The 57,022-nt window shown below is 60.8% G+C and carries 52 protein-coding genes and 1 pseudogene (1 of these 53 cut by a window edge); 35 read left to right on the forward strand and 18 right to left on the reverse strand.

The window, feature by feature from the left end; translation table 11 throughout:
• Positions 1–448 precede the first annotated feature (448 nt).
• The gene (locus WA225_RS02075; RefSeq protein ID WP_422606673.1) at positions 449–1,942 is read right to left on the reverse strand and encodes a CoA-acylating methylmalonate-semialdehyde dehydrogenase; all 1,494 of its coding nucleotides are present in this window, start codon (positions 1,940–1,942) and stop codon (positions 449–451) included.
• A gap of 76 nt (positions 1,943–2,018) precedes the next feature.
• A complete protein-coding gene (locus WA225_RS02080) occupies positions 2,019–3,368 on the reverse strand; it encodes an aspartate aminotransferase family protein (RefSeq protein WP_422606674.1) in 1,350 nt (449 codons plus the stop codon).
• Between the two features lie 138 nt (positions 3,369–3,506).
• Here WA225_RS02080 and WA225_RS02085 point away from each other — a divergent pair, with 138 nt between their 5' ends.
• The 7 genes from WA225_RS02085 to WA225_RS02115 all read left to right on the forward strand — a co-directional run bounded on the left by WA225_RS02085 (position 3,507) and on the right by WA225_RS02115 (position 11,396).
• Positions 3,507–4,427, forward strand: coding sequence for a LysR family transcriptional regulator (locus tag WA225_RS02085; RefSeq protein WP_422606675.1), 921 nt, complete (start codon positions 3,507–3,509; stop codon positions 4,425–4,427).
• Between the two features lie 121 nt (positions 4,428–4,548).
• On the forward strand, positions 4,549–5,937 hold the full coding sequence (locus WA225_RS02090) for a uracil-xanthine permease family protein (RefSeq protein WP_422606676.1): 1,389 nt from the start codon (positions 4,549–4,551) through the stop codon (positions 5,935–5,937).
• An 88-nt stretch (positions 5,938–6,025) separates the two neighbouring features.
• Positions 6,026–6,676: a TetR/AcrR family transcriptional regulator gene (locus tag WA225_RS02095; protein WP_422606677.1), complete on the forward strand. Its 651-nt coding sequence runs from the start codon at positions 6,026–6,028 to the stop codon at positions 6,674–6,676.
• Between the two features lie 7 nt (positions 6,677–6,683).
• Positions 6,684–7,265, forward strand: a complete 582-nt coding sequence (locus WA225_RS02100) for an IMPACT family protein (RefSeq protein ID WP_422606678.1) — start codon at positions 6,684–6,686, stop codon at positions 7,263–7,265.
• A 537-nt stretch (positions 7,266–7,802) separates the two neighbouring features.
• A complete protein-coding gene (locus WA225_RS02105; protein WP_422606679.1) occupies positions 7,803–9,350 on the forward strand; it encodes an ABC transporter ATP-binding protein in 1,548 nt (515 codons plus the stop codon).
• 13 nt (positions 9,351–9,363) lie between these two features.
• A complete protein-coding gene (locus tag WA225_RS02110) occupies positions 9,364–10,470 on the forward strand; it encodes an ABC transporter permease (RefSeq protein ID WP_422606680.1) in 1,107 nt (368 codons plus the stop codon).
• Positions 10,470–11,396 carry an ABC transporter permease gene (locus tag WA225_RS02115; RefSeq protein ID WP_422606681.1) on the forward strand — a complete coding sequence of 309 codons (927 nt, stop codon included), beginning with the start codon at positions 10,470–10,472 and terminating at the stop codon, positions 11,394–11,396. The genes WA225_RS02110 and WA225_RS02115 overlap by 1 nt, the downstream gene beginning before the upstream one ends.
• A 73-nt stretch (positions 11,397–11,469) precedes the next feature.
• Here WA225_RS02115 and WA225_RS02120 read toward each other — a convergent pair whose 3' ends face one another.
• Positions 11,470–11,889: a hypothetical protein gene (locus WA225_RS02120; RefSeq protein ID WP_422606791.1), complete on the reverse strand. Its 420-nt coding sequence runs from the start codon at positions 11,887–11,889 to the stop codon at positions 11,470–11,472.
• Between the two features lie 83 nt (positions 11,890–11,972).
• On the opposite strand from WA225_RS02120, the gene WA225_RS02125 reads away from it, so the two are divergent.
• The 3 genes from WA225_RS02125 (at position 11,973) to WA225_RS02135 (ending at position 14,645) form a co-directional block, all read left to right on the forward strand.
• Complete coding sequence (locus tag WA225_RS02125) at positions 11,973–12,323, forward strand: MerR family transcriptional regulator (RefSeq protein ID WP_422606682.1); 351 nt, start codon at positions 11,973–11,975, stop codon at positions 12,321–12,323.
• A gap of 22 nt (positions 12,324–12,345) precedes the next feature.
• Positions 12,346–13,032, forward strand: coding sequence for an SDR family oxidoreductase (locus WA225_RS02130; RefSeq protein ID WP_422606792.1), 687 nt, complete (start codon positions 12,346–12,348; stop codon positions 13,030–13,032).
• A 254-nt stretch (positions 13,033–13,286) separates the two neighbouring features.
• Positions 13,287–14,645, forward strand: a complete 1,359-nt coding sequence (locus tag WA225_RS02135; RefSeq protein ID WP_422606683.1) for an 8-oxoguanine deaminase — start codon at positions 13,287–13,289, stop codon at positions 14,643–14,645.
• A gap of 122 nt (positions 14,646–14,767) precedes the next feature.
• Here WA225_RS02135 and WA225_RS02140 read toward each other — a convergent pair whose 3' ends face one another.
• The gene (locus WA225_RS02140; RefSeq protein ID WP_422606684.1) at positions 14,768–15,859 is read right to left on the reverse strand and encodes a calcium:proton antiporter; all 1,092 of its coding nucleotides are present in this window, start codon (positions 15,857–15,859) and stop codon (positions 14,768–14,770) included.
• A 288-nt stretch (positions 15,860–16,147) separates the two neighbouring features.
• Between WA225_RS02140 and WA225_RS02145 the strand changes: the two genes are divergently transcribed.
• From WA225_RS02145 to WA225_RS02155, 3 genes are all read left to right on the forward strand, one after another.
• Positions 16,148–17,221: a BMP family ABC transporter substrate-binding protein gene (locus tag WA225_RS02145; protein ID WP_422606685.1), complete on the forward strand. Its 1,074-nt coding sequence runs from the start codon at positions 16,148–16,150 to the stop codon at positions 17,219–17,221.
• A 148-nt stretch (positions 17,222–17,369) separates the two neighbouring features.
• Positions 17,370–18,335, forward strand: a complete 966-nt coding sequence (locus WA225_RS02150) for a 2-oxoglutarate and iron-dependent oxygenase domain-containing protein (protein ID WP_422606686.1) — start codon at positions 17,370–17,372, stop codon at positions 18,333–18,335.
• 80 nt (positions 18,336–18,415) lie between these two features.
• Entirely contained in the window at positions 18,416–19,369 is a 954-nt protein-coding gene (locus WA225_RS02155) for an adenosine deaminase (RefSeq protein WP_422606687.1), read from the forward strand.
• 121 nt (positions 19,370–19,490) lie between these two features.
• On the opposite strand, the gene WA225_RS02160 is transcribed toward WA225_RS02155, so the two are convergent.
• The 3 genes from WA225_RS02160 to WA225_RS02170 all read right to left on the reverse strand — a co-directional run bounded on the left by WA225_RS02160 (position 19,491) and on the right by WA225_RS02170 (position 22,981).
• A complete protein-coding gene (locus tag WA225_RS02160) occupies positions 19,491–20,873 on the reverse strand; it encodes an MFS transporter (RefSeq protein ID WP_422606688.1) in 1,383 nt (460 codons plus the stop codon).
• Positions 20,874–20,999: 126 nt separating this feature from the next.
• Complete coding sequence (locus WA225_RS02165; protein WP_422606689.1) at positions 21,000–21,734, reverse strand: ArsR/SmtB family transcription factor; 735 nt, start codon at positions 21,732–21,734, stop codon at positions 21,000–21,002.
• 317 nt (positions 21,735–22,051) lie between these two features.
• Positions 22,052–22,981: a LysR family transcriptional regulator gene (locus WA225_RS02170; protein WP_422606690.1), complete on the reverse strand. Its 930-nt coding sequence runs from the start codon at positions 22,979–22,981 to the stop codon at positions 22,052–22,054.
• Positions 22,982–23,101: 120 nt separating this feature from the next.
• On the opposite strand from WA225_RS02170, the gene WA225_RS02175 reads away from it, so the two are divergent.
• From WA225_RS02175 to WA225_RS02185, 3 genes are all read left to right on the forward strand, one after another.
• Complete coding sequence (locus tag WA225_RS02175; protein WP_422606691.1) at positions 23,102–23,395, forward strand: putative quinol monooxygenase; 294 nt, start codon at positions 23,102–23,104, stop codon at positions 23,393–23,395.
• Positions 23,396–23,425: 30 nt separating this feature from the next.
• Positions 23,426–24,439, forward strand: a complete 1,014-nt coding sequence (locus WA225_RS02180) for a zinc-binding alcohol dehydrogenase family protein (protein ID WP_422606692.1) — start codon at positions 23,426–23,428, stop codon at positions 24,437–24,439.
• 159 nt (positions 24,440–24,598) lie between these two features.
• The gene (locus WA225_RS02185; protein ID WP_422606693.1) at positions 24,599–24,772 is read left to right on the forward strand and encodes a hypothetical protein; all 174 of its coding nucleotides are present in this window, start codon (positions 24,599–24,601) and stop codon (positions 24,770–24,772) included.
• Between the two features lie 6 nt (positions 24,773–24,778).
• On the opposite strand, the gene WA225_RS02190 is transcribed toward WA225_RS02185, so the two are convergent.
• Together WA225_RS02190 and WA225_RS02195 are read right to left on the reverse strand one after the other, a co-directional pair.
• The gene (locus WA225_RS02190) at positions 24,779–25,981 is read right to left on the reverse strand and encodes a multidrug effflux MFS transporter (RefSeq protein WP_422606694.1); all 1,203 of its coding nucleotides are present in this window, start codon (positions 25,979–25,981) and stop codon (positions 24,779–24,781) included.
• An 89-nt stretch (positions 25,982–26,070) separates the two neighbouring features.
• Positions 26,071–26,268 carry a cation transporter gene (locus tag WA225_RS02195; RefSeq protein ID WP_422606695.1) on the reverse strand — a complete coding sequence of 66 codons (198 nt, stop codon included), beginning with the start codon at positions 26,266–26,268 and terminating at the stop codon, positions 26,071–26,073.
• Positions 26,269–26,416: 148 nt separating this feature from the next.
• Between WA225_RS02195 and WA225_RS02200 the strand changes: the two genes are divergently transcribed.
• The 3 genes from WA225_RS02200 to cueR all read left to right on the forward strand — a co-directional run bounded on the left by WA225_RS02200 (position 26,417) and on the right by cueR (position 29,736).
• Entirely contained in the window at positions 26,417–26,800 is a 384-nt protein-coding gene (locus tag WA225_RS02200; protein WP_242208408.1) for a hypothetical protein, read from the forward strand.
• 132 nt (positions 26,801–26,932) lie between these two features.
• A complete protein-coding gene (gene cueA, locus WA225_RS02205; RefSeq protein WP_422606696.1) occupies positions 26,933–29,326 on the forward strand; it encodes a copper resistance metal-translocating P1-type ATPase CueA in 2,394 nt (797 codons plus the stop codon).
• Positions 29,323–29,736, forward strand: a complete 414-nt coding sequence (gene cueR, locus WA225_RS02210; protein ID WP_025111722.1) for a Cu(I)-responsive transcriptional regulator — start codon at positions 29,323–29,325, stop codon at positions 29,734–29,736. The genes cueA and cueR overlap by 4 nt, the downstream gene beginning before the upstream one ends.
• Here cueR and WA225_RS02215 read toward each other — a convergent pair.
• Together WA225_RS02215 and WA225_RS02220 are read right to left on the reverse strand one after the other, a co-directional pair.
• Complete coding sequence (locus tag WA225_RS02215) at positions 29,690–30,898, reverse strand: MFS transporter (protein ID WP_422606697.1); 1,209 nt, start codon at positions 30,896–30,898, stop codon at positions 29,690–29,692. The genes cueR and WA225_RS02215 overlap by 47 nt on opposite strands.
• Before the next feature lie 349 nt (positions 30,899–31,247).
• Positions 31,248–32,144: a PA4780 family RIO1-like protein kinase gene (locus tag WA225_RS02220; protein ID WP_007914672.1), complete on the reverse strand. Its 897-nt coding sequence runs from the start codon at positions 32,142–32,144 to the stop codon at positions 31,248–31,250.
• Positions 32,145–32,672: 528 nt separating this feature from the next.
• Here WA225_RS02220 and WA225_RS02225 point away from each other — a divergent pair.
• Both WA225_RS02225 and WA225_RS02230 read left to right on the forward strand, forming a co-directional pair.
• Positions 32,673–33,680: pseudogene (locus WA225_RS02225) on the forward strand (cache domain-containing protein); the annotation flags it as partial.
• Between the two features lie 129 nt (positions 33,681–33,809).
• Entirely contained in the window at positions 33,810–34,538 is a 729-nt protein-coding gene (locus WA225_RS02230; protein WP_422606793.1) for a methyl-accepting chemotaxis protein, read from the forward strand.
• A gap of 271 nt (positions 34,539–34,809) precedes the next feature.
• On the opposite strand, the gene WA225_RS02235 is transcribed toward WA225_RS02230, so the two are convergent.
• Entirely contained in the window at positions 34,810–36,087 is a 1,278-nt protein-coding gene (locus WA225_RS02235) for an acetyl-CoA C-acetyltransferase (protein ID WP_422606698.1), read from the reverse strand.
• 183 nt (positions 36,088–36,270) lie between these two features.
• On the opposite strand from WA225_RS02235, the gene WA225_RS02240 reads away from it, so the two are divergent.
• The 4 genes from WA225_RS02240 to WA225_RS02255 all read left to right on the forward strand — a co-directional run bounded on the left by WA225_RS02240 (position 36,271) and on the right by WA225_RS02255 (position 42,170).
• Positions 36,271–37,623 carry a 3-oxoacyl-ACP reductase gene (locus tag WA225_RS02240; protein ID WP_422606699.1) on the forward strand — a complete coding sequence of 451 codons (1,353 nt, stop codon included), beginning with the start codon at positions 36,271–36,273 and terminating at the stop codon, positions 37,621–37,623.
• 3 nt (positions 37,624–37,626) lie between these two features.
• Complete coding sequence (locus WA225_RS02245; protein ID WP_422606700.1) at positions 37,627–38,481, forward strand: MaoC family dehydratase; 855 nt, start codon at positions 37,627–37,629, stop codon at positions 38,479–38,481.
• Positions 38,482–38,778: 297 nt separating this feature from the next.
• The gene (locus WA225_RS02250; protein WP_422606701.1) at positions 38,779–40,365 is read left to right on the forward strand and encodes a collagen-like triple helix repeat-containing protein; all 1,587 of its coding nucleotides are present in this window, start codon (positions 38,779–38,781) and stop codon (positions 40,363–40,365) included.
• A gap of 134 nt (positions 40,366–40,499) precedes the next feature.
• Complete coding sequence (locus WA225_RS02255) at positions 40,500–42,170, forward strand: ShlB/FhaC/HecB family hemolysin secretion/activation protein (protein WP_422606702.1); 1,671 nt, start codon at positions 40,500–40,502, stop codon at positions 42,168–42,170.
• 477 nt (positions 42,171–42,647) lie between these two features.
• Here the strand turns inward: WA225_RS02255 and WA225_RS02260 are convergent, their stop codons facing one another.
• From WA225_RS02260 to WA225_RS02270, 3 genes are all read right to left on the reverse strand, one after another.
• Positions 42,648–43,058 (reverse strand): response regulator, encoded by a 411-nt coding sequence (locus WA225_RS02260; protein WP_422606703.1) that lies wholly within the window; start codon positions 43,056–43,058, stop codon positions 42,648–42,650.
• A 73-nt stretch (positions 43,059–43,131) separates the two neighbouring features.
• Positions 43,132–43,347 carry a Flp family type IVb pilin gene (locus WA225_RS02265; RefSeq protein WP_422606704.1) on the reverse strand — a complete coding sequence of 72 codons (216 nt, stop codon included), beginning with the start codon at positions 43,345–43,347 and terminating at the stop codon, positions 43,132–43,134.
• An 18-nt stretch (positions 43,348–43,365) separates the two neighbouring features.
• Positions 43,366–43,575, reverse strand: coding sequence for a Flp family type IVb pilin (locus tag WA225_RS02270; RefSeq protein WP_108227240.1), 210 nt, complete (start codon positions 43,573–43,575; stop codon positions 43,366–43,368).
• 331 nt (positions 43,576–43,906) lie between these two features.
• Between WA225_RS02270 and cpaB the strand changes: the two genes are divergently transcribed.
• Genes cpaB through WA225_RS02310 form a run of 8 tightly spaced genes read left to right on the forward strand, consistent with a single transcriptional unit; the run spans position 43,907 to position 51,356 of the window.
• On the forward strand, positions 43,907–44,848 hold the full coding sequence (cpaB, locus tag WA225_RS02275; protein ID WP_422606705.1) for a Flp pilus assembly protein CpaB: 942 nt from the start codon (positions 43,907–43,909) through the stop codon (positions 44,846–44,848).
• Between the two features lie 20 nt (positions 44,849–44,868).
• On the forward strand, positions 44,869–46,086 hold the full coding sequence (locus WA225_RS02280; RefSeq protein WP_422606706.1) for a type II and III secretion system protein family protein: 1,218 nt from the start codon (positions 44,869–44,871) through the stop codon (positions 46,084–46,086).
• On the forward strand, positions 46,083–47,273 hold the full coding sequence (locus WA225_RS02285; protein WP_422606707.1) for a pilus assembly protein: 1,191 nt from the start codon (positions 46,083–46,085) through the stop codon (positions 47,271–47,273). The genes WA225_RS02280 and WA225_RS02285 overlap by 4 nt, the downstream gene beginning before the upstream one ends.
• Positions 47,270–48,538, forward strand: a complete 1,269-nt coding sequence (locus WA225_RS02290; protein ID WP_422606708.1) for a CpaF family protein — start codon at positions 47,270–47,272, stop codon at positions 48,536–48,538. Before WA225_RS02285 ends, WA225_RS02290 begins: the two co-directional genes overlap by 4 nt.
• A gap of 18 nt (positions 48,539–48,556) precedes the next feature.
• Complete coding sequence (locus WA225_RS02295) at positions 48,557–49,441, forward strand: type II secretion system F family protein (RefSeq protein WP_422606709.1); 885 nt, start codon at positions 48,557–48,559, stop codon at positions 49,439–49,441.
• Position 49,442: 1 nt separating this feature from the next.
• Complete coding sequence (locus tag WA225_RS02300) at positions 49,443–50,327, forward strand: type II secretion system F family protein (protein WP_422606710.1); 885 nt, start codon at positions 49,443–49,445, stop codon at positions 50,325–50,327.
• A gap of 23 nt (positions 50,328–50,350) precedes the next feature.
• Positions 50,351–51,073 carry a hypothetical protein gene (locus WA225_RS02305; RefSeq protein ID WP_422606711.1) on the forward strand — a complete coding sequence of 241 codons (723 nt, stop codon included), beginning with the start codon at positions 50,351–50,353 and terminating at the stop codon, positions 51,071–51,073.
• A 10-nt stretch (positions 51,074–51,083) separates the two neighbouring features.
• Entirely contained in the window at positions 51,084–51,356 is a 273-nt protein-coding gene (locus tag WA225_RS02310) for a DUF3613 domain-containing protein (protein ID WP_064117285.1), read from the forward strand.
• Between the two features lie 118 nt (positions 51,357–51,474).
• Here WA225_RS02310 and WA225_RS02315 read toward each other — a convergent pair whose 3' ends face one another.
• The 3 genes from WA225_RS02315 to WA225_RS02325 form a co-directional block, all read right to left on the reverse strand.
• Positions 51,475–51,837, reverse strand: a complete 363-nt coding sequence (locus tag WA225_RS02315) for a DUF6124 family protein (protein WP_422606712.1) — start codon at positions 51,835–51,837, stop codon at positions 51,475–51,477.
• Between the two features lie 851 nt (positions 51,838–52,688).
• Positions 52,689–53,468: a response regulator transcription factor gene (locus WA225_RS02320; protein WP_422606713.1), complete on the reverse strand. Its 780-nt coding sequence runs from the start codon at positions 53,466–53,468 to the stop codon at positions 52,689–52,691.
• Positions 53,469–53,594: 126 nt separating this feature from the next.
• Positions 53,595–54,065, reverse strand: coding sequence for a prepilin peptidase (locus WA225_RS02325; protein ID WP_422606714.1), 471 nt, complete (start codon positions 54,063–54,065; stop codon positions 53,595–53,597).
• A 75-nt stretch (positions 54,066–54,140) separates the two neighbouring features.
• Here WA225_RS02325 and WA225_RS02330 point away from each other — a divergent pair, with 75 nt between their 5' ends.
• Entirely contained in the window at positions 54,141–54,602 is a 462-nt protein-coding gene (locus WA225_RS02330; RefSeq protein ID WP_422606715.1) for a TadE/TadG family type IV pilus assembly protein, read from the forward strand.
• Positions 54,599–57,022 carry the 5' portion of an ATP-binding protein gene (locus tag WA225_RS02335; RefSeq protein ID WP_422606716.1) on the forward strand. Its footprint extends 330 nt past the window's final position, so 2,424 of the gene's 2,754 nt are visible here — the first part of the coding sequence; its start codon is at positions 54,599–54,601; the stop codon falls past the right edge of the window. The genes WA225_RS02330 and WA225_RS02335 overlap by 4 nt, the downstream gene beginning before the upstream one ends.

The following is a 57,022-nucleotide window of genomic DNA, read 5'->3' on the forward strand; positions in this document are numbered from 1 at the left end:
ACACGAATTGCTTGATTCAGTTGTTAAAGAGCGGTTGGTTAAGATCTTTCGTCTCAACCGAGGCGCGCATTCTACAGCAGCCTCATTTGCTGTCAAGTGATTATTTTCAGAAGTTTTCGAAGAATTCTTCAACAACTTCAACCACTTGCGCTTCAGATCTCTCATCAGCGGGAGGCGAATTCTACAGCGTTACACGCTGCTGTCAACACCTCTTTTTCAACTTCCTTTCGGCTTCGATGAACTGAAGCAACCCACCGCCGAAACCTACATAACTCATTGAATCTCAAGGAGTTTTCCGTTTCGACTGCGCCGGAAGTGGGGCGAATTATAGACACCTGAGATCTGCCGTCAACACCTATTTTCATAATTCTGTCACATCGGTCAAAAAACCCCGAAAACACGAAGGCCGACCCCAATGAGGTCGGCCTTCTCTGTAATCCCCTTCTACTTACAAGCTAGGGAAGGCGAACTGCGAAGCCTCATGGCTCGCACGCTGCGGCCAGCGCTGGGTGATCGCCTTGCGACGGGTATAGAAGCGCACACCATCCGGACCATAAGCGTGCAGGTCACCAAACAGTGAACGCTTCCAGCCGCCGAAGCTGTGGTAGGCCACCGGTACCGGCAGCGGCACGTTGACGCCGACCATGCCGACTTCGATCTCGTCGCAGAACAGACGCGCTGCTTCACCGTCACGGGTGAAGATGCAGGTGCCGTTGCCGTATTCGTGATCGTTGATCAACTGCATTGCCTCCTCCAGGCTGTTCACGCGAACGATGCACAGCACTGGCCCGAAGATCTCTTCTTTATAGATACGCATCTCAGGGGTGACGTTGTCGAACAGGCAGCCACCGAGGAAGAAGCCTTCTTCATGACCGGCCACGCTGAAACCACGACCGTCGACCACCAGGGTCGCGCCCGCTGCCACGCCGTCATCAACGTAACCGCTGACCTTGTCGCGCGCCTGACCGGTGACCAGTGGGCCCATGTCCAGACCGCACGAAGTGCCGGCACCGATTTTCAGCGCCTGAATCTGTGGCACCAGTTTCGCTACCAAGGCATCCGCCACCTGGTCGCCCACACACACGGCAACCGAAATCGCCATGCAGCGCTCGCCGCACGAACCGTACGCCGCGCCCATCAGTGCGCTCACCGCGTTGTCCAGATCGGCATCCGGCATCAGCACCGCGTGGTTCTTCGCGCCACCCAGTGCCTGTACGCGTTTGCCGCGCTTGGTACCTTCGGCATAGATGTACTCGGCAATCGGCGTCGAGCCAACGAAGCTCAGCGCTTTGACTTCCGGCGCTTCGATCAGCGCATCCACCGCTGTCTTGTCACCGTGCACCACGCTCATCACGCCTTTCGGCAGACCGGCTTCCAGCAGCAGCTGAGCGATCAGGAGTGTCGAGCTTGGGTCACGCTCGGACGGCTTGAGGATGAAGCAGTTGCCGCAGACGATCGCCAGTGGATACATCCACAGCGGCACCATGGCCGGGAAGTTGAACGGGGTGATACCGGCAACGATACCCAGTGGCTGGAAGTCCGACCATGCGTCGATGTTCGGACCGACGTTGCGGCTGTACTCGCCCTTGAGGATTTCTGGCGCGGCGCAGGCAAACTCGACGTTCTCGATGCCGCGCTTCAGTTCACCGGCAGCGTCTTCCAGAGTCTTGCCGTGTTCTTCACTGATCAGTTGCGAGATACGCGCCTCGTTCTGCTCCAGCAATTGCTTGAAGCGGAACATCACCTGGGCGCGTTTGGCCGGCGGCGTGTTGCGCCAGGCCGGGAACGCAGCCTTGGCGGCATCGATGGCTTTCTGGATGGTTGCCTGGCTGGCCAGTGGCAGCTTGTGGATAGCCTGACCGGTGGATGGGTTGAACACATCAACCGCGCGACCGGTCTCGGTCACCAGTTCGCCATTGATCAAATGCGGGATAACGCTCATCGAAAACTCCTGAATTCTTGTGCGCAGACGCCCGCAACAGGCGCCTGCTATTTGCATAGCTATATAGAAGGAAAAATCAGTCGAGCTTGTTCAGCACTTCGCCGACCGCGTCGAACAGTCGATCGAGGTCTTGCGGCTTGCTGTTGAACGTTGGGCCGAACTGCAAGGTGTCGCCGCCAAAGCGCACGTAGAACCCGGCTTTCCACAGGGCCATGCCCGCTTCGAACGGACGCACGATGGCGTCACCGTCACGACCGGCAATCTGGATCGCACCGGCCAGACCGAAGTTGCGGATGTCGATAACGTTCTTCGAACCTTTCAGGCCATGCAGGGCGTTTTCAAAATGCGGGGCGACTTCTGCAACGCTCTGCACCAAGTTCTCCTTTTGCAGCAGATCGAGAGCTGCCAGGCCAGCAGCGCAAGCCACCGGGTGCGCCGAGTAGGTGTAACCGTGCGGGAATTCGACGGCGTATTCCGGCGTCGGCTGATTCATGAACGTCTGGTAGATCTCGGAGCTGGCAATCACCGCGCCCATCGGAATCGCGCCGTTGGTGACTTGCTTGGCGATGCACATCAGATCCGGGGTGACGCCAAAGGTGTCGGCACCGAACATGTTGCCGGTACGACCAAAACCGGTGATCACTTCGTCGAACACCAACAGAATGCTGTGCTGATCGCAAATTTCGCGCAGACGCTTCAGGTAACCCTGCGGCGGCACCAGTACGCCAGCGGAACCGGCCATAGGCTCAACGAATACTGCGGCGATGTTCGAAGCATCATGCAGCTCAATCAGTTTCAGCAGCTCATCGGCCAAAGCGATGCCGCCCTGCTCTGGCATGCCACGGGAGAATGCATTGCTAGCCAGCAAGGTGTGCGGCAGGTGATCGACGTCCATCATCGATTGACCGAACAGCTTGCGGTTGCCGTTGACGCCGCCGAGACTGGTGCCGGCGATGTTCACGCCATGGTAACCACGGGCACGGCCGATCATTTTGGTTTTGGTCGCCTGACCTTTCAGGCGCCAGTAGGCACGGACCATTTTCACGGCGGTATCGGCGCACTCGGAACCGGAGTCAGTGAAGAACACATGGTTCAAGTTGCCCGGGGTCAGCTCGGTGATTTTCTCGGCCAGCTGGAACGACAACGGGTGGCCGTACTGGAAGCCCGGCGAGTAATCGAGGGTGCCCAACTGTTTCGAGACCGCTTCCTGAATTTCCTTGCGGGTGTGGCCAGCGCCGCAGGTCCACAAACCCGACAGCGAGTCATATACCCGGCGGCCCTTGTCGTCGATCAGCCAGCTGCCTTCGGCGCCAACGATCAAACGCGGATCGCGCTGGAAGTTACGGTTGGCGGTGTACGGCATCCAGTGCGCGTCCAGCTTCAGTTGGCTGGCCAGTGGCGACTGAGCGTTTTCAGGCATGTTCATCGGGCAAAACCTCGCAGGGCATAAGCGTCAGGGAGATAAAAAGCGTTGTTGCAGCTAAATTGCCACGCGGATAAAGTCGGTGAAATTCAACTCTTCTAACCTTCAGTTAGAACTTTGCTAAACAATGAGAACAATAAGATGAGCAGCCGTCGCCCCGATCCGCTGGCCCAGGTCAGTGACTTTGATATCCGCTTGCTGCGGATTTTTCGCAGCGTGGTGGAATGCGGTGGCTTCTCGGCAGCGGAAACCGTGCTCGGCATCGGTCGCTCGGCGATCAGCCAGCAGATGAGCGATCTGGAGCAGCGTCTCGGTTTGCGTTTGTGTCAGCGCGGTCGCGCGGGGTTTTCGCTGACCGAAGAAGGTCGCGAGGTCTATCAATCGGCGCTGCAGCTTTTAAGTGCGCTGGAAAGCTTTCGCACCGAGGTCAACGGCCTGCACCAGCATTTACGTGGCGAGTTGATCATCGGCCTGACCGATAACCTCGTCACCCTCCCCCACATGCGCATTACCCACGCCCTCGCGCAGTTGAAGGAGCGCGGGCCGGATGTGCAGATTCAGATTCGCATGATTGCGCCGAACGAAGTCGAGCAAGGTGTGCTCGACGGGCGCCTGCATGTCGGCGTGGTGCCGCAGGCCAGTGCGTTGTCGGGACTGGAATATCAGCCGCTGTACAGCGAGCGTTCGCTGCTTTATTGCGCGGTGGGGCATCCGCTGTTTTATGTTGATGACAAGCAACTGGATGATGAACGCCTGAACAGTCAGGACGCGATTGCGCCGACGTTTCGTTTGCCGGCGGATATTCAGGCGCATTACCAGGCGCTCAATTGCACGGCCAGTGCTTCTGACCGTGAGGGCATGGCGTTTTTGATTCTGACCGGGCGTTACATCGGTTATCTGCCGGATCATTACGCCAGCCTCTGGGTGCAACAAGGACGCTTGCGGGCGCTGAAAGCCACAACGCGTTTCTATGACCTGAGCCTCGCATCGGTCACGCGCAAGGGCCGCCGCCCTCATTTGGTGCTGGAAAGCTTTCTCGAAAGCCTCGCGGCGACACGTTGAGTACGCTTCAAGGCCCAGCCGCGTTGGGCCCTGACGACAAAATCGGCGAATAACCTGAGCAAGTGGACAGCTTTTTGCAAAGCAGGATCAACCCCGATCCTTCAACAAGAAGCCTTAAGCCATGCAGCCAGATTCCGCACCGTCCAGCGACCTGATCTACGGCCTCAACGACCGCCCCAAACCACTCGCCGCAACTCTAGCGGCGCTGCAACACGTGCTCGCCAGTTTCGTCGGCATTATCACTCCACCGCTGGTGATCGGTTCGGCCCTTGGGCTGACCGCTTATTTACCGTACCTGATCAGCATGGCGTTGATGGTTTCGGGCGTCGGCACCTTTATTCAGGCGCGGCGGCCGTTCGGGATTGGCGCAGGAATGATTTGTCTGCAAGGCACCAGTTTCGCCTTTCTCGGCGCGGTGCTGTCGGCCGGTTTTCTGGTCAAGCAACGTGGCGGCAGCCCGGAAGACATTCTGGCGATGATTTTCGGCGTATGTTTCTTCGGTGCGGTGGTGCAGATCGTCCTCAGCCGCTTCATCGGTCAATTGCGTCGAGTCGTCACGCCGCTGGTGACCGGGATCGTCATCACCCTCATCGGTATCAGCCTGATCAAGGTCGGCATCACCGATCTGGGCGGGGGCTTCAATGCGCCGGACTTCGGTGCGCCGGGCAATCTGGCACTCGGCGTGTTCGTGTTGCTGACGATCATTCTGCTCAACCGCTCCAATACGCCATGGGTGCGCTTGTCGGCGATCATCATTGGTTTGCTGCTCGGCAGTCTGGCCGCATGGTTCAGTGGGAAACTGGTGCCGCAGCCATTGCCGGACTTGCCGCTGGTGAACTTTCCGACACCGTTCAGGTTTGGCTTCAGCTTCGACTGGACGGCGTTCCTGCCGGTCGCGCTGATTTATCTGATCAGCACCATCGAAACCGTCGGCGACCTCACCGCCAACTGCATGCTCGCTCGCCAACCGATCAGCGGGCCTTCTTATATAAGCCGCTTGCGTGGTGGAGTACTCGGTGACGGCGTCAGTTGCATGATCGCCGCCACCTTCAGTGCTTTCCCCAACACCACGTTCGCGCAAAACAATGGCGTGATCCAGTTGACCGGCGTCGCCAGCCGCTACGTCGGGCTGTACATCGGCGCGATCCTGTTTTGCCTCGGTCTGTTTCCAATGATCGGCGCGGTGCTGCAACAAATCCCGAAACCGGTGCTCGGCGGTGCGACCCTGGTGATGTTCGGCGCGGTGGCCGCTGCCGGCGTGCGCATCCTCGCGCAGTCGTCGCTGGATCGGCGCAGCATGTTGATCATCGCCACTTCGTTCGGCGTCGGCCTGGGCATTGCCGCGCAACCCAACCTGCTGCACCTTTTGCCGAAACTGGTGCAGAACCTGTTCGACTCGGCGATCACCAGCGGTGGCCTGACTGCGATCATCCTCTGTCTGCTGTTGCCGGAGACGAAAACCGAAGCCGCTGAAGTGCACACGCCGCTGAACAAGATCGAACAGGCGTAACGGTTTTATCGTTTCAGGACTTGTCGGATGCCTGTGGGTGCGCTATCAACGCAACTGGTAGCACCCACAGACAAACCCGGAAGTGCCTATGACCTTTGAAGTCCCCGCGCATGGCGGCAAACCTGCCAGCCGCATTCGTCAGAAGAACGAAGAGACCATCCTCAAAGCCGCCGAAGACGAGTTCGCCCGTCACGGGTACAAAGGCACCAGCATGAACACCATCGCGCAGAATGCCGGGTTGCCCAAGGCGAACCTGCATTACTACTTCACCAACAAACTCGGTTTGTACGTGGCGGTGCTGAGCAACATCATCGAGCTGTGGGACAGCACCTTCAACACCCTCACGCCCGAGGACGATCCAGCCGAAGCGCTGACCCGCTACATTCGCGCCAAGATGGAATTCTCCCGTCGCCAGCCGCAAGCCTCGCGGATCTTCGCGATGGAAGTGATCAGCGGCGGCGAATGCCTGACCGAATATTTCAATCAGGATTACCGCGCCTGGTTCACTGGCCGCGCGGCGGTGTTTCAGGCGTGGATCGATGCGGGCAAAATGGACGCGGTCGATCCGGTGCACCTGATCTTCCTGTTGTGGGGCAGCACCCAGCACTACGCCGACTTCGCCACGCAGATCTGTCGCGTCAGCGGTCGCAGCAAGTTGACCAAGCAGGACATGGAAGACGCCGGCAACAACCTGATCCGCATCATTCTCAAAGGCTGCGGCCTCACTCCTCCTCTATAAGACGTTTATGCCTTTCACCCTCAGCGGTTTTTGCGAGTACCGCGAAGAGATTCGCAAAAGCCGCTTTATCACCTTCGCCACGCCGATCGGCAGCCCTGCCGATGCCCAGGCGTTCTTCGAACAGCACAGTGACTTGAATGCCTCGCACAACTGCTGGGCGTGGAAACTCGGCGATCAATATCGCAGCAATGATGATGGCGAGCCTGGCGGCACCGCAGGACGTCCGATTCTGGCGGCCATTGAAGCGCAGGATTGCGACCAGGTCGCGGTGTTGGTGATCCGTTGGTACGGCGGCATCCAACTCGGGACCGGCGGTTTGGCCCGAGCCTATGGCGGTGGCGCGAACAAATGCCTGCAAACAGCGGCCAAGCTTGAGCTGATCAGCCGGGTGCCGTTGCGTTGCGCCTGTGGGTTTGCCGAATTGGCGTTGGTGAAGTTGCGCGTGGCCGATCTCGGGGGCTTGGTGATGGCGGAAAACTTCACGGCAAACGGCGTCGAATTGCAGTTGGCGGTAGGCGCTGCGCACGTCGATTTGCTGCAAAGTCAGCTGGCCGATTTGAGTCGTGGGCGGATTTTGCTCCAGCGCTGAGGCGCTGCGATCTTTTAGGGCATGACTCGACAGGCTTATTCCCGCGAGTTGCCCACATCTGCTGTGCACCCGACTGTGGATAACCTGAGTACATACCGCTGTAACCCTTCTGTCACGTGGCTTTGCGCGGTTTGTTCACTTTTCGTTCAATTCGCCCGACGAAACGTAAATTTCAAAGAGAAACAATCAGTTAGCGACGTTTAGCACCATTAGAAGAAAGCACCACAGTGCTTATGCCCGGCGATTCGGCTTGCACACAATAACTGTGGAGCAACCTGTGGATAAGCCGTTTATGACCGCCGCAGTCGCAGGTTCTGTCTGGCTCCCACGGGTTTGCTCGTTTTTTGATCAGTTGCCAGCGGGCAAAACTGGAGCCCGATCAACGGCTTTGCTCTGATTTGGTGCCGCGCCTACGCCTGATGAGCAATGCGATGCTCTGCAACAGACGTCCGCACACGCAGCCCGCCCGGGTTCCTGACTCAATGGCCAGGAAATTGCTTTATCCACAGGCACAACTCCAAGCAAGTCGAGCCTGTCATGCCAATCGCTCCCGCAACCCCGCGCCTGCAACTGCGCCATATCAGCAAACGCTACCCCGGTTGTCTGGCCAATGACGCCATTGACCTGTGCATCGCCCCCGGGGAAATCCATGCCCTGCTCGGCGAAAACGGCGCGGGCAAAAGCACGCTGATGAAGATCATCTACGGCGTCACCCAAGCCGATTCGGGCGAGATGCTCTGGCAAGGTCAACGGGTCAGTATCCGTAACCCGGCACAGGCGCGGCAGTTGGGCATCGGTATGGTGTTCCAGCATTTTTCGTTGTTCGAAACCCTCAGCGTGGCGCAGAACATTGCCCTGGCGATGGGCGCGGCGGCCGGTACGCCGAAACACCTGGAACCGAAGATTCGCGAAGTGTCGCGCCGCTATGGCATGGCGCTGGAGCCAGAGCGACTTGTCCACAGCCTGTCGATCGGCGAGCGGCAGCGCGTGGAGATCATTCGTTGCCTGATGCAGGACATTCGTCTGCTGATTCTCGACGAACCGACTTCGGTGCTGACGCCGCAGGAGGCCGATGAACTGTTCATCACCCTGCGCCGTCTCGCTGCCGAGGGCTGCAGCATTCTGTTTATCAGCCACAAGCTTGGTGAAGTGCGCGCGTTGTGTCACAGCGCGACAGTACTGCGCGGCGGGCGAGTCGCCGGGCATTGCCGGCCGGCTGAATGTTCGGACCAACAATTGGCGCAGTTGATGGTCGGCGAAGCGGCGGCGTTGATTGGCGATTACCCGAAGGTCAGTGGCGGCGCGGCGTTTTTGCAGGTGAACGGCTTGAGCTGGCACAACCCGGATCCGTTTGGCTGCTCGCTGAGTGACATCGATGTGCAGGTGCGCAGCGGTGAAATCGTTGGCATCGCCGGCGTTGCCGGTAATGGTCAGGATGAGTTGCTGGCCCTGCTCAGCGGCGAACAGACCTTGCCTGGGGCCGAAGCCGCAACCATCCGATTTGCGGAGCAACACGTTGCTGATTTACGCCCGGATGCGCGACGCAAACTGGGTCTGGCGTTCGTGCCTGCCGAGCGTCTCGGTCATGGTGCAGTGCCGGAATTGAGCCTGGCCGATAACGCCCTGCTCAGCGCTTTCCAGCAAGGCTTGGTCAGCCACGGTTTGATCGAGCGCGGCAAAGTCGAAGCCCTCGCCCAACAGATCATTCAGCGCTTCGGCGTGAAAACCCCGGGCACGCAAACCGCCGCGCGCAGTTTGTCCGGCGGCAATCTGCAGAAATTCATCCTCGGCCGGGAAATCCTTCAGCGACCAAAACTGCTGATCGCCGCGCACCCGACCTGGGGCGTCGACGTCGGCGCCGCTGCGACCATCCACCGCGCGCTGATTGCGTTGCGCGATGCCGGCGCGGCGATTCTGGTGATTTCCGAAGACCTCGACGAACTGTTCCAGATCAGCGACCGCCTCGGCGCCTTGTGCGGTGGACGTCTGTCAGCGCTGCACAACACCGGCGACACGCAACTCAGCGACGTCGGCGGCTGGATGGCCGGCCAGTTCGACAACCCACCTTCCGCCGCCACGGTTTAACGGAGTTTCAAACATGCTGCTTTCCCTCGAACCCCGTGGCCAGCAATCGCGCGTGATGCTGTGGTGCTCGCCGTTATTGGCGGCGGCGCTGACGCTCGGTTGCGGCTCGCTGTTGTTTATCGCCCTCGGCCACGACCCACTGCAAACCCTGCACACGCTGCTGATCGCGCCGGTCAGCGACTTGTATGGCGTCTCCGAATTACTGGTCAAGGCGCTGCCGATTCTGCTCTGCGCGTTGGGTCTGGCGGTGGCGTATCAGGCGCGGATCTGGAACATCGGCGCTGAAGGGCAATTGCTCCTCGGCGCGCTCGCCGGCAGTGCGTTGGCGGTGAATATCATCGATATGCAAAGCCGTTGGGCGCTGGTGTTGATTTTGCTGACTGGCACCCTCGCCGGCGCGGCGTGGGCCGGGCTGACCGCGTGGTTGCGCACGCGCTTCAACGCCAACGAAATCCTCACCAGCATCATGCTCAATTACATCGCGCTGAATTTGTTGCTGTTCTGCGTGCATGGACCGCTGAAGGATCCGGCCGGGTTCAACTTTCCCGAGTCGGCAATGTTCGGCGACGCCAGCCGTTTACCGCTGTTGATGGAGGACGGCCGCGTGCATGCCGGGGTGTATTTCGCCCTGCTCGCACTGGTCGCGGTTTGGGTGTTGTTGCAGAAAAGTTTTATCGGTTTCCAGATCAAAGTGCTTGGCTTGGATAAGCGTGCGGCAGGGTTTGTCGGCTTTCGCGAGAAGCGTTTGATCTGGCTGGCGCTGTTGATCAGCGGCGGCTTGGCCGGGCTTGCCGGTGTCTGCGAAGTCACCGGGCCGATTGGCCAATTGGTGCCGCAGGTTTCGCCGGGTTACGGCTATGCGGCGATTACCGTGGCGTTTCTCGGGCGCCTGAATCCGCTCGGGATTCTGTTTTCCAGCCTGTTGATGGCGCTGCTGTACATCGGTGGCGAGAGCGCGCAAATGACGATGAACCTGCCGCAGGCGATCACCCAGTTGTTTCAGGGAATGATGCTGTTTTTCCTGCTCGCCTGTGACGTGCTGATCCTCTATCGGCCACGCCTGAATCTGCGCTGGGTGAAGCGCACGTCGACCACCGCCGTAACCGCCGGAGCGCTGTGATGGATATCGATCTGTTGAGCAATATTTTCTACGCCATGGTGCGTTGCGGCACGCCGCTGTTGCTGGTGGCACTGGGTGAACTGATTTGCGAGAAGAGCGGCGTGCTCAATCTTGGGCAGGAAGGGATGATGCTGTTTGGCGCGGTGATCGGTTTTATCGTCGCGCTGAGCAGCGGCAACCTGTGGCTGGGCGTGTTGCTGGCGATGCTCGCCGGAATGCTGTTGTCGTCACTGTTTGCGCTGGTGGCGTTGGTGTTCAACGCCAATCAGGTGGCGACCGGGTTGGCGCTGACGATTTTTGGTGTCGGGCTGTCGACCTTTGTCGGCGCGGCCTGGGTGGGCAAACCACTGGCCGGTTTTGAGCCGTTGGCGATTCCTTATCTGAGTGAGATTCCGCTGATTGGGCGGATGTTGTTCGCGCAGGATTTGCTGGTGTATCTGTCGTTCGCGCTGTTTGCGCTGGTGGCGTGGGTGATCATCAAAAGTCGTGTCGGGCTGATCATTCAAGCGGTCGGAGAAAATCCGGATGCGGCCAGCGCGATGGGCTTGCCGGTGTTGACCGTGCGTACCTTGGCGGTGCTGTTTGGCGGGGCAATGGCCGGGTTGGCCGGGGCCTATCTGTCGCTGGCGTACACGCCGATGTGGGCGGAAAACATGACCGCCGGACGTGGCTGGATTGCGCTGGCGCTGGTGGTGTTTGCCAGTTGGCGGGTGTGGCGGTTGTTGCTCGGGGCGTATCTGTTTGGCCTCGCCAGCATCCTGCACCTGGTGGCGCAGGGGTTGGGGCTGGCGATTCCGTCGAGTCTGCTGGCGATGCTGCCGTATGTGGCGACGATTGTGGTGTTGGTGCTGTTGTCGCGCGATGCGTTGCGCACACGGTTGTATGCGCCGGTGTCGCTGGGGCAGCCTTGGCAGGCGGGACATTGATGCGGTGATTTCAATGGCCCCATCGCTGGCAAGCCAGCTCCCACAGTGTCTATGTCGTGCACAAAATCCGTGATCAACACTGAACCTGTGGGAGCTGGCTTGCCAGCGATGAAGCCCTGACAGGCAACACCTGAGCAATGCCCCACGCCAGTTCGAAGACCAGGAAAACAATCAGAATCGAACTGGCGCCGTGCAACAACGCGTACGCCTGCCAAGCCGCAAACAAAAACCGCGCCACCGCGTCATACCTTCCATAAAGCGCCTGCGGATCGCGAATCCGCAGCACCGCCCAAACACACACCACCGACCCCAACAGATTTGCCATCAACATATGCACAGGCTGAAACACCGGCAGCTCGCCGGGCAAATCCAGTGCGCTCAACAATCCATGCACAAGCGCAAAACTCCACGGCGTGGCAAACGCTGCCGTGACGATCAAGTCATACCAGGCGCTGCCGCGCACCACGTGGCGATAATGCGTTGAAGTCCACATCATCCATGCTCCAGAAATTCAGGGAGCACGCACGGTAAAGCCTGGAGTATGCTCCAGGGTCAATAGCCCTTTTGAGATCCGCCATGCGCATCGGTGAATTAGCCCAGGCCAGCGCCGTCAGCCGCGACACCCTGCGTTTCTACGAGCAGCGCGGGTTGATCGCGGCGCAACGCAGTGCCAACGGTTACCGCGACTATCCGCCGGAGATGCTGCAACTGGTGCTCTATATCAAAACTGCGCAACGCCTGGGATTTACCCTCGGCGAGATCGGCAACAGCGTCGCGGCGCTGTGGAACGCACCCGATCCGGACAACGCCGTGGCGCAGTTGCTGCGCGACAAACTGCAACTGATCGAAACCCGCATGAGCGAGCTCGACGCACTGCGTCAGGAGTTGCAACTTCGGCTCGGTCAGGCCTGTCCATTGAATCCATGATCCTCATTTATCAAGGAAGCCCATCATGTCTGCAAAACACGCACTGATCATCGGCGCCTCCCGGGGCCTGGGCCTCGGTCTGGTAAACACCCTGATGGCCGACGGCTGGCAAGTCACCGCCACCGTGCGCAATCCTGCCAATGCTGAGGCGCTACAAGCGCTGGGCAAAGTGCGGATCGAGAAACTCGACATGGACGACCAGCAAGCGGTGATCGCTTTGAGTCAGCAACTCAAGGGTGAAACCTTTGATCTGCTGTTCGTCAACGCAGGGGTCAAAGGCCCGGCCGATCAGACCCCGGGCGGCGCGACACTGGCGGAGGTCGGTCAGCTGTTTTTCACCAACGCGGTGGCGCCAATCAATCTGGCCCAGCGTTTTGTCGGGCAGATTCGCGATGGCAGCGGCGTGCTGGCGTTCATGAGTTCCGGGCTCGGCAGCGTGACGGTGCCGGACGCGCCGGAGCTGGCGTTGTACAAGGCCAGCAAAGCTGCGCTGAATTCGATGACCAACAGTTTCATAACGCAATTGGGCGAGCAGAAGATGACGGTGTTGTCCCTGCACCCGGGTTGGGTGAAGACGGACATGGGCGGTGAAGGGGCTGACCTTGACGTGGAGACCAGCACCCGTGGGTTGATTGATCAGGTGAATGCGTACGCCGGCAAGGGCGGGCATCACTTCATCAACTACAAGGGTGAAACGATCCCCTGGTAACCCCCACGAATCCACATGTAGGCCTTCGCCTGCTCGCGATAGCGGTGTGTCAGTCGAAACATTTGTATGTGGCCCACCGCTATCGCGAGCAGGCGAAGGCCTACAAGGGACCGTGTTGTCCTGTCGGGTTGGGCTTGCCCGATGCAACAATTTGTTTGAAACTGCGCACCTCGTCCCCGCGGCGACCCTGGATCAGCAGACAGGGCATCACTGAGCTGGCAACCCTGAACCCCATTTTCAGAGGAGCCGGCAACATGCCCGCGACCCGTACCTGGTTAAAAAACCCCCTCGCCATTTTCACTTCCAACGCGCTTGATGCCCGTGGCGGTCTTGTCGTGCAAGACGGTGTCATCGTCGAAGTCCTAGCTGCCGGCCAACAGCCGTCGGCGCCGTGCAATGCAGTGTTCGATGCCCGCGAGCATGTGATCCTGCCGGGCCTGATCAACACTCACCATCACTTCTATCAAACCCTGACTCGCGCCTGGGCACCAGTGGTCAATCAGCCGTTGTTTCCGTGGTTGAAAACCCTGTACCCGGTGTGGGCGCGCCTGACGCCGGAAAAACTCGCACTCGCGACCAAAGTGGCATTGGCTGAATTGCTGCTATCGGGCTGCACCACCGCTGCCGACCACCACTACCTGTTCCCGGACGGCCTGGAAAACGCCATCGACGTACAAGTCGAAAGCGTCCGCGAACTGGGCATGCGCGCCATGCTCACCCGCGGTTCGATGAGCCTCGGCGAGAAGGACGGCGGCCTGCCACCACAGCAGACCGTGCAGGAAGGTCAGGTGATTCTCGACGACAGTCAGCGCCTGATTCACGAGTACCACGAGCGTGGCGACGGCGCGCAGATCCAGATCGCGCTGGCGCCGTGCTCGCCGTTCTCGGTGACCCCGGAAATCATGTCGGCCAGCGCCGAACTGGCCAACAAACTCGACGTACGCCTGCACACGCACTTGGCCGAAACCCTCGACGAAGAAGATTTCTGCCTGCAGCGTTTCGGCCTGCGCACTGTCGATTATCTCGACAGCGTCGGCTGGCTCGGCCCGCGCACCTGGCTGGCGCACGGCATCCACTTCAACCCGGACGAAATCGCGCGTCTCGGCGAGGCCGGCACCGGCATCTGCCATTGCCCGAGCTCGAACATGCGTCTGGCCTCGGGCATTTGCCCAAGTATCGATCTGACTGACGCGGGTGCGTTGTTTGGTCTGGGCGTCGACGGCTCGGCGTCGAACGATGCGTCGAACATGATTCTCGAAGCGCGTCAGGCGCTGTACATCCAGCGTCTGCGTTACGGCGCCGAGAAGATCACCCCGGAACGCGTGCTGGGTTGGGCGACCAAGGGTTCGGCGAGCTTGCTGGGGCGTACCGATATCGGTGAGATTGCCGTGGGCAAGCAGGCGGATCTGGCGTTGTTCAAGCTCGATGAGCTGCGCTTCTCGGGCAGCCATGATCCGATTTCGGCGCTGCTGTTGTGCGGCGCGGATCGTGCGGATCGGGTGATGATTGGTGGCAAGTGGCGCGTAGTCGATGGCCAGGTTGAAGGCCTCGATCTCAAAGGCCTGATCGCCGATCACAGCCAAGCGGCTCGCCAGTTGATCGCCGGGACCTGATCCCGCCAGATGATCGTTCCCACGCTCTGCGTGGGAACGCATCACGGGACGCTCCGCGTCCCAGCAGCGGACGCAGAGCGTCCATGGCGGCATTCCCACGCGGAGCGTGGGAACGATCAAGATCAAAGGCCTAGCAGGGACAGCATGATAAAGGTCGCAAACAGCACGAAGTGAGTCATGCCTTCGATGGCATTGGTCTCGCCGTCATTGAGGTTGATCGCACTGACGATCAACGTCAGGAAAATCATCACCGTCTGCACCGGCGTCATCGCCATCTGAAACGGCTGGCCGGTGTACAGCGCCATCGCCTCCATCACCGGCACCGTCAGAATCACCGTCGACAGTGACGCGCCCATCGCAATGTTCACCACCGACTGCATGCGGTTGGCCAACGCTGCACGCAACGCGGTCAGAATCTCCGGTGCCGCCGAGATCGCCGCCACCAGAATCGCCGTGATCACCGGCGGTGCGCCCGTACCTTCCAGGCCCAGATCGAGGGTCTTCGACATCACTTCGGCCAGTGCGCCGATCACCACAATGCCAAACACCAGAATGCCGATCGACAGGCCGATGCTCGGTGCTTTCGCCTGTGCGTCCTGCGGCTCTTTCTTGCGGCGTTTGTCCGGATAGCTGTAGCTGAAAAAGTAACTGTGCGGGCCGACCTGCATGCGCAGAAACAGCGCGTAAAGCACCACCATCGCGCCGATGGTGAACGCCGAATAAATCTTCCAGTTGGCCTCAGGAATAAACTCCGGCACCACCATCGATACGCCCATGGCGGTGAGGATCATCACGCTGTAGCTGCGCGCGGAATCGTCGTTGTAGGACTGTTCGCCGTGTTTGATCCCGCCCATCAGCGCGGCGAGGCCGAGGATGCCGTTGATGTCGAGCATCACGGCGGAATAGATCGTGTCGCGCACCAGCGTGGGCGACGCTTCGTTGCTCATCATGATTGCCAGAATCACCACTTCGACCAGCACGGCCGCGAGCGTGAGGATCATCGTGCCGTAAGGGTCGCCGACCTTTTCCGCGAGCAATTCGGCGTGATGGGCGACGCGCATCGACGCGGCGACGATGAAAGCGATCAGCACCAGGCCGGCAGTCAGCGCGACGATCTGGCCGCTGTGCAGCATCCAGTGTTCCAACGGATAGGCGACGCACGCGGCGATGACGGCCAGGAGCAGAAAACTTTCTTGCTTGAGGAGGGTGAGCATGGACGGGCCTTTTGCCGAAGAGTGCGAATGAGCTACTGACTGCGGGACGGCGCTAACGTTTCGTTACACCTTAGCGCACCAAGCGATGGCAGCTGGTTTCAGGCATGCACTTTTATCGGCCCTGCCGGCCCCTTCGCGAGCAAGCTCGCTCCCACATGGGAATGCGTCCACCGGTGGGAGCGAGCTTGCTCGCGAAGGCCGCCCCGCGGTTTCGAATGAGTTTGTTGTCCTGTTGGTCAGCAATTTGCATTGGCCCTGACCACACACAACAAAATGGAGCTCCAATTCATGCAAATACGTCCGCTGCACAAACTGCTGTGCGCCGCCCTCGGTCTGGGGATCAGCCTGAGCGCCAGCGCTGCCGATCCGCTGAAGGTCGGTTTCGTCTACATCGGTCCGATCGGTGACCACGGCTGGACGTATCAGCATGAGCAGGGGCGCAAGGCTCTCGCCGAGAAACTCGGTACACAGATCACCACCAACTACGTGGAAAACGTCGCTGAAGGCGCCGACGCCGAGCGGGTCATCCGCAACATGGCCAAGGACAACTACGACCTGATCTTCACCACCTCTTTCGGCTACATGAACCCGACACTGAAGGTCGCCAAGCAATTTCCCAAGGTGACCTTCGAACACGCCACCGGCTACAAGCAAGACAAGAACCTCGGCACCTATCTGGCGCGCACTTACGAGGGTCGCTACGTCGGCGGTTTCCTCGCGGCGAAGATGACCAAGACCAAGAAGATCGGTTACGTCGCCTCGTTTCCGATCCCCGAGGTGATCCGCGACATCAACGCGATTCAACTGGCGTTGAACAAATACAACCCCGGCACCGAGATCAAAGTGGTGTGGGTCAACTCCTGGTTCGACCCGGGCAAGGAAGCCGATGCGGCCAACGCGCTGATCGATCAGGGCGTCGACGTAGTGTTCCAGCACACCGACAGCCCGGCGCCGATTCAGGCGGCTGAACGCCGTGGTGTGTACGCCGTGGGTTACGCCTCGGACATGGCGCACTTCGGCCCGAAAGCGGTGCTGACCTCGATCGTCAACGACTGGGCGCCGCACTATATTCAGGCGACGCAAAGCGTGATGGATCACACCTGGAAGTCGCAGGATTACTGGGGCGGTTTGAAGGAAGGCACGATTGAACTGCCGATCAGCGATCTGGTGCCAGCGCCGGTGAAAGCCGAAGCCGAGCAGATCATTGCTGACATCAAGAGTGGTGCGTTCCAGCCATTCACCGGGCCGATCAAGGATCAGGCCGGGGTCGAGAAAATCCCAGCGGGCGTGAGTGCGACGAATGCGGAACTGGCGTCGATGAACTACTACGTTGAAGGCATGAAAGCCGAGATGCCGAAGTAATCCATTTGACCCGAATCGTTCCCACGCTCTGCGTGGGAATGCCGCCCGGGACGCTCCGCGTCCCTGCCAAAAACAGACGCAGAGCGTCCATTGAGGCATTCCCACGCGGAGCGTGGGAACGATCTCCCGTACTTTTCAAGGATTGTGTATGGATCAGCTTCCGATCATCGACATCAGCCCGCTGTATAGCGACGATGAAAACGCCTGGCCTGCGGTGGCCGAGCAGATCGACTTGGCCTGCCGCGACTGGGGCTTTTTTTACATCAAGGGTCACCCAATCTCGCCGCAACGCTTCGACGCCATCCTCGATCAGACTCGGCGTTTTTTTGCCCTGCCAACAGCAGAAAAACTCAAGATCGACATCACCCAAACCCGTCACCATCGCGGCTACGGCGCCATCGCCACCGAGCAACTCGACCCGAGCAAACCCAGCGACCTCAAAGAAACCTTCGACATGGGCCTGCACCTGCCGGCCGACCATCCCGACGTGCTCGCCGAAAAACCGTTGCGTGGGCCGAATCGCCATCCGACGCAAACCGGATGGGCCGAGTTGATGGAGCAGCATTACCTCGACATGCAGGCCCTCGCGCAAACCCTGCTGCGGGCGATGACCCTCGCCCTGAACATCGAACGCGACTTCTTCGACAGCCGCTTCGTTGACCCGGTCAGCGTGCTGCGCATGATCCATTACCCACCGCGCCACACCGCCAGCTCCGCCGAGCAGCAAGGCGCCGGCGCGCACACTGATTACGGCTGCATCACCCTGCTCTATCAGGACAGCGCCGGCGGCTTGCAGGTAAAAAACGTCAAAGGCGAATGGATCGACGCGCCACCGATCGACGGTACTTTCGTGGTCAACCTCGGCGACATGATGGCGCGCTGGAGCAACGACCGTTATCGCTCGACCCCACACCGGGTAATCAGCCCGCTCGGGGTGGATCGCTACTCGATGCCGTTCTTCGCCGAACCGCACCCGGACACGCGCATCGAATGCCTGCCCGGTTGTCAGGACGCGCAACATCCGGCGAAATATCCGACCACCACCTGCGCCGATTTCCTGCTGTCGCGCTTCGCCGATACCTACGCTTATCGCCGCGAGCAGGAAGCCGTTTGATCGATCGCTTGGTCAGGTTTTGCCAATTGTTTCGGCGCGCATCTGTAGAATGCCGTCATTGCACCTGATGAGAAAAGAATATGTACGACTGGCTCAACGCCTTGCCCAAGGCTGAACTGCACCTGCATCTGGAAGGCTCGCTGGAGCCCGAGCTGCTGTTCGCCCTGGCCGAACGCAACAAGATCGCCCTGCCGTGGAACGATGTGGAAACCCTGCGCAAGGCTTACGCCTTCAACAATCTGCAGGAATTCCTCGACCTGTATTACCAGGGCGCCGATGTATTGCGCACCTCGCAGGATTTCTACGACCTGACTTGGGCCTACCTGCTGCGCTGCAAGGCACAGAACGTGATTCACACCGAACCGTTCTTCGACCCGCAGACCCACACCGACCGGGGTATCCCGTTCGAAGTGGTGCTCAACGGCATCGCCGCCGCATTGAAGGATGGCGAGCAACAACTGGGCATCACCAGCGGTTTGATCCTCAGCTTCCTGCGCCACTTGAGCGAAGAAGAAGCCGAGAAAACCCTCGATCAGGCGCTGCCGTTCCGTGACGCGTTTGTCGCGGTCGGTCTGGACAGTTCCGAGATGGGTCACCCGCCGAGCAAGTTCCAGCGTGTGTTCGATCGTGCCCGTCACGAAGGCTTCCTGACCGTAGCCCACGCCGGCGAAGAAGGCCCACCGGAGTACATCTGGGAAGCCATCGACCTGCTGAAAATCCAGCGCATCGACCATGGCGTGCGCGCCATCGAAGACGAGCGCCTGATGCAGCGGATCATCGACGAGCAGATCCCGCTGACCGTGTGCCCGTTGTCCAACACCAAACTCTGCGTGTTCGATCACATGTCGCAGCACAACATTCTCGACATGCTCGAGCGCGGTGTGAAGGTCACGGTGAACTCCGATGACCCGGCGTACTTCGGTGGTTACGTGACCGAGAACTTCTACGCGCTGCATAAGCATTTGGGCATGACCCAGGATCAGGCCAAACGCCTGGCGCAGAACAGCCTGGATGCGCGCCTGGTAAAACCATAAGCAACAGCGCAAAACCCTTGTGGGAGCGAGCTTGCTCGCGAATACGGTCTGTCATTCAACGAAGATGTTGTTTGATACACCGCTTTCGCGAGCAAGCTCGCTCCCACAGTTGGTTTAGGGGTCAGCCAATAACTTCTGCTTCAGTCAGCTCTTCGAGGGTTTTCCCCCGCGTCTCCATCCCGAACAGCCACACAACCCCCGCCGCAATCGCAAAGCACGCCGCGCCCAGCGCGAACACCCCGCCCTGCCCGGTAATCGGGAACACCAGCCCGGTCACCAATGGCCCGAGCAACGAACCCACCCGGCCAATGGCCGAGGCAAACCCCGAGCCCGTCGCCCGTGCGGACGTTGGATAGAGCTCCGGCGTGTAGGTGTAGAGCACCGCCCACATGCCGAACAGGAAAAACTGCATCAGCAATCCCGTGCTGATCAACAGCGCCACGTTGCCGCCAAACACTGCGCTCTGGCCGTAGAGAAATGCCATCACCCCACCACCGAGCAAGGTGACGATGCACACCGGTTTACGCCCCCAGCGCTCGACCAGCCACGCCGCCATCAAAAACCCGGGAATCCCGCCCAGGGAAATCAGCACGGTGTAATACACCGACTGGGTCACGGCGAACCCCGACTGTTGCAGCAATGCGCTGAGCCACGACGTCAGCCCATAAAAACCCAGCAACGCAAAAAACCACAGGCTCCAGATCATCGTCGTGCGCTGGCGATATTGCGGCGACCAGATCTGCTGGAGCGCCGAGAAGAACGTGCCCGGTGGCGTCACCGTGCGCGGCAAGCGAATCGGCTCCGGCAGCAGCGCACCGCCTAAAGAGGCGCGCACCCGCGTTTCGATTCCGCTCAAGACCTTGTCCGCCGCCTCATGCTTGCCGGCCTGCTCCAGCCAGCGCGGCGATTCGGGAATGAAAAACCGGATCGCCAGGACAAACACCGCCGGCACGGCCAACACCAGAAAGATGTCGCGCCAGCCAATCAGCGGCAGCAAGAAATACGACAGCACCCCGGCGGCAACAAACCCCAGCGGCCAGAAGCCGTCCATCAACGCGATGTAGCGCCCGCGCCGTTGCGCCGGAATCAGCTCCGACAACATCGACTGGGCAATCGGAAACTCCATGCCCATGCCGATCCCCAGCAGGATGCGGAACAACGTGAGCATTTCGACGGTTTGCGCCGTCGAGCACAGGTAACTGGCGACACCCCACAACACGATGCTCCACTGAAACACCGGTTTGCGCCCGAACCGGTCGGCGAGCATGCCCGACAGCGATGCGCCCACGACCATGCCGAAAAAACTCGAACTGGCGAGCAATCCTGCCTGCGCACTGCTCAGGCCGAATTCGGCTTTGATCGAGCCGAGCAGGAACGTCATCATCGCCAGGTCCATGGAGTCGAAGAAAAACGCCAGGGCAATGATGATGAAAATGATTCGGTGATAACCGCTCAGCGGCAAGCGTTCCAGGCGTTCTGCCGCGCTGAAGCCTTGAATATCCATGTCGAACTCCCCCTCCGAAAATTCCCCGGATCGAGTGTGCGCGATGGTGATTCAGAGGTCGTACTGGATGCGACCTGCTCGCAGTCGTAGACGACGCCGGGAGTCCTGACGTCGATTACGAATGCTCTAAAACGCCATTTCCAGCTCGGTTTCCTGAGCGAACCGTTGCAATTCGCGCTGCCCGGTGGCGGTCAATTGCAGTGCCCTAGAGTCGTTGGGCAAAGTCAGCCATCCCGACTGCATGAACAACTGCAGCAACGCTGCGCCGAGGGAACCGCCCATGTGTGGACGTCTCTCGCTCCAGTCCGGGCAAGCGCAGGCAACCTGTACATTGCGATGGGCCAGAGCCTGAATGTAGACGCCGCGAGTGGCCAACTGCTGCGCCCCCTTGTGGGTGACCACCACGCGCTGTTCGAGTTGCTCGATCCAGCCGGCATCGAGCAGTCGCTGATACAGATCAGCCGCCAGGGTGCCGCCCAGATGGTCATCGCAAAAGCGTGCGCGTAACAGCGAAGAAGGCGCTGCCTGCGGTCTGACCATGGGCGTGGCGCGCTTGAATACTTCGGCGACTTCACGCGGCGCACTGGCGATGGTGGCGCTGGCCAACGCCTCGATGGCTGCGCCGACCTCCGGTGCCGAGAGCCGGAAAAACCGTTTGCGACCACGGACTTCGACCTTCAACAGACCGCCAGCGGACAGGCGGGCCAGATGCGCACTCGCCGATGACGGCGATAACCCTGCCAGCAACGCCAGCTCCTCGGATTGGCGGGCCGAGCCATCCATCAATGCCCACATCATCGCGCTGCGCTTGGGATCGGCCAGTAACGTGGCGATCTGGCTGATGCAAGGTGCATGTTCCATGTATTCACTCCCTGTGGAATCGTATCGTCTACTGCTCGCAGACATCTTGACCAGTAACGGGGCATCGGCCAAGGCGCGGAAATTGCCATGAAGCGCAGCAAGGCAGGCCATTGACACAACACGCTTGGGCATCGAACCCGCCGCCACGGCGCGGCCATGATTTAAACAGCGGCCGGTCGGTATCACGGCGTCCGGGCCGAGCTTCGCGTACTGGTATGAGGCGGGCGCTAGTATAAGCGGGATGGACGCCGCGTCCTGCGCCGGGTCCTGCACGGGTGGTGATTGTTCCTGACAGAAATTTCTCTATTTACCTGCGACTAATGATCAACTCTCGGGAAAGCGGGAAATTGACTACTCAGTTCGGCGCATCGGCTGGCGAGCATTTCCCTCAACAGGTTCACCGGCTTACTCAATTGAGCGCGATGGGCGCACAACAAATTCAGTGGAGCACGCTCACAAAGCAGTTCCGGAAGCAGCACTTTGAGGCGTCCGGCCAGCACATCGGCGCCCACGTCCAGCCAGGATTTGTAGGCAATGCCTGCCCCGGCCACCGCCCACAAACGCACCACGTCGGCGTCATCGCTGAAACGGTCGCCGCTGACGGTCAGGCCGACCTCACGTTTGCCATCGTGGAAACTCCAATGGTCGTGCACCCGGCTGCCGAGCATGTACAGCAAGCAGTTGTGCTGGGCCAGTTGTTCGAGCTGGCGCGGCTCGCCATGCCGCGCCAGATAAGCCGGCGATGCACACAGCACACGACGGTTGTCCGCGGCAATCGGCAAGGCGACCAGGCTGGAGTCTTCCGGCTCGCCGTAGCGCAACGCGATGTCCACCGGCTGGCGGAACAGGTCGGCGATCCGGTCACCGAGCAACAGACGCACCGTCAGCTTCGGATGCTCACGCTGAAATTCATCGAGCCACGGCAGCAACAGGTTGCGACCAAAATCCGAGGGCGCCGACAGTTGCAACACCCCGCTGACCTGATCCTGCCCACTGGCCAGCAAACGCCGGCCCTCGTCGAGATTGCTCAGCGCCGCGCGGGCGTATTCAAGGAAGCCTTCGCCCTCGGCGGTCAGGCGCAGGCTGCGCGTCGACCGCGCCAACAACCGCGCGCCGAGTTGCTGCTCGATCCGCTTCAACGCCGCACTGGCGACGGCGGCGGACATGTCCATGACCCGCGCCGCCGCCGACAGACTGCCCAGATCCGCCGCCCGGACAAACAACTGCAAGTCATCGAAACGCAGCATTCTCAGCCTCGATTATCAAAAAAATATTGAAAGAGACTGCTCTTTTAGCCGGTTTTATCTCGCAGAGAAATAGCTAATCATCGCTCCATCGAATTCATTCCCGCTTCTCTGGAGCCGAGTATGTCCCAGCCCTTCACTGCCATCGCCACCCTGATCGCCAAACCCGGTCAGCAAGATTTACTCGAACAAGGCCTGCGTGCACTGGTGGAACCCAGTCGCGCCGAAGCAGGTTGCAGCCAGTACGACCTGCACCGCGATCTGGCCGACCCGCAAGTTTTCTATGTGATCGAACACTGGGCCAGCGAAGACATTCTCCAGGCCCACAACGCCAGCGCGCACTTCCAGCATTTTCAAGCCACGGCCGGCCACACCATCGAACACTTCCAGCTCAAGCGCCTCGGCGCGATTGCCTGATTCCTTCTTCTATTACCTACGGAGCCACTCATGAAAGCCATCGCCTATTACGCCTCCCTGCCGATCAGCGACGCCAACGCCCTGCAAGACATCGAACTGCCAGAACCGGTCGCCGGCCCGCGCGACTTGCTGGTGGAGGTCAAAGCCATCTCGGTCAACCCGGTCGACACCAAAGTGCGGCAGAACGTGGCCCCGGAAAACGGCGCAGCGAAAGTGCTGGGTTGGGACGTCGCCGGTGTGGTCAAGGCTGTCGGCAGCGACGTGACGTTGTTCAAGGCCGGCGACAAGGTCTTCTACGCCGGCTCCATCGCCCGTGCCGGTGGCAACAGTGAACTGCACGTGGTTGATGAGCGCATCGTCGGCCATATGCCAAAAACCCTTGGCTTTGCCGAAGCTGCCGCCCTGCCGCTGACCGCGATCACCGCATGGGAATTGCTGTTCGAGCGCCTGCAAATCCGTGAAGGCCAAAGCGCCGAAGGCCAGAGCTTGCTGATTGTTGGCGCGGCGGGGGGTGTGGGTTCGATCCTGACGCAGTTGGCCAAGCAATTGACCGGCCTGAAAGTCATCGGCACCGCGTCCCGCGAGCAGACCCGTGACTGGGTCAAAGAACTGGGCGCCGATCTGGTGATCGACCACAGCCAGCCGCTGAGCGAAGAGCTCAAGCGCGCCGGCATCGCCAATGTCACCCACGTCGCCAGCCTGACCCAGACCGACCAGCACCTCGATCAACTGGTCGAAGCCCTGGCGCCGCAAGGCAAACTGGCGCTGATCGATGATCCGAAGTCGCTGGACATCAGCAAACTCAAGCGCAAGAGCCTGTCGCTGCACTGGGAGTTCATGTACACCCGCTCGCTGTTCGAAACCGCGGACATGATCGAGCAGCACAAACTGCTCAACCGTGTGGCCGAGCTGATCGATGCCGGGACTTTGAAAACAACGGTCGGCGAGCACTTCGGCACGATCAACGCGGCGAACCTGCGCCGCGCGCATGAGTTGCTGGAAAGCGGCAAGGCCAAGGGGAAAATTGTTTTAGAAAGTTTCTAAAATCCAGAGATCGCAGCCTTCGCCAGCGCTAGAGCGGCTGGCGAGGCTGCGATGGTTTGTGCCGTCAGTCCGATGCTTGACCGTTGTCACAATTGCGATCGTATTCAGGACTACAATCGAAGCCTCTGCGATACATCTTTTACGCAAGGGAGGTCAGCAATGAAGATCCTGATAAAAGAAGTGGCAAAGTCTCAATGGCAGGTTCGTCTGGACCAACACGCCGTGACATTCCGCAGTGAAGCCGAAGCATTGGCCTTCACCCGCACCCTCGAAGAGCGACTGTGCGCGCCCCATCAGATTCCCGACCGCAGCCAGCAACGCGCTGCCGGCTGAGTTTTTCTAGGCTTGGGCTTGAGCTTGCGCCAACGCCCGGGCGTTTTGCAGACGTCGGGTCAGCATGGCGACGCCCACCACCAGCACACCGCAAATACTGATGACGATCGCCATCGGTACAGCCGTGCCGTCGTGCAACACTCCCACCAACGCTGATGCCCCGGCCGCAACGCTGAACTGCATGCAGCCGAGCAACGCCGAAGCGCTGCCGGCGCGACCACCCTGGCCGTTCATCGCACAGGCAGCGGCGTTGGGGCTGATGCAGCCCAGGCTCGAGACACAGATGAACAATGGGATCAGCAGCGGCCACAACGATGCGGTGTGCAAGGCGCTGACCGCCAGCAGCGTCAACCCGGCCGCGAGATAGACCCAGACCGCCCGCGACAACAGGAACGCCGGCCCGCGCTTGGCCAACAGCCGCGCATTGACCTGCGCCACCAGAATGAAGCCGGCCGCGTTGGTGCCGAACAGCCAGCCGAAATGCTCGGCCGGCACGCCATACAGTTTGATGAAGATAAACGGCGAACCGGCGATGTAGGCAAACATCCCGGCAATGGCGATGCCACCGGTCAGGGCATGCCCGAGGTAGACCCGATCCTTGAGCAGGCGACCGTACTGGCGCAATGCGCCGGACAGCGGTTGGCGCGGCATGTGCGCCGGCATACTTTCCGGCAGACCCAGTGCCACGGCCAATCCGGCCAGCGCACTGAAGCCGGTCAGCACCAGGAAGATCGACTGCCAGCCTGTGGTGTTGACCAGCAGACCGCCGAGCATCGGCGCCAGAATCGGTGCCAGGCCCATCACCAGCATCAGTTGCGAGAAGACTTTCGCCGAGCCCACCGCGTCGCATTTGTCGCTGACCACTGCCCGGGAAATCACCATCCCTGCGCAACCGCCCAGCGCCTGGACGAAACGCGCGCCGATCAGCCATTCCAGGTTCGGTGCATAAGCGCAGGCCAACGACGCCAGAGTGAACAGCGTGAGCCCCACCAGCAACGGAATGCGTCGGCCAAAACGATCCGCCACAGGGCCATAAAGCAACTGGCCGATGGACAGGCCGGCGAAATACGCCGCCAGTGTCATCTGCACGTGTTTCTCGTCGGTGCCGAACGCCAGCGCCATGGACGGAAATGCAGGTAAATAGAAGTCGATCGCCAAGGGCCCGAAGGCGGTCAAGGCACCGAGAATCAGAATGGTACGGAAGTTCATCAGGCATCCAGGTTGGCAAGTCGGCAGCCCGACAGTCTAGCCGCGCATGGACGCCTTGAACATTCCGATAGCTCGCTAACTATAAAACTTCAGACGAGTTTCACTGCGTAGCCTTCTTCGCTGATCGCCTCGATGACCTGATCGCTGGTCAACGTGCTCTCGACGCCAACCTCTTGCGCCGCCAGATCGACGCGCACGCTGGCCGCCGGATCTTTGGCCTGCACGGCGGTGGTGATGGCGTTGACGCAGTGACCGCAGGACATGCCTTGAACGTTGAACACTTGCATGGAATGACTCCTTTGAGTGAGGTTGCCGGCAGTGTCGAGCTTGCCACGATGGCAAGGTCAAGTTCTTCAATTAACTGCCGGGCTGGCATTCGGCGCCGCGCTCGGCCAAGCTGCGTACATTAATGACTTCAATTCAGGAGATTCAGCCATGCGCTGGTCAGCTTTCAGCCTGTTTGGCTTTCTCAGCCTCTTTGCCGCGCTGCCTTCGGCCAACGCGACTGGCGAGGACTACGCCGTTCTGATCATCTCGCGTGAGCGCCTGGAAGTGCCGACGTCCTGTGAGATCGGCGTGTACATTCAGGATCAGTTTGCCGGGCGACTGCTTCAGGAGCAGTCCACCTCGTTCAACCTGCAACACGGTACGTTTTCCATTCGTCTTAAACTGGAGCCGGGCCAAGTGCCGGGCTGCCAGCCGGGAATGCTGGCACCGCCGGCGCAGGAAATCTCGCTCAAGGCCGGCGATGTCGTGAAGTACCGGATCGCGACATCTGCCAAAGGTTTGTACCTGCGCCCTGCCGCCCTCGAATACTGAGTACATCAAACCTGTGGGAGCGAGCCTACTCGCTCCCACAGTTGGTTTTGCGGCGCGTCAAATAATGGCGCTTGACCTTGCCCGCATGGCAAGGTTGATCCTTGTAGGCATCTACTACAGGGAGTACGACCGATGTCCGATTCCATCACTTTCGACCTGCCGATTGCCGGCATGACCTGCGCCAGTTGCGCCGGGCGTGTCGAGCGAGCCTTGAGCAAAGTCAGCGGCGCGAGTGCCGTCAGCGTCAATCTCGCCACCGAGCAGGCCCGTGTGCAGGCGCCCGGCGACAGTCTTCCTGCGTTGATGGACGCGGTCGAACGCGCCGGTTACAGCGTCCCGCAGCAAACAATCGAATTGAATATTGAAGGCATGACCTGCGCTTCCTGCGTCGGTCGCGTCGAGCGTGCCCTGAACAAAGTCCCCGGAGTGAAAAGCGTCAGCGTCAACCTGGCCAACGAACGCGCGCACCTGGAATTGCTCGGTCAGGTCGACTCACAAAGCCTGATCGCTGCCGTCACCAAGGCCGGTTATTCGGCCAGCATCTGGCAAGCCGAACCCCCGCAAACCGATCACCAGCAACAGAAGCTGAAACAGGAGCGCTGGGCGCTGATCTGCGCGATCGCCCTCGCCCTGCCGCTGGTGGCGCCGATGTTGCTGCAACCGTTCGGCATTCACTGGATGCTCCCGGCCTGGGCGCAATTCGCCCTCGCCACGCCGGTGCAGTTCATTTTCGGTGCACGCTTCTATGTGGCGGCGTGGAAAGCCGTTCGCGCTGGCGCCGGGAATATGGACTTGCTGGTCGCCCTCGGCACCAGCGCCGGTTATGGCCTGAGCCTGTACGAATGGGCCACCGCCGCCGGGCGCATGCCGCATCTGTATTTCGAAGCGTCGGCGGTGGTCATCGCTCTGGTGCTGCTCGGCAAATATCTGGAGAGCCGCGCCAAACGCCAGACCGCCAGCGCCATCCGCGCCCTCGAGGCATTACGCCCGGAACGGGCCATTCAAGTAATCGACGGTCGCGAGCAGGATGTCGCCATCAGTGCTTTGCGCCTTAACGATCGGGTGCTGGTCAAACCCGGCGAGCGCTTCCCGGTCGACGGCGAAGTCATCGAAGGCCAGAGCCACGCCGATGAAGCACTGATCAGCGGCGAAAGCCTGCCGGTGCCGAAACAACCGGGCGATAAAGTCACCGGTGGCGCGATCAATGGCGAAGGTCGCCTGCTGGTGCGCACTCAGGCGCTCGGCGCCGAAACCGTGCTGGCGCGAATTATTCGTCTGGTTGAGGACGCTCAAGCCGCGAAAGCGCCAATCCAGAAACTGGTGGATAAGGTCAGCCAGATCTTTGTGCCGACGGTGTTGCTGATTGCCCTGGCCACGCTGATCGGCTGGTGGCTCTACGGCGCCCCCATGGAAACCGCGTTGATCAATGCCGTCGCCGTGCTGGTCATCGCCTGCCCGTGTGCACTGGGCCTGGCCACGCCAACCGCGATCATGGCCGGCACCGGCGTCGCGGCGCGCCACGGCATTCTGATCAAGGATGCCGAAGCACTGGAACGCGCCCATGAAGTCAGCAGTGTGGTGTTCGACAAGACCGGCACGCTGACGTCAGGCACACCGCGCATTGCTCATTTCAGCGCCGTCGACGGTGACGAAAACAACCTGCTGACACTGGCCGGCGCGCTGCAACGCGGCAGTGAACACCCGCTGGCCAAAGCCGTGCTCGATGCAGCCGCCGAGCGCGGCCTGACGGTGCCCGATGTCAGCGACAGCCAGTCACTCACCGGTCGCGGCATCGCCGGCAATCTCGATGGCCGGCGTCTGGCCTTGGGCAATCGGCGCATGCTCGAAGAAAGTGCCTTGAGCACCGGCAACCTGAGCGAATCCGCCCAAGCCTGGGAGGCCGAGGGCCGCACCCTGTCGTGGTTGATCGAGCAGAGTCCAGAGCCGAAAGTGCTCGGCTTGTTCGCCTTCGGTGACACCTTGAAACACGGGGCACTGGAAGCCGTGCAACAACTCGCCGCCCGCGATATCCACAGCCATCTGCTGACCGGCGACAATCGCGGCAGCGCTCGCGTGGTCGCCGAGGCTTTGGGCATCAGCAATGTCCACGCCGAAGTGCTGCCGGCGGACAAAGCCGCCACCGTCGCCGAGCTGAAAAAAACCGGTGTCGTCGCCATGGTCGGCGACGGCATCAACGATGCCCCGGCCCTCGCTGCGGCCGACATCGGCATCGCCATGGGTGGCGGCACCGACGTCGCCATGCACGCGGCGGGCATTACCCTGATGCGCGGCGATCCACGGCTGGTGCCGGCGGCGCTGGAGATCAGTCGCAAGACCTATGCGAAGATCCGCCAGAACCTGTTCTGGGCCTTCGTCTATAACCTGATCGGCATTCCGCTGGCGGCGTTCGGCTTCCTCAATCCGGTGCTGGCCGGTGCGGCGATGGCGTTGTCCAGCGTCAGCGTGGTGAGCAATGCGCTACTGTTGAAAACCTGGAAACCCAAGGATCTGGAGGAACACCGATGAACATCGGCCAAGCGGCCAGGCACAGCGGCCTGAGCGCGAAAATGATCCGCTATTACGAGTCGATCGGCCTGCTCAAAGCGGCGCATCGCACCGACAGCGGTTACCGGGTCTACGGCGATGACGACCTGCATACGCTGGCGTTCATCAAGCGCTCGCGGGATCTGGGCTTTTCCCTGGAAGAGGTCGGCAAACTGCTGACCCTCTGGCAGGATCGCCAACGCGCCAGCGCCGATGTGAAGGCCTTGGCGCGCCAGCACATCGACGAGTTGAATCAGAAGATCCGCGAGCTCGGCGAGTTGCGCGACACTCTGCAAGACCTCGTCGAGCACTGCAACGGCGACCATCGCCCCGATTGCCCGATCCTCAAGGAACTGGCGTCGGGCTGCTGCGCGCAACCCGCCCGCGCTTGAGCGCCAGAACTTTCACCAGCAACAAGGTAGTGAGCGGGATGCCGTGGAACAGCATGACCACGGCACCCGGCGTCCACCACCCGTAGAACGGCGCGGCGATGAGCATGCCGATGCCGAATCCGCTCATTTGCAACAAGGTCAAAAAGCTGAACACCGGCAGGCGCAAATGCTCGGGCTCGCGTTGCAGCCGCGACATCAGCCCGACTTCGGAAAAGCCATCACCCAAGCCCGCCGGCAAGGAAAACAGCAGCAGTGCGTAGAGGCTGTGTTGCTGGAACATCAGGATAAAGCCGCAGGACATCAGCGCCACGCCGAAGAAAAACCGTCGTTCAAGGTTGATGTTGTCCGAGCCTTTCAAGCGGCTGGCGATCCGCGCGCCGAGCAATTTTCCACTGGCCCACACCGCAAGCATCAGCCCCAGTGTGGTGCTCGCCGACTCCGGCGTGAGCAGTTTGGAAATGATCGGAAAGCCAACGTTATGCGCAGCGCTGCCCAAGGTGTCGGCCATGGTCACCGCGAGCATCGCGGCAATCACCGGCGTCGCACGCAAGCCCTGCTTGAGCGCTGACCATTCGCCGCGCTCGGGTGCTTCGTTAACTGTGGCTGGCGCGAATCGCAGCGGCACAATCAATAACGCCGCGAGCACGTAGGTCAACGCATTCAGGGCGAACACCGTTTCAAAGCCAAACCCCGCGACCAGCAAACCTGAAACCAGACTGCCGCCGACCATCGCGGCGGATGACGCCGAGGTGATCCAGGCGTTGGCCTTGAGCAATTGCTCGGCGGCGATCAGGCGTGGCAACTGACTGTTGAGACCGATGGCGAACATCGAATTGCCCAGGCCCAGACCGAAAGCGATCACCGGCAACAGCAACGCCTGCTGACTGAGCGGTGTGATCAACAACAAGCCCAGCAACGCCGCGCGCAACAGATCGAAGGCAATCAACGGCGCACGTCCGCTGCATCGACGGTAAAACGCAGTGCCGATCAGACTGGCAAAAATCCCCCCGCCCACGCGGCTGGCGAGGAAAACCCCGACGCTCATGGCGCTGTTGCTCAGCAGGTAGACGTAGGTGGCCAACGCGACCATGTTGAGGAAGGCGCCGAAATCGGAGATCAGCCGGGCGGTGACGATCAGGTGGGTGTTGCGGGGGGTGGTCACATTCAGTCCTTGAGTGTGGTTGGCGCGGTGGACAGTAGACTTGAATTTGCGGGGATCCGAAAGGGGCCCCTCACCCTAACCCTCTCCCGGGGGGAGAGGGGACTGATTGGGGGATGCTGTGGAAATACGCCGACCTGAAATTTCTTTACCGAATCCAAACAGGTCCAAATGCTAACCTCATCCAATCCATAATCGACCCGGTGTTTCAGGTCGATGAATGGCGAAAGACACCTCGGTCGGCTCCCTCTCCCTCTGGGAGAGGGCTGGGCGGGCGGCGTTCCGATGAGGGGTTTTGGGGCTTCCGGTTCAAACAAAAAACCCGGCCGAAGCCGGGTTTCTCATCAAGCAATCACTGCATCCACGGTGGTGGCGGTGGTTCGTCGGACTTGCCTTTCGGCTCATCGTCTGCCGCGCGGATCGCCTGTTTGCGTTCCTCGTCGAGGCGCGCTGCTTCGATCTCGCGCAACACCCCGCCCACATCGGCCAGGTCTTCCGGATCATCGAACTCACCGGTCAGCACACTGTTCGGGTGCAAGGTGCCGGCTTCGTACAACGCCCACATTTCCTTGGCGTACTTGGTCAGTTTCAACTCCGGCGCAAAGCGACCGAAGTACGAAGCCATGTTGCCGACATCACGCTCCAGCATGCTGAACGCGTGGTTGTTGCCGGCAGCGTCGACCGCTTGCGGCAGGTCGATGATGACCGGACCGGTCGGCGTCAACAGCACGTTGAACTCCGAAAGGTCACCGTGCACCAGACCGGTACACAACATCAGCACGATCTGCGAAATCAGGAACGCGTGATATTCGCGCGCCTGATCCGGCTCCAGCACCACGTCGTTCAGACGCGGCGCAGCGTCACCGAATTCGTCGGCCACCAGTTCCATCAACAGCACGCCGTCGAGGAAGTCGTACGGCTTGGGCACCCGCACCCCGGCACCGGCCAGACGGAACAGCGCCGCCACTTCGGCGTTCTGCCAGGCATCTTCGGTCTCTTTGCGACCGAACTTGGAGCCTTTCGCCATCGCCCGTGCCTGTCGGCTATTACGAACCTTGCGGCCTTCCTGATACTCGGCCGCCTGGCGGAAACTGCGTTTGTTCGCCTCCTTGTAGACCTTTGCGCAACGTAACTGATTGCCGCAGCGCACCACATAAACAGCTGCTTCTTTACCACTCATCAGTGGGCGCAGCACTTCGTCGACCAGACCGTCCTCGATCAGGGGTTCAATGCGTTTTGGAGTCTTCATCAGCTTTTATTGTGGGTCCTTTATTACCAAACACGCGAATGTCACTCGTTATACGGCAATCCTCGCATCACGGGGAGGGGTTGCCGACCTGTGAACGTTGAGAATGCACACACTGTGCCGGATTAAACAGGGCCAACTCTGCGCTCGCGCATCGACCGAGGGGAATCATAGCCGAGCCTGATGGACTTGTTGGGACATGTCTTCAAGGGCATTTGCGACAGAATCTGACACAGGGGGTAATACCCTTCGGAAGATTTTTTCGAAGTCGCCTCAATTTCCCTGTTTTGCAGCCGAAGTCCTCAATGACAGAGGGATTTGTCCGACAATCGTTCCAAAAAAATCAGCGATGCCGCCCTCAGGGAACCGGGTGATCGACAACGTTTTCGGCTGCCAATAAACCACAAGTCATCTGCACTGCGTGGGCCTACAAGAAAATCTGGAGCGCGGATGAACATCAAACAGAAATTGACGTGGGCGTTTGCAATCATCGCCTGCTTGCCAGTGGTGCTGGTCGCGACCCTGGTGGTGATGAACCTGCGCAGCGATGCCCGGGACAGCTTTGTCGACAGCAGCGGGCGCGAGATCCGGCAGGTCAGCAATGCCATGCAGCTGTTTTTTGACGGCATCAGCCAGAACGTCGATTACCTGGCGTCGCAACCGCTGATCAAAAATACCGACGACAGCCTCAAGACCTACATGAGTGCCAACGCCGAATCGGTGCCGCAAGGCGAGATGGACAAAAAGGTCTTCGCGTTCCTCCAGGATCTGGGCAACGCCCACCCGGCTTACGCCTATGCCATCGTTGGCACCGCCGCCGGCGGATATGTGTCGTGGCCGGACGATCCCAAACTCAGCAACTACGACCCGCGTCAGCGCCCTTGGTACAAGGCCGCCCAGGCCAAACCGGGCAAGCCGTTGCGTACCGCCGCTTATTACTGGGCACAGGACGATGCGACCTACGTCAGCACCGTGCGCACCATCGACAATAAACTCGGCAGCAATGGCGGCGTGGTCAGCATCGACGTGACGCTCAAGCAGCTCACCGAGATCGTCAAACAGATCAAGCTGGGCGAAACCGGCTACCTGATGCTCCTGGAAAACAGCGGCACGGTGCTGGTCGATCCGAAACAGCCGGAACACAACTTCAAGCCGCTGGACAGCCTCGGCGAGGGTTATGCACAACTGGCCAAGGCCGGCAAAGGTCTGGTCGAAGTAGAGCTTAACGGCGAGCGCTACATGGCCAACGTCTGGCCGTCGGAGCAATTGGGCTGGACCTTCGTCGGCCTGATCAAGCAGAGCGATGTGATGAGCTCAGCCACGCAACTGACCTGGCTGATCGCAATCATCGCCGCCGTGCTGGCCGTGCTGTTCGCCGTGGTCGGCGCCAGTTTCGCCAGCCTGATCGTGCGCCCGATCCGCAGCGTCGCCAGTGGTCTGGAAGGCATCGCGCAGGGTGAAGGCGACCTGACCAAAAACCTCGACATCCGTGGCAACGACGAAACCGCGCAACTGGCCAACTGGTTCAATCAGTTCCTCACGGCGATCCGCAGTCTGATTCAGCACATCGGCGGTGCCGCCGGGAAAATCCTCGCGACCTCGCAGAGTTCGACCCGAGTGTCGAGCGAGATGGCCGAAGCGGCCGGGCGCCAGCGCGAAGCCGTCGACATGGTCTCGACCGCATTCCACGAAATGGTCGCCACCGCCAACGAAGTCGCGCGTTCGTGCAGTCAGGCAGCGGACTCCGCCGACAGCGGTCAGCGTCAGGCCCGTCAAGGCCAGCAGCAGATCGATGCGGCGGTAACCAGCGTCGATCAACTGAGCCAGGAGCTGGAGCAATCGGCGCAGTCGATGCAGCAACTGGAACGCGACAGCAACGATATCCAGTCGATCCTCGGCACCATCCGTTCCATCGCCGAACAGACCAACCTGCTGGCGCTCAACGCCGCCATCGAAGCGGCGCGTGCCGGTGAACAGGGGCGCGGCTTTGCCGTGGTCGCCGATGAGGTGCGCGCCCTGGCCAAACGCACGGCGGATTCGACGGCAGAGATCGACGGCTTGCTCGGCAATCTGGCCAAGCGCACCAGCCAGGTCACGCAACAGATGCATGCCAGCCTGCAGGTCTCACAGCAGTCAGTGACACGCATCGGCGAGGCACGCGAGAGTTTCGGGCAGATTCGCGAATCGGTAGACGTGATCCGTGACATGAACACACAGATCGCCACCGCCGCTGAAGAACAGCATCAAGTGGCTGAGGACATCAACCGGCACATCAGCCAGATTCATGGCGATGCGCAGTTGGTGGCAGAACTGGCCAACTCGGCACGTCTGGATTCGCAGAGTCTGGCGGGATTGTCGAATGAGCTGGATGGGTTGGTACGCCGGTTTCGTACCTGAGATTGTTGCGACCTCAACAGCCCCTCATCGGCACGCCGCCCGCCCATCCCTCTCCCGGAGGGAGAGGGAGCTGACCGAGCTGTCTGGCGTTATACATCGACCTGAAATACCGCGTCGATTATCGATTGGGCTAAACGTCTGACGGAAACACCGTCGATTATGGATTCGGTAAAGCAAGATCAGGTCGGCGTAACTCTGAAGCATCCCCCAATCAGTCCCCTCTCCCTCCGGGCGGTCCGACGTTTCGGGAGGGTTAGGGTGAGGGGCTCTTTTAGCGTTCAATGATGGCGGTGACGCCTTGGCCCCCGGCGGCACAAATCGAGATCAGCCCCCGGCCCTTCCCCGCCGCATCCAGCAACTTCGCCATGTTCGCCACGATGCGCCCACCGGTTGCGGCAAACGGATGCCCGGCCGCCAGCGAACTGCCCTTCACATTCAGCCGGCTACGATCGATCGAACCCAACGGCGCATCAAGGCCCAGGCGGCTTTTACAGTATTCGGGATCTTCCCAGGCCTTCAGCGTGCACAACACCTGCGCCGCAAACGCTTCATGAATTTCGTAATAGTCAAAATCCTGCAAGGTCAGCCCGTTGCGCGCCAGCAAGCGTGGCACCGCATACGCCGGCGCCATCAACAGGCCTTCCGCGCCGTTGACGAAATCCACCGCCGCCGCCTCGCCGTCGCGCAGATATGCGAGGATCGGCAAGCCGCGCTCTTTGGCCCACTCTTCACTGCCGAGCAGCACCACGGATGCACCATCGGTGAGCGGCGTGGAGTTGCCCGCCGTCAACGTGCCTTTCACGCTTTTCTCGAACGCCGGTTTCAGCGTCGCGAGTTTTTCCAGGGTCAGGTCCGGGCGCAGGTTGTTGTCGCGGGTCAGGCCAAGGAACGGCGTCATCAGGTCGTTGTGCCAGCCTTCGCTGTAGGACGCAGCGAGTTTGTGATGGCTTTCGAGGGCCAGTTGATCCTGATCTTCACGCGGGATCTGCCAAGTCTGCGCCATCAGCTCACAATGCTGGCCCATCGACAGACCGGTGCGCGGTTCGCCGTTGCGCGGAAATTCCGGAATCAGGTGTTGAGGCCGCAGTTGCAGAAAGGTTTTCAGTTTGTCGCCGGTGGTCTTGGCGCGGTTGGCTTGCAGGAGGATTTTGCGCAAGCCTTCGCTGACGCTGATCGGCGCGTCAGACGTGGTGTCGACGCCACCGGCAATGCCGCAATCGATCTGGCCGAGGGCAATTTTGTTCGCCACCAGGATCGCGGCTTCAAGGCCTGTGCCGCAGGCTTGCTGAATGTCGTAGGCGGGCGTCGCCGGTGACAGGCGCGAGCCGAGCACGCATTCACGGGTCAGGTTCATATCTCGTGACAATTTCAGTACCGCACCCGCCACCACTTCGCCAATGCGCTGGCCGTGCAGGTTGTAGCGTTCGATCAGGCCTTCGAGGGCGGCGGTGAGCATCGCCTGATTACTCGCGGTGGCGTACGGCCCATTGGAGCGGGCGAAAGGGATACGGTTACCGCCGATGATCGCGACGCGGCGCAGCTGACTCATGAATGACTCCTTGTTGAATATCCGGATTCACAGGGTCGGTGGTGTATTTGCTATCGGGTTCGGCAACACAACCGTCGAGGGCAAACTACTCTGCTGTTCTAGCGTAGGCCTTATTGCGTAGATCGAACGATTGATTGCCGTTGGCAGTCCACACTTTGAACCCCGACTTCTGGAGAGCGTTCCATGTCTGACCGCTATATCGACTTCGCCAACTCGTCCATCGGCCACCGTTTGGTCGGGGCGCTGGGTCTGCCGTCGCCGGTGCGACTGGAACGCTGGCAGGCCGGGCGCCTGCGCCCGGTCGAAGGTGCGCTGCTGATCGGTGGCGGGCCGCTGGCCGAACGCGTCAGCGCCTTCGCCAACCGTCTGACCGAGGGGATTTACCGCTACGGCGAACAACCCGCCGCCGCCACCGAATGGATTCCCGGCCACGGCCCGAAACTCAAGGCGGTGGTGTTCGACGCCAGTCAATTGCAGCACACCGACCAGCTCAAACAGCTGCGTGAATTCTTTCAGCCGTTGATGAAAAACCTTGAACACAGCGCCCATCTGGTGATTCTTGGCCGTGCCCCGGAAAGCCTCAGTGATCCGTTTGCGTCGAGTGCGCAACGCGCGCTGGAAGGGTTTTCCCGTTCGCTGGCCAAGGAGTTGCGCAGCGGCGGTACGTTGCAACTGATCTACGTCGGCGACGGCGCCGAGGATCAGCTGGAAGGGCCACTGCGGTTTTTCCTTTCGCCAAAAAGCGCGTTCGTCTCCGGGCAGGTGATTCGCCTGACCGCTTGTGCAACGCCGGTGACGGACTGGACACGGCCGCTGGCCGGACGCAAGGCGCTGGTGACCGGCGCTGCACGCGGCATCGGCGCGTCAATCGCCGAAACCCTGGCCCGCGACGGCGCCGAGGTGATTCTGCTCGACGTGCCGCCGGCCAAGACTGACCTGGATGCACTCGCCGCCCGCCTTGGCGGCCGTAGCATCACCCTCGATATCTGCGCCGAAGACGCTGGCGCGCAACTGATCGAACAGCTCCCCGACGGCCTCGACATTCTGGTGCACAACGCCGGGATCACCCGTGACAAAACCCTGGCCAACATGACCCCGGAATTCTGGGACGCGGTGCTTGCGGTCAACCTCAATGCACCGCAAGTGTTGACCAAGGCCCTGCTCGACAGCGGCACGCTGCACGACAACGCGCGGGTGATTCTGCTGGCCTCGATCAGCGGCATTGCCGGCAATCGCGGGCAGACCAACTACGCCGCGAGCAAGGCCGGACTGATCGGCCTCGCCCAGGCCTGGGCACCGACGTTGCTGGCACGCGGCATCAGCATCAACGCCGTCGCACCGGGGTTTATCGAAACGCAGATGACCGCACACATTCCGTTCGGCCTGCGCGAAGCCGGACGGCGCATGAGTTCGCTGGGCCAGGGCGGCTTGCCGCAAGACGTCGCCGAAGCCGTCGCGTGGCTGGCACAACCGGGCACCGGCGCGTTTACCGGGCAGTCGCTGCGGGTCTGTGGACAAAGTGTTCTGGGGGCTTAAGGCATGAGCATCGAATGGCACACGCTGGATCGCGAACCGAGCCTGCCCGGGCTGTACGCACGCGCCGCGACGCGACGCAAAATCACCGGCACGCAATTGCCCGGCAGCGGTTTGCGCTGTTGGGTCGACGTCGATGGCAAACGCTTGGCGGCCTATCGCAAGGTCTGCGGATTTGCCGACGACGGCCTGCTGCCGCCGACTTATCCACACATCCTCGCCTTCGCCTTGCAGATGCAATTACTGACCGCCAAGGACTTTCCGTTTCCGCTGTTGGGGCTGATTCATCTGAGCAACCGCATTCGCGTGTTGCGGCCAATGGGCGGAATCAGTCGTGCACAAGTGAGCGTGCGCGTGCACAACCTGCAAGCGCATCCAAAAGGCGCGACGTTTGATGTCCTGACGACGCTGGACGATCAACTCGGGCCACTGTGGGAAGCGCAAAGTCAGATGCTCTGTCGCGGCGTGAAGCTTGAGGGTGAGCCTGTCGAGCACACCTGGGAGCCCGCGCAATCGCTGGTGGAGGTGGCGCGCTGGAAAGCCCCGGCCGATATCGGGCGGCAATATGCCAAAGTGTCCGGTGACTACAACCCGATTCACCTGAGTGCGGCCAGCGCGAAGCTGTTCGGCTTTCCAGCGGCCATTGCCCATGGTTTGTGGAACAAGGCTCGAACACTCGCGGCGCTGAACGATCATTTGCCCAAAGCCAATCTTGAGATCGCCGTGCATTTTCGCAAACCGGTGCGCCTGCCCAGTGAGGTGACCTTATTGGCGAGTGCCGCGGGGTCCAGTGGTGAGTTGCGGCTGATCGGTGCGCAAGACCTCGAACACATGGTCGGGCAGTGGCAACCCATTGCCTGAGCACGCCGGACACCGTTAATTGTGTGTATATAACTTAAGTTTTCGCCGTCCTTTCCCCTTCCAATGAAAAAACCAGGGCCTTGATTATCAAGGCCTTTTTTTGCGCGGCTATCACCTGGGTATTAGTCCTTAGGCGCTGCAACGGGCCTTATATATAAAGGCGTTAATACCAACTTGAGAATGGTCGTGAACCTGCCCCTGGACTGAGATTGAGCTCAACGGGCGAAGGCATCACCGACGACAGATCGGCGAGCCATCGAAGACAACGAACGTTGTGACAGGTGCAAGGACTCAATCATGAAAACTCAAGACGTGTGGTGCAAATCGGCAATTGCTCTGGCTTTGATTCTCTCCCTCGGCCTCGCCGGTTGCAGCAGTGGCGGTGGCGGTCATCACAGCAGCTCCGGCAGCTCGTCACCGGACAACAGCACCGCTGGCACCGGTGGAACCGGAAGCACTGGCGGTACCGGTGACACCGCCGGTACAGGCGGAACCGGTGGTACAGGTGGGACCGGCGGCACGGGTGGCACAGGCGGAACCGATCCGACCAACCCAACCAACCCGACCAATCCTACGGATCCAACCAACCCGACCAATCCGACCAATCCGACCACCACACCGTTGGTGACCACCACCCTGGTGCAGGATGTCGGCAAGACCGTAACGGGTGTCGGCACTGGCGTTGGCCAGATCGGTGACTCGCTGAGCACCGTACCTGTGGTCGGTGGTGTGGTGCAGAGTGCGGCCAACACCGCCGGCAATGTCGTCAGCACCCTGGGTAATGGCGTGGCCGATGGCGTTGGCAAACTGGCCACTGACCCCAAAGGTTTGACCACTACCGTTGCCTCGGTTGGTGGAGTGGTTACGGACGTCGGCAACGGCGTATCCGACCTCAGCGCCAAGCTGGCCACTGCGACCGGCAGCGTGCCAGTGGTGGGCGGTGTGGTGACCAAAGTCGCGCCGCTGCTTGATGGCGTCGGTGAGAAAGTCACCATGCTCGGCAATACCCTCGACACCACGCTGACCAACGGCCCGACCAGCCAATTGACCAACAAGCTCGGCGGTAGCCTGGTGCCGGTAATCGCCATGGTTGAAAGCACCACCGACAAACTCGGCACGGCTACAGGGCTCGGCGATCCACTCAAAGGCGTGGTTGCGCAAGTCGGCGGCGCGGTGAACACCCTGGGCGGCAAGGTCACCGATGCGGGTAACGGCAATGCCCTGACTAATACACTCGGCGGTGCCTTGAGCAATACCGGGACTGCGGTCGGCAAGGCCGGGGGACTGGTGTCCAACGGCACCGGCTCGGGTACTGGTGGAGTGGGTGGTGGTTTGGGCGGCGGCCTCGGTGGTACTGGCCTGCTGCAAACCGTTGGCGGCGCGGTGGTCAATGTCGGCTCGGGTCTGAATGCCGGCAATACCAACGGCGTGGTCAGTGCCGGCGGTGTCACTGCGGTTGGCCTGGGCAACACCGTCGCTTCGCTTAACACCGTACTCGGCGGCTCGGGCTCACCGATCACCGCAACGACTGCGCCACTGGCCACCGTTGGCAGTGCCTTGGGCAACGGCCTGAATCCGGTGACCAGCGCGGTCACCAGCCTGACCCAGCAAGTGGGTGGCGCCACCGGTCTCGGCTCACCGGTCGCCGGCCTCACCGGCCAGGTCGGCGGTGCCGTCAGCAATCTGGGTGGCGCGATTGCCGCTACCAACAACCCGGTTACCACTGCGGTCGGTGGCCTGGTAACCAACGTCGGCGGTACCGTCGCAGCAGTCGGCGGCCTGGTCAACGGAGGTGCCAGCGGGGGCGCCACCGGTGGTGTGGGCGGCGGGCTGGGCGGTATCGTCGGCGGACTGACCGGCGCTCTTGGAGGCAACAAACGCTAAATTGCACCTGGCCGATTCGACGGCCTCACCTACAGCGCCTACGCTTGGTTGAGGGCGGAAGATTCCCACGAGTCTTCCGCTTTTTTCTTAGGAGAAGAACAGCCTTGCGCTGTGATCTGACCATGGAGTGTCCTATGCGCGTTATGGCATCCCTGCTGTTCCTCAGCCTCAGTTCTGCAGCCCTCGCCGACACCCTGCCCAGTTTTCTCAACAGCAACGAAACCATCCGCAACCTGCCCGTACCGAACCTGCCGGCCGACGCCTACCGCCCGAGCGCCACGCCGGTGCAAGTGCCAGACGCCGGTGCCGCCTCCGCGCAACCGCTGCTGATGGAGACCAAAATCAAACTGCAAACCGTGCAGATCGAAGGCGGAACGATTTATCCACTCAACGAACTCGCCGAGATCTACAAGCCGCTGGTGGGTCATGAGAGCCGTCTCGCCGATCTGATCGAAGCCACACGCAGCATCACCCGGCGTTATCAACAGGACGGCTACCTGCTGTCCTACGCGTTCCTGCCGCAGCAAAACTTCAATGACGGCGTCGCGCGCGTGGTGCTGGTGGAAGGCTACGTGCGAGATGTTCAGGTGCAAGGCGATGTCGGCCGGGTCAAGGGCCTGCTCGACAAACTGGCGGCGAAAATCCAGGCCGAACGGCCGCTGACCCGCAAGACTTTCGAGCGCTACACCACACTGATGACGCGCATTCCCGGCGTGACGATCCAGGCCCAGGTGCCACCGCCGGGCACCACCGACGGCGCCACCACCCTGCTCGCCCAGGCCAGTCGCAAACCGTTCACCAGCTCGCTGAGCACCACCGAAGACAACCGCAACGGCACCCAGGCCTTGCTCGGCGTCAGCAGCAATTCGCAAACCTCGATGGGCGAACAACTGACCCTCAGCGGCCTGTTCCCACCGGGTGACGATCACGAACATTACTACCGTCTCGACTACAACCAGTTCCTCAATGACGAGGGCGCGCAACTGGCGCTGTCGGCTTCACGCTACCGCGCCGACCCCGGCACCAATGTCCTGCTCGACAATGGCCTGCAACTCAAACCGCACCGCGAAAACGATCGCTACTCGATCGGCGTCACGCTGCCACTGATTGCCGCCTCCAACGAACTGCTGACCGCCGGAGCCAGGCTTTACGCCGTCAACGACAAAACCCGCTACAACGTGATCGGCTACCCACTCAGCGCCGAAGAACGCACCGACATCCGCGCCCTCGCCTTCGAGAGCGACTGGCGCAAGGCCGATGCCCGCCAACTGCGGATCCTCAGCGGTGGCGTGTACCAAGGCCTGGACAGCATGGGCGCAAAAACCAACAACAACGCCATCGACCTCGACTTCTTCCGCGTGCGGCTGTCCGGGGTGCAGAGCGACAAGTTTTTCGACAACTGGCAAGGCGTGCTCTCGGCCGCCCTGTACTGGAGCGACGACACCCTGCCCGACAGCGAACGCGCGGTGTTCGGCGGGCAAAGTTTCGGTCGCGGTTATCCCGACGATCAAGCGTCTGGCGACAAAGGCTGGGGCGTGGCATACGAAATCAACTACAGCTTCAACCGCGACGGCAACTGGGTGCGCATCCTGCAACCGTATGTCGTGCTCGACCGCTCGCGCAGCTGGTTCAATGAACTGCCGGTGCAGGCCAACAACCTGTCATCGGCGGCGATCGGACTGCGCTTTGGCGACGCCAAGTACTACAACATCGCACTGGAAGCAGCGAAGGCCATGTCGGATGAAGCCCTGGATACGTTCAATCGACGGCCGCGTTACAGCATCAGCTTCAGCTATCAGCTGTAAGCCGAAATACCCAGGAGGCTTCGCAGCTCAGGTGACCTGTACAACCGGAAGAAATTGGTAGGCTGTCAGGCCGCCTTCGCGAGCAGAACAGCCAAAGCAAACCAGCGCACACCACGCATCGCTTCCGCTCCTCACCACTCAACACGATGAGCGCAAGCTCGGGTGCAGCTCTTGATCTTGATCTTGATCCACGGGCGACGTCGGAAGGCTGAGAGGAGGGATTGATCCGGGGGTGGGAGCGCAGCGACCGTTTGGCGCAGCCAAACACATCGAGAGGAGGTGCAGCGAAGCAAACCGGAGGCGATGCCCCCCGGATCAATCCCGGAGCGAAGGAACCCCGAGCCTTAGCGAGCGGGCCGAACGCAGGAGCAAGCCTTTTTGGTTACTTTTTCGGCGTCTGGAAAAAGTGACCCGCCGTAAGGGCGGAACCCTAATCAGCAACACCCGCAGCAACGGATATGCCCCCCCATCCCCCCATCACCCAGCCACATTCCGAGAAGACTTGGGAAACAGATTATCCAGAGTCTCCAACAACCTCAGGTAATAAATCGGCTTGCGAAACAGATCCACCACCTGCAACCGCAACAGGTCACTGACATCCTCCATATCCGCATGCCCGGACATCACAATCACCGGCAAATGCTGGCGCGACGTATGTTCACGCAAGCGCTTGATCAACGACATGCCAGACTCCTCCGGCATGCGCAAATCAGTAATCACCAAGGCGATATCAGGATGGCGAGTCAAATGATGCAACGCCAGCTTCACCGACGTCGCCGTATGACAGACAAACCCCTCCCCCTCCAGCAACTCCGCCAACTCCAGCAACGCGTCCTCTTCATCGTCAACCAGAAGCAACTGTTGGCGGGGCAGCGAAGAAGCAGTCATGGGCAATCCCTGAAAACTGAAAGTGAACCCGAGTGTAGCCCGACATCAGCCGGGCATTGAGCTTCGTTTCAGCTCAGGAAGACGGCGCCGGCGTACTCGACACCGCCGTTCCACCCAGCGCCACCAGCAAGTTGTTGAACATGACCAGCACACGGGCACCCACTGGCGTCACAAACACAATGACCACCACCGCCACCATCGCCACCACAATCGCATATTCGATCGCGGAGGCTGCGTCGTCATCGGCCAGGAAACTGCGGGCACGAATCATCAGGTACTCAAAGAGCATCGCAGTTCTCCTTGGCGGTCAGGGTCTGGTCACGGCAGTACCGCCCAGTCCGGTGAGGATGTTGTTGAAGTAGAACAGCACCCGATTGCCCAGCGGCGTGACAAATGCCACAACCACCACAGCAACCATTGCCACCACGATCGCGTACTCGATAGCCGACGCGGCTTCCTCGTTTCTGCACAACAGACGGACTCGAGCCATCAAGTAATCAACAATCATCTGGAACATACATCCACTCCTTCGCGCCTCTGGCGCCGATGTCGCACTACAGCGGCAAGGTTCCACCGTGCCATTTGAGCATTGTCAACAAACCCCCACCCAACAACTGTAAGAACGGATTAATCACAAAGGATTAATCACCTCGCGAAGTTGCCGATCACTGCTGTTAATTGGCCAAGACTCATACTTTAGTGGGTTATTTTCCTGTCACTAATGGCGTTTTGGCTTGGATCAGCTAGCGTGGAAATAGCGAAATAGTTGCATGTTCATAGCTGCCGGATTGGGAACTTCTCTCGTTAGCAAGTGCGGTGGGTCGTGCAGCAGGAAAGGGAGAGCCGTCATGAACAGTCGCGTCACCATGGGCCTTGCAGCCGTACTTCTGCTTGGAGCGATTTTTGTCGGTTACTGGGGACTGGTGCTCAGCCGTCAGCCGGCACCCGTTGTCGAAGCCCCCGTTGCCCCAACCGTCACCGTTGAAAAAACTGTCGCGATTGCCGAAGACCAGACTCGCCAACCGGTGGTGGTGCTGCTGCACGATGTGCCGCCATTCACCGCGCTGACGGCAGCCGATGTGGCGGTGGAAAAACTGCGCAGCGCACCGGCCGGCAGTTTGAGCAGCGTCGATCAGGCCGTGGGCCGCACACCCTGGCGGCACCTCAGCGCCGGCACCTGGCTCAATGATGAAAGCTTCAGCGCCGGCGGTTCACTGGCCCGCATGATCCACAGCGATGAGCGCGCACTGACCGTGGCGGTCGATGAAGTCATCGGCGCGGCCGGGCAACTGATCCCAGGTGATTACGTCGATGTGCTGCTGTACCTGCGTCAGGACGCCAGCAACCTGCAACAGTCCGCCCAGATCGTCGTGCCGGCCATGCGCGTGCTCGGCGTCGGCGAACAATACGGCCTGACCAACGACGGCCAACCGGCCTCGCCGGCCCTGAGCGCCGACGACAAACTCAAACAGGATCAACGCCGCATCGCCGCACGCACCGTGGTGCTGGCGGTGCCGGAACAACTGCTCAGCCGACTGATGCTGGCGACGCAAGTCGGCACCTTGCGCCTGGCCGTACGCAGCAGTGATGAACAACGCCTCGCCAAATACTGGGCCGGCGAAACACAAGCACCGGCGCACCTGGACAGCGCCAACAACCAACTCTTCCAGTTCACGCAACTGGCCTTGGGTGCCGGCCCGAAAGCACCGGCCAACAGTGGCTCCGGTGGCCCTGCACGGCCTGCCGTGGAAATCATTCGCGGCAATCAAATCACCCAACAAACCCCATGACTGAGCAAGGATCCAAGGGCATGCAGAGTCGTTTCAGGCCGACATTCAAACCGATGCTGCGCGCCCTGTTGCTGATGGGCCTGTCGATGGACGCCGCATTCGCGGCGGTCGGCAATTGTTCGGCATTGGGGCGCATGCCACCGGTGATCGAAATTGGCGAAGGCTTCCAGCAGGATGTGCAGTCGCCGGTGGCGATCACGCGCCTGGCGATTGGCGATCCGAAAATCGCCGACGTACACGCCAACGGCAGTTCGTCCTTTTTGCTCACCGGCGTCGCGCCCGGCGCGACCAGCCTGATGGTCTGGACATCGTGCTCCAGCGAGCCGCGCCAGAGCATGGTGTTCGTGCAGGGCGCGGCCACCGCAGCGATGACCAGCGCCCTGCCCTCGGATGATCCAAACCTGCCCTCGCAAGTGCAGACCGACATTCGATTCGTTGAAGTCAGCCGCACCAAACTCAAGGAAGCCACCGCCTCGCTGATCGGCACGCGTGGCAACTTTCTGTTCGGTTCGCCCGGTACCCTGCCGCCGATTGACGGTGTGCCGCAGCCACGCCTGCCGGTGGACAACTCGCTGTTCAACTTCTCGTGGATCGGCGGCAAGACCATGGCGATCATCAACGCGCTGGAAACCAGCGGCTTCGCCTACACCCTCGCGCGGCCGAGCCTGGTGGCGCTGAACGGCCAGAGCGCAAGCTTTCTCGCCGGCGGTGAAATTCCGATTCCGGTGCCTAGTTCCGGTAGCGACAACGTCTCGATCGAGTACAAGGAATTCGGCATTCGCCTGACCCTGACGCCGACCATCATCGGCCGCGATCGCATCGCGCTGAAGGTCGCCCCGGAAGTCAGCGAACTGGACTTCAGCAACGCCGTGCAGATTGCCGGCACCACCGTGCCCGCCCTGACCATTCGCCGCACCGACACCAGCGTGTCGCTGGGCGATGGCGAAAGCTTCGTCATCAGTGGCTTGATCAGCACCACCAACAGTTCGCAAGTGAACAAGTTTCCCGGCCTCGGTGACATCCCGGTCCTCGGCGCCTTTTTCAAGGGTTCGCAGATCAAGCGCGAAGAGCGTGAACTGCTGATGATCGTCACTCCGCACCTGGTGCAGCCGCTGGCTGCGGATGCGCAACTGCCGTCGTTGCCGGGAGAAAAACTGCGCAACTACGACCCGAATTTCTACCGCATGTTTTTCCTCGAAAACGGTAACTTCGACAAGCGCAGTGGGTTATCCCAATGAGTCAGAGCCTGAGCCAGACGTTCCTCGCCATCACCCGCAACAGCACCGATCTGGAATGGCTGCAAAGCGCCCTCGCGCCGCTCGGCCAAGTGGTCAGCGCCGGCGCAGGCAGCCTCGACGAGTTGCTGGCATTGGTCGATGTAACGTTCGCCAATCTGGTCTTCGTCGGCCTCGATCGCGAACACGTGGTGGCGCAGAGCGCCCTGATCGAAGGCGCACTGGAAGCCAAGCCGATGCTGGCGATCGTTGCCCTCGGCGATGGCATGGACAATCAACTGGTGCTCAATGCGATGCGCGCCGGCGCGCGGGATTTCGTCGCTTATGGCTCACGTTCCAGTGAGGTCGCCGGGCTGGTGCGGCGCCTGAGCAAACGGCTGCCGGCCGTGGCCCCCAACACGCAACTGGGTGGGTTGACGGTGATGTACGGGGTGCAGAGCAGTTCCGACGGTGCCTTGCTCGCCAACCACATGGCCATGGTGGTGCAAAAGAGCGGTCAGCAAACATTGCTGCTCGACCTCGGCCTGCCCCGTGGTGACAGCCTCGCGCTGCTCGGGCTGGAGAGTTCGTTCCACTTCGGCGATGCCCTGCGCCACTTGCGAAGGCTCGACGCGACACTGATCGACAGTGCCTTCACCAGCGCCGACGCCGGGCTGCGGATTCTTGCCTACGCGAGCAACGATGAACCGCTGGAAAGCACCAGCGCCGCCGAGTTGTACATGCTGCTCAGTGCGCTGCGCCAACATTTCCAGCACATTGTCGTGAACCTCACCGGGCAGACCGACAGCGAAGCCTTGCGCACCTTCGTCAGCCATTGCGACAAGCTGCTGTGGTACACCGATCAGAACGTCCTCAACTGCCGACGCAACCTCGCCGTGCTCAATCTGTGGCGCGAAAAAGGCATGAAGCTCGACCACGGCCGACTGCTGATCGACCGCTATTTGAGCAACGTCGCCCCGAACGCGGAAATCCTCGGCAAGACCTTCAACCTCGAAGTCATCGCCACGCTGGCACTCACCCCGGAAGTGCGCCTCAACGCGAAAAACCAGGGCGTCAGCCTGTTCGAGCTGGCCCCGCGCGAAAAACTCACGCAGAGCCTGCGCGCCCTCGGCGAGCGGCTGGCGAAACGCTCCGAAGGGCTGGCGAAACCGAAAGTCACCTGGTTCGACCGCTTGCGAGGCACCTCATGAGCGCAGAAAAACTCTTCGGTGCGCCGCCCCGCAGTGGCGTCGGCAACACCGACCACGAAGGCCTGAAACTGGTCCTGCACCGCTACATCATCGACGCGATAGAAGAGTCGGGAAAAAACCTGCTGGAAGGTTCGCGCCAACAACTGGCGCAATTCGTCACCGACAAAGTCGCCGAGTACATCGCCCGTCTGCACCTGGCGATCTCGCGCTATGAGATGGAACGACTGGCCGAAGAGATCGTCGACGAACTCACCGGTTTCGGCCCCCTGGAAGTGTTGCTGCGCGATCAGTCGGTGACCGAGATTCTGGTCAACGGCCCGCACCGGGTATTCATCGAACGTGACGGCGTGCTGCACCAGAGTGACCTGCGTTTTATCGACGCACACCACGTGGAGCGTGTGATGCAGCGCATCCTCGCGCCACTCGGGCGACGGCTCGACGAGTCCTCGCCGATGGTCGACGCACGTCTACCGGACGGCAGTCGAGTCAACGCAATCATTCCGCCGATTGCCCTCGACGGCCCGTGCCTGTCGATTCGCAAATTTCGCAAGGACATGCTTAAAAGCAGCGACTTGATGGCCATGCAAACCATCGACATGGCGATCTTCGATTTCTTCCAGGAGGCGGTAGGCAAGCGCTGCAATATTTTGATCAGCGGCGGCACCGGCACCGGCAAAACCACGCTGCTGAACATCCTCAGCCAGTTGATCAACCCGCACGAACGCCTGGTGACCATCGAAGACGTCGCCGAGCTGCAACTGGGCCATCCGCACGTGGTGCGTCTGGAAACCCGTCCGCCGAATGCCGAGGGCCACGGCGAAGTGAAGGCCAGCGACCTGATCCGCAACGCCCTGCGCATGCGACCGGACCGCATCATCCTCGGTGAAATCCGTGGCGTCGAAGTGGTCGATGTACTCACCGCGATGAACACCGGCCACGACGGATCGATGAGCACCGTGCACGCCAACAATGCGCAAGATGCGTTGCTGCGCCTGGAGACATTGGTGGGGCTGACCGGGCGTTCCATCGCCGAACGCACCCTGCGCCAGATGATCTGCGCCGCCCTCGACGTGATCATCCAGCTGACGCGCATGCCCGACGGGCGCCGCTGTGTCAGCGAGGTAGTGGAAGTGGTCGGCATCCGCGAAGACGTCTACGTCACCAACACCCTGTTCCGCCTCGACCGCCGCACAGGTTTCGGCTTCCTGCGCGAAGCGGTCAACCCGGCCGGCGACAAGTTGCGCCACGAGGCCCACCTGAGCTGACGGCAAGGAGCACGCTGTATGTTGGGACCGCTCATTCTCATCGCCATTTGCCTGATACTGCTCGGGCTGTCGATCCGCCTGTTTCTGCACGGCCTGCACAAAACCGCGACGGAAAAAGTCCTCAACCGCCTCGCCGCCGGTCAGCCGCAACTGGCCGCTGAAAAACCGGTATGGGTGGGGCTGGAACGGATGTTTCTGCGCGCCGGGCTCGGCCGTCCCAGCGAACATTTCGGCGTGTGGCTGAGCCTGTGGGCCGTTGCGATGGGGCTCGGCTATCTACTGGCCGGGTGGATCGGCCTGCTGCTGATGATCGTCGTGCCACCGCTGGTGCTGCGGCTGTACATCGCCTTCCTCTACCAGCGCCGGATCAAGCGCATGATCGAGCAACTGCCACAGCTGCTCGATCACACCGTGCGCAGCCTGAAGTCCGGGCGCACGTTGAGCGATGCGGTGATGGGCGGCATCGACGCCAGTGAAGACCCGCTGAAAAAAGCCATGGGCCGGGTCCAGCGCAACGTGCAACTGGGGGTCAATCTGCCGGACGCCGTCAGTGACTTTGCCGAACTCTATGAACAGGACGAACTGCGCATGTTCGCCCTTGGCCTGAAGGTCAACCATCGCTACGGCGGCAACGCCAGCGAGCTGCTGGAAAACCTGATCAAACTGATCCGCGAACGCGACCAGGGCGCGCGGCAACTGCGCGCCCTCACTGGCGAAACCCGCATGACTGCGTGGGTGCTCGGCGCGCTGCCGCTGCTGCTGGTGAGTTACTTCATGCTGACCAACCCCGGCTACATGCTTGGCATGTGGAACGACGCGAGCGGCCAGCACATGCTGATCAGCGCCGCCGTGTTGCAAGTGGTCGGCAGCCTGGCGCTGTGGCGCATGTTGCGGAGCGTCTGACATGGTCTATCTCGCCGCCCTGATGTTGCTGCTCGGTGCCCTGTTGCTGGTGGTCAATCACTTGTTCACCGAACGGCGTCGGGTGCGTCAGGTCAATCAGCGTTTGCAAGGGCAGTTGGTGCGCGAGAACCGCTTTGGCAGCTGGCTGCGCGCACTGGGCAGCAGCAAGTTCGGCCAGCGCTCAGTGAGCATCGACAGCGAAACCCAGACCCTGCTCAATCGCATCGGCTGGCGCCGCGCCAATGAACGCGCGCTGTTCGCCGCCTGCCAGATCGGTACGCCACTGCTGACCCTGGGGCTGGCGATCTTTCTGCAAGAGGTGTTTTTCCCCCAGGCAGAACACCGCTGGCTGGTGCCGATGCTCGCCACCGGTGCCGGTTATCTGCTGCCCAAGCGCGTCCTGGCCTACGCCGCGACACGTCGGCAGAAAACCATCGCGGTGGAAATCTCGACGTTCATCCCGCTGCTGCGCATCCTTTTCGAATCCGGCATGGCGGTCGAACAGGCGTTGCGCGTCCTCAGCACCGAAGCGCAAAAACTGCTGCCGGAACTGACCAGTGAACTGCGCCTGATCCTAAGCCGCGTGGACTCGGGCCTGGAACTCGGCCAGGAGTTGAACAAAGCCGCGGTGATGCTCGCCGTCGATGAATTCAGCGATACCTGCGTGATCCTCCAGCAACTGATTCAACAGGGCGGCGGCGCGATGAAATCGCTGTTGGCGCTCAAGCAATTGTTGGATGACCGCCGCCTGACGCGCCTGCAGGAATACATCTCGAAAATGTCCGCAAAGATGTCGGTGGTGATGATGCTGTTTCTGTTTCCGGCACTGCTGATCGTCCTCGCCGGCCCGGGCTTCACCGCCATTGCCCGGGCGTTTGCAAACTGACCTTGGCTCATGGAGAGCGTTTGATGAAAGTACTGATAGTCATGGCAAGTCTGTTGCTGCTCGGCGGTTGTGCCACCGACGGCCAGGCGCCGTGGACGGCGCTGCTGGCACCGAGCAGTTGCAGCAAAATGACCCAGGAGCAGGAACTGGCCCTGAACCTCGCGGACGACCTGGCCAACGACGGCAAACTGCACGCCAGCCTGGCCAACCTGCAAAGCCTGCCGGACAACATCAGCGAAGTGCGCCTGCGCAAAGCCAAGGTCTATCGCCTGCTCGGCCGCAGCGAAGCCGAGCCGCTGTACCGCGGCCTGCTCGGCGGTTGCCTGAGCGCAGAAGCCGAACACGGCCTCGGCCAACTCTACGCCGCCCGCGGCGACAACGGTCAGGCCCAGGCCCATCTGCAACGCGCCGCCCGCCTGGCGCCCACCGACGAAAACATCCGCAACGACCTCGGCGTGGTCTACCTCAACCAACTGCGCTTGAACGACGCGCGCTTCGAATTCCTCACCGCCATCGAACTCAAGCAGAACAACCAACTGGCGACCCTGAACATGGTCACCCTGCTGCTGTACCAGAACGACTGGCCACAAGCCGCGGAAATCGTCAGCCGCGCCAAACTGACCCCGGCACAATTCACCGAAGCTCAGGAGCGCGCAGAAAAACTCAAGGCACCGGTCAAGGCCAAACCCGCCACCGGCAATCAAGTCGCAGCCGTCGCCGACCCGCTGCCGTCATCGATCAAATAAGGAGACAGCCATGACCCCCTTCAAAGGCCTGTGCTACCTGACCTTGCTCAGCCTGCCCCTGAGCGCCGCCGCCATCGACGCCGGCCCCGCCTCGGCGCAACAACAGGAAACCGAAGGCTGGCTGGTCCTGCAAAGCCGCAACAAAGCCGCCTCGCCCAAACCGCAAACGGCGACCGCGACCGAACGGGACTTGGCGATGCAGCGCTGGCTGAAGAAATACAAATATGAAATTCCGGATTTTTATGACCCGGATGCGGGTGGGAAGATCGAGACCAAGAATTAGTGATGTGGTGACCTTGCGAGCGCTTTCGCGAGCAGGCTCGCTCCCACAGGTGGATTGCATTTCAAAATGTGGGAGCGAGCCTGCTCGCGATGAACGATGACGCGGTGTGCCTGCCGGATCAGGTCTGCGGATCGACCCGATCCAGTGCCCGGTTTACTGCCAGTTCAGCCAGCATGATGATCTGCTGAATCGCCAGCGCCGTATTGCGCTCGGGCCGGCCGAGCTGATCAGCAAAATTACCGGCAAGGGTGTTGGCTGAGGCCAGGGATTCACAGGCGTGAGCGAGCAAGCTTTCGGTGTCGATTTTCGGATGGATGAGGAACATCGTGCTGGGTTGGCGGGGTTTTTCAGGTTCGGGGCAGAGATAGAAATCGAGAGCGCGTTTGATGGCTTCGCGGTTTTTAGCGAGGTCGTCGGCGCGGATGGCTTCGTCGAGGGGGGTGGTGGGGGCTTGAGGTGGGTCGGGAATCAGTTTGTCCATTGCAACAACTCTCCAAAGTCTCGGCCGACACCTGCTGCCATTCTCACGGGGCAAAAGGTGGCAGCTATATGCGGGGTGAGAATACCGGTTATGGACACCCGGCCAGACCGAAGCCTGCCCGCACACAGCCGCCATGACGCATTGCAGACAGCGGAAAGCTGGCGGCGATTATGCGTGCACAGATGCTGGATGACCATAAGTTGCCGGGTTCTCACACCCGATCGCTGAGTGTTCAGCGACGGTCAAAGACTAGAGAGCGTACGTCCGACGGACAACCTGAAAACCTTGTGGGAAGGTTCTGGTTGTCTGGCACACATTTAAACAGCCAAAAGCCAACCCTCACCCTAGCCCTCTCCCAGAGGGAGAGGGGACTGACCGCGTTGTCTGGGAGAGCTACATCGACGTGCGATACCGCGTTGAACTCAGGCTTTGAAAAGCACACCAATCGGCCCCCTCTCCCTCGGGAGAGGGCTGGGGTGAGGGGCCGCTCCAACGCAAATCAAACGCCAAACCCCATGCTCTTCACCACTCAATAGGCCGAGTGTCAGCTCGCCTGCTTTTGATCCTGGAGCCCGTCGGCAGGCTGAGCGCAGGGATTGATCCGGGGGTGGGAGCGCAGCGACCGTTTGGCGCAGCCAAACACATCGAGAGGAGGTGCAGCGAAGCAAACCGGAGGCGATGCCCCCGGATCAATCCCGGAGCGAAGGAACCCCGAGCCTCAGCGAGGGGCCGAACGTCAGGGCAAAGCCTTTTTGGTTACTTTTTCGGCGTCTGGAAAAAGTGACCCGCCGTAAGGGCGGAACCCTAATCAGCACCACCCGCAGCAACGGATATTCACCCAAAAACCAGTCTCAATGCGCCGTAACCCGCTGCCGCGCAGCCGAAGCACTCGGCGAAAGCGCCAAAGCCAACTGCGTCCGATTATGCATATGCGTCAACCGCAATACCTGCGAAACATAAAGCTTCACCGTGTTCTCGGTAATCCCCAACTCACAGGCAATCTGATAATTGGTCTGCCCCTTGCCCACCAACCGCGCCACATCCAGCTGCCGTGGCGACAACTGATTGAAAATCGCCGGCATCTCCAGCGCCTCGGCCTCCCCCGCTTGCGCCACATCTCGCGCCGAAGCCGGATTGCGCCGCACCTTGTCCAGATCCTGATACAGGTCATCAATCGACTCGGACAAATACTGCAGCTTCTGATTCAAATGCCCCAACTGCAGATTCTTCTGCCGCTCCTGCAACGCCACCTCCTGACGCTGCAAACCCTCGAGCAACTCATCCAGATCAATCGGCTTCTGATAATAATCGGCAATCCCGGCGCGCAACGCCTTGATCACATCCTGCTTGTCAGCACGCCCGGTGAGCATGATCGCCTCGAACGCCCGATGCTTGCCCGCCAGCCGCTGCAACGCCTGGATCAACTGAATGCCATCCATGTCCGGCATGTGCAGATCACTCAGCACCAGACCAATCTCCGCGTCTTCGCTGAAACGCTCGATCGCCTGCGCACTGGATTCACACGGCACACAGCGGTAACCGTTACTTTCAAGAAACTCGCACAACTCCTCCACAATCAATGGCTGATCGTCGACCACGAGGACTTTTACCGCAGACGTAAGCTTGTTCACGTGCCACTCCATGTCCCAGGCCAAAGCTGACCATTCCTGTACTGCCAGCCTTTGGCTGTATAACCAGTTCCTTTGAAAGTAGACGCACTTTCCGACTATGTACATAGAACTAGTGGCGCCGGGCGACTAATGGATCCAAAGCAAGACAAGCCCGGCGCCAATCAACACGAACGGTGCAAATGGCAGCTTTTTTGACTTATCTGGCCCCAGATATCGCAGACGTTGTCTAAGCCCTTGACTCATATGGAGCCAGACTCTTGGCGCCAGCAGCATCCAGACCAGGCTGGCGACGCCGGCGCCGATAAACACGCCAAGGATGAACAGACCGTCCGTCGCAAGGCCCAGAGCTGTCATTAATTTCACATCGCCGGCCCCCATGCGGCCCATGAAAAACCCGGGCAGCGTCAACGCCAACGCGATCAGACAGGCCCAACCGCCCTGCCCGGCTTCGGCGCCCAGCCAGGTGCTGCCGCTCCACAGCAGATAGGCCAGCGCCACTGCCGCCGCGCCGAGGGTCAGACTATTGGAGATACGTCGCTGGCTGGCGTCTTGCGCCGCGCATAACAGCAGCCAGATAAGGAGGACAAAACTGTGCATCTGGTAAAAACCGTCCGTTTTTGCTGAATGATTCTATGCTGATACTACGCAGTGACTGTCAGGGTAGACGCACTCATGAAAACCGGCTTTCGCAAGTCGCAAAAAGGTGCAGTGGCGATTGAATTCGCGTTGGTCTTCATCATTTTTTTCGCCGTGTTTTACGGTCTGGTCAGCTACAGCTTGCCCTTCGTGATGATGCAATCGTTCAACCAAGCCACCTCCGAAGCGGTGCGCCGCAGCGTCGCGGTCGACCCGGCAACGCCCAACTATGCAACGGTCGTGGTCAACACCGCGAACGCCGCGCTGACGCAACAATTGCAGTGGGTGACGGCGCCCTTCAACCTGGTGGTCGGGGTCGACACCAGTGCGGTCTACAGCACCGGCGGCAGCAACGGCCCCAATGGCACCCTCACCGTGACGGTGAACTACCCGGTCAGCAAGCTGAATCAGGTCATCCCGTTTCTGGTGCTGCCGGGATTCGGCACAGTGCCTAACCTGCCGCCCTATCTCACCGCCAAATCGAGTCTGCAATTTTGACCGCGGGTGACAACCTCTTCGGGCGGCTGCTCAAGCGCGCACCGATCGCCACCCACGACTCGCCTGATCGCCTCGGCTCTCCCACCACCGGCCTGCAACTGCTGCTCAACGACATGGCGGGCGTGGTGCAAACGGCCGGACCGCTGCGTCATATGCTGCAGCAACAAAAACCCCATGATCAGCCCCTGCCGCTGCGAGACTATCTGCTGCCCCACAGCCGACTGGTCATCGAAGGCCGACCCCGGGAGTGGCAAGGGTTGTTGCTCGATCTCGACTTCCGCGGCCTCGGCGAACAGACCCTGCACCTGCGCGGCTGGGTGCAACCGTTGGCGGACGGCTGGCTGCTGCAGTTGGTCGACATTGCCGACCTGCTCTTCGAACGCCAACAGTCGCGCCAGCGCGAGGCCTGCCAATTGATTGCCGGGCAAATCAGCGAGCAACTGCGCGCCTGTAGCCTGACGCGCTTGCCGGTGACTGTCAGTGAACAATTGCAGGTCATTGCGCAACGCTGGCACATCCCCTGCCTGGCACTGGCGTTGCTTGATGAGGACGAACAGGGCTGGCAGATCTATCGCCAGTACCGGGCGTACGACGCGCCCGACGTGTGGCATGACGGTCAACGTCTGGGCACGCCGCTGGACAGTTTGCATGGCGGCGCCCCGCAACGGGTGGCGGTGCATCACGGCCTCGACGAACATTCGCGGGTGCAGATGCTGTTCGGCAACGCCGACGGTTTCGCCGTGCCGTATAACGATGAACGCGGTGTGGTGGCGTGGTTGCTCTGCGGCTTTTACCCGGTGGAAAGCGCTGCACCCTATTTGCAGGATCGCGACTGGATGGCCTTGACCGGCGCGCTGGCCGGGCCGCTGTTGGGGCGCCTGCGCGAGCAGCAGCATCACCTGCAACTGGAGCGCATCGAATCGCTGCAAACCTTGCTCGGGACTGGCTGGTGGGAAATCCCCGGCGCCGACGTGCACATTCAACTGGCGCCCGCACTCGCTAACACACTGCAGCTGGCGTCATCGCGTTTGTTGCTCGAAGACTGGTTGCGCGAAATCCACCCCGCCGACCGTGACGAGTTACGCAGCCGTTTGCAGGCCTTGCAACAACACGGTGAGGCGTTGTCCCTCAACGTTCGTCGGCAAAGTGCCGACGGCGGGCAGGCCGCGAGCTGGTATCGCGTGCAAGGGCAAGTCATCGGTGCCGGTGAACAGCGTCGGCTGGTCGGTTTCATGCTCGATATCAGCAACTTCCAGAATCAACAGCAACAGGCCGCTGCCGCCCACGCCCGTCTCGACAACCTGATCGCCAGTTCGCCGGCGGTCATCTATGTCCAGCACTACCAGGAAGGCGCGCTGGTGCCGGCATTTTTCAGTGCCAGCCTGCAACCGCTGCTGGGCTGGAGCCTGGCCGACTGCGCCGATGGTGCACTGCTGGAGAAGCTGCATCCCGAGGATCGCGATCTGTATTTCGAGCGCACCCGCCAGTTGTTACGTGAAGGCGCAGTGCGCGCCCGCTATCGGATTCGCGACCATCAAGGCGCTTATCACTGGCTGCTCGACGAGGCCAAACTGTTACGCAATGACTTGGGGCTACCGGTCGAGGCTGTCGGTTTGTGGCTGGACGTCACCGACGCGACGCTGGCCGCCGAGCAGGTGAAACAGAGCGAAGAACGTTATCGGATTCTGGTGGAGGACTCGCCGGCGATGATCTGCCGTTATCGCCCGGACTTGACCCTGACCTTCGGCAACCGGCCACTGGCAACCTATCTCGAATGCACACCGGAGCAGTTACCCGGGGTCAATCTGGGCAGCTGGATGTCCGATGAACAGCGCGCCGCTTTTGTCGAGCGGCTGGCGTTACTGTCACCGGAGCTGCCGGTGAGCACCGCAGAAATCAGTCTGCAATTGCCCGGCCGCGAACACGCATGGTGGGTCTGGTCCGATCGCGGGGTGTTCGATGAACACGGGCAACTGATCGAGGTGCAAGCGGTGGGCCGCGACAACACCGAGGTGCGGCGCTCGCAGCAACAACTCACGCAAAGCGCGAAAATGGCCACCCTCGGCGAAATGGCCACGGGCCTGGCGCACGAGATCAACCAGCCACTGAACGTGATGCGCATGGCCATCGTCAACGTGCTCAAGCGCTTGGGCAACGGTGATGTGCAGATCGATTACCTGACCGACAAACTCAACCGCATCGACGCCCAGGTTCATCGCGCCGCAAAAGTGGTGGACCACATGCGCGTGTTCGGCCGCCGTTCGGAAATCGAACAGCAACTGTTCAACCCGGCCTCGGCCATCGAAGGCACACTGTCGCTGCTGGCCGAAGGCATGCGCGGCAAAGGCGTGGATCTGCGCATCAGCGAGACCGCTTTCGAGGTCCAGGTGCGCGGCTATGTCGATCAGCTTGAGCAGGTG

It is taken from the genome of Pseudomonas sp. (genome assembly GCF_049300855.1).
GTDB lineage: Bacteria > Pseudomonadota > Gammaproteobacteria > Pseudomonadales > Pseudomonadaceae > Aquipseudomonas.

Excerpts from the sequence above, each read along its gene's own strand:
- WA225_RS02075 (WP_422606673.1), bottom strand. The coding sequence starts at position 1,942 with ATGAGCGTTATCCCGCATTTGATCAATGGCGAACTGGTGACCGAGACC.
- WA225_RS02080 (WP_422606674.1), bottom strand. The coding sequence starts at position 3,368 with ATGAACATGCCTGAAAACGCTCAGTCGCCACTGGCCAGCCAACTGAAG.
- WA225_RS02085 (WP_422606675.1), top strand. The coding sequence starts at position 3,507 with ATGAGCAGCCGTCGCCCCGATCCGCTGGCCCAGGTCAGTGACTTTGAT.
- WA225_RS02090 (WP_422606676.1), top strand. The coding sequence starts at position 4,549 with ATGCAGCCAGATTCCGCACCGTCCAGCGACCTGATCTACGGCCTCAAC.
- WA225_RS02095 (WP_422606677.1), top strand. The coding sequence starts at position 6,026 with ATGACCTTTGAAGTCCCCGCGCATGGCGGCAAACCTGCCAGCCGCATT.
- WA225_RS02100 (WP_422606678.1), top strand. The coding sequence starts at position 6,684 with ATGCCTTTCACCCTCAGCGGTTTTTGCGAGTACCGCGAAGAGATTCGC.
- WA225_RS02105 (WP_422606679.1), top strand. The coding sequence starts at position 7,803 with ATGCCAATCGCTCCCGCAACCCCGCGCCTGCAACTGCGCCATATCAGC.
- WA225_RS02110 (WP_422606680.1), top strand. The coding sequence starts at position 9,364 with ATGCTGCTTTCCCTCGAACCCCGTGGCCAGCAATCGCGCGTGATGCTG.
- WA225_RS02115 (WP_422606681.1), top strand. The coding sequence starts at position 10,470 with ATGGATATCGATCTGTTGAGCAATATTTTCTACGCCATGGTGCGTTGC.
- WA225_RS02120 (WP_422606791.1), bottom strand. The coding sequence starts at position 11,889 with ATGTGGACTTCAACGCATTATCGCCACGTGGTGCGCGGCAGCGCCTGG.
- WA225_RS02125 (WP_422606682.1), top strand. The coding sequence starts at position 11,973 with ATGCGCATCGGTGAATTAGCCCAGGCCAGCGCCGTCAGCCGCGACACC.
- WA225_RS02135 (WP_422606683.1), top strand. The coding sequence starts at position 13,287 with ATGCCCGCGACCCGTACCTGGTTAAAAAACCCCCTCGCCATTTTCACT.
- WA225_RS02140 (WP_422606684.1), bottom strand. The coding sequence starts at position 15,859 with ATGCTCACCCTCCTCAAGCAAGAAAGTTTTCTGCTCCTGGCCGTCATC.
- WA225_RS02145 (WP_422606685.1), top strand. The coding sequence starts at position 16,148 with ATGCAAATACGTCCGCTGCACAAACTGCTGTGCGCCGCCCTCGGTCTG.
- WA225_RS02150 (WP_422606686.1), top strand. The coding sequence starts at position 17,370 with ATGGATCAGCTTCCGATCATCGACATCAGCCCGCTGTATAGCGACGAT.
- WA225_RS02155 (WP_422606687.1), top strand. The coding sequence starts at position 18,416 with ATGTACGACTGGCTCAACGCCTTGCCCAAGGCTGAACTGCACCTGCAT.
- WA225_RS02160 (WP_422606688.1), bottom strand. The coding sequence starts at position 20,873 with ATGGATATTCAAGGCTTCAGCGCGGCAGAACGCCTGGAACGCTTGCCG.
- WA225_RS02165 (WP_422606689.1), bottom strand. The coding sequence starts at position 21,734 with ATGGAACATGCACCTTGCATCAGCCAGATCGCCACGTTACTGGCCGAT.
- WA225_RS02170 (WP_422606690.1), bottom strand. The coding sequence starts at position 22,981 with ATGCTGCGTTTCGATGACTTGCAGTTGTTTGTCCGGGCGGCGGATCTG.
- WA225_RS02175 (WP_422606691.1), top strand. The coding sequence starts at position 23,102 with ATGTCCCAGCCCTTCACTGCCATCGCCACCCTGATCGCCAAACCCGGT.
- WA225_RS02180 (WP_422606692.1), top strand. The coding sequence starts at position 23,426 with ATGAAAGCCATCGCCTATTACGCCTCCCTGCCGATCAGCGACGCCAAC.
- WA225_RS02185 (WP_422606693.1), top strand. The coding sequence starts at position 24,599 with ATGAAGATCCTGATAAAAGAAGTGGCAAAGTCTCAATGGCAGGTTCGT.
- WA225_RS02190 (WP_422606694.1), bottom strand. The coding sequence starts at position 25,981 with ATGAACTTCCGTACCATTCTGATTCTCGGTGCCTTGACCGCCTTCGGG.
- WA225_RS02195 (WP_422606695.1), bottom strand. The coding sequence starts at position 26,268 with ATGCAAGTGTTCAACGTTCAAGGCATGTCCTGCGGTCACTGCGTCAAC.
- WA225_RS02200 (WP_242208408.1), top strand. The coding sequence starts at position 26,417 with ATGCGCTGGTCAGCTTTCAGCCTGTTTGGCTTTCTCAGCCTCTTTGCC.
- cueA (WP_422606696.1), top strand. The coding sequence starts at position 26,933 with ATGTCCGATTCCATCACTTTCGACCTGCCGATTGCCGGCATGACCTGC.
- cueR (WP_025111722.1), top strand. The coding sequence starts at position 29,323 with ATGAACATCGGCCAAGCGGCCAGGCACAGCGGCCTGAGCGCGAAAATG.
- WA225_RS02220 (WP_007914672.1), bottom strand. The coding sequence starts at position 32,144 with ATGAAGACTCCAAAACGCATTGAACCCCTGATCGAGGACGGTCTGGTC.
- WA225_RS02230 (WP_422606793.1), top strand. The coding sequence starts at position 33,810 with ATGGTCTCGACCGCATTCCACGAAATGGTCGCCACCGCCAACGAAGTC.
- WA225_RS02235 (WP_422606698.1), bottom strand. The coding sequence starts at position 36,087 with ATGAGTCAGCTGCGCCGCGTCGCGATCATCGGCGGTAACCGTATCCCT.
- WA225_RS02240 (WP_422606699.1), top strand. The coding sequence starts at position 36,271 with ATGTCTGACCGCTATATCGACTTCGCCAACTCGTCCATCGGCCACCGT.
- WA225_RS02245 (WP_422606700.1), top strand. The coding sequence starts at position 37,627 with ATGAGCATCGAATGGCACACGCTGGATCGCGAACCGAGCCTGCCCGGG.
- WA225_RS02250 (WP_422606701.1), top strand. The coding sequence starts at position 38,779 with ATGAAAACTCAAGACGTGTGGTGCAAATCGGCAATTGCTCTGGCTTTG.
- WA225_RS02255 (WP_422606702.1), top strand. The coding sequence starts at position 40,500 with ATGCGCGTTATGGCATCCCTGCTGTTCCTCAGCCTCAGTTCTGCAGCC.
- WA225_RS02260 (WP_422606703.1), bottom strand. The coding sequence starts at position 43,058 with ATGACTGCTTCTTCGCTGCCCCGCCAACAGTTGCTTCTGGTTGACGAT.
- WA225_RS02265 (WP_422606704.1), bottom strand. The coding sequence starts at position 43,347 with ATGCTCTTTGAGTACCTGATGATTCGTGCCCGCAGTTTCCTGGCCGAT.
- WA225_RS02270 (WP_108227240.1), bottom strand. The coding sequence starts at position 43,575 with ATGTTCCAGATGATTGTTGATTACTTGATGGCTCGAGTCCGTCTGTTG.
- cpaB (WP_422606705.1), top strand. The coding sequence starts at position 43,907 with ATGAACAGTCGCGTCACCATGGGCCTTGCAGCCGTACTTCTGCTTGGA.
- WA225_RS02280 (WP_422606706.1), top strand. The coding sequence starts at position 44,869 with ATGCAGAGTCGTTTCAGGCCGACATTCAAACCGATGCTGCGCGCCCTG.
- WA225_RS02285 (WP_422606707.1), top strand. The coding sequence starts at position 46,083 with ATGAGTCAGAGCCTGAGCCAGACGTTCCTCGCCATCACCCGCAACAGC.
- WA225_RS02290 (WP_422606708.1), top strand. The coding sequence starts at position 47,270 with ATGAGCGCAGAAAAACTCTTCGGTGCGCCGCCCCGCAGTGGCGTCGGC.
- WA225_RS02295 (WP_422606709.1), top strand. The coding sequence starts at position 48,557 with ATGTTGGGACCGCTCATTCTCATCGCCATTTGCCTGATACTGCTCGGG.
- WA225_RS02300 (WP_422606710.1), top strand. The coding sequence starts at position 49,443 with ATGGTCTATCTCGCCGCCCTGATGTTGCTGCTCGGTGCCCTGTTGCTG.
- WA225_RS02305 (WP_422606711.1), top strand. The coding sequence starts at position 50,351 with ATGAAAGTACTGATAGTCATGGCAAGTCTGTTGCTGCTCGGCGGTTGT.
- WA225_RS02310 (WP_064117285.1), top strand. The coding sequence starts at position 51,084 with ATGACCCCCTTCAAAGGCCTGTGCTACCTGACCTTGCTCAGCCTGCCC.
- WA225_RS02315 (WP_422606712.1), bottom strand. The coding sequence starts at position 51,837 with ATGGACAAACTGATTCCCGACCCACCTCAAGCCCCCACCACCCCCCTC.
- WA225_RS02325 (WP_422606714.1), bottom strand. The coding sequence starts at position 54,065 with ATGCACAGTTTTGTCCTCCTTATCTGGCTGCTGTTATGCGCGGCGCAA.
- WA225_RS02330 (WP_422606715.1), top strand. The coding sequence starts at position 54,141 with ATGAAAACCGGCTTTCGCAAGTCGCAAAAAGGTGCAGTGGCGATTGAA.